The organism is Ornithinibacillus californiensis (assembly GCF_001038485.1).
Lineage (GTDB): Bacteria > Bacillota > Bacilli > Bacillales > Amphibacillaceae > Ornithinibacillus > Ornithinibacillus californiensis.
Genome location: NZ_LDUE01000015.1, coordinates 1 through 57,671, shown reverse-complemented (window position 1 = coordinate 57,671; position 57,671 = coordinate 1). Strand labels below are relative to the sequence as shown.

Annotated in this window: 56 protein-coding genes, 2 tRNA genes and 1 other annotated feature (1 of these 59 running past the window's edge); of the genes, 24 read left to right on the top strand and 34 right to left on the bottom strand. The window is 36.7% G+C overall.

What is annotated here, in order from left to right; all coding sequences use genetic code 11:
• From TE34_RS03590 to TE34_RS03540, 10 genes are all read right to left on the bottom strand, one after another.
• Positions 1 to 671, bottom strand: partial view of a GNAT family N-acetyltransferase gene (locus tag TE34_RS03590; RefSeq protein WP_047983461.1) — the 5' portion only. 64 nt of this gene lie to the left of the window's left edge; 671 of the gene's 735 nt are visible here — the first part of the coding sequence; the start codon lies at positions 669 to 671; the stop codon falls past the left edge of the window.
• Positions 672 to 975: 304 nt separating this feature from the next.
• Entirely contained in the window at positions 976 to 1,260 is a 285-nt protein-coding gene (locus TE34_RS03585) for a DUF3784 domain-containing protein (protein WP_047983460.1), read from the bottom strand.
• 349 nt (positions 1,261 to 1,609) lie between these two features.
• Complete coding sequence (gene map, locus TE34_RS03580; RefSeq protein ID WP_047983459.1) at positions 1,610 to 2,350, bottom strand: type I methionyl aminopeptidase; 741 nt, start codon at positions 2,348 to 2,350, stop codon at positions 1,610 to 1,612.
• Positions 2,351 to 2,457: 107 nt separating this feature from the next.
• The gene (locus TE34_RS03575; RefSeq protein WP_053074955.1) at positions 2,458 to 2,718 is read right to left on the bottom strand and encodes a hypothetical protein; all 261 of its coding nucleotides are present in this window, start codon (positions 2,716 to 2,718) and stop codon (positions 2,458 to 2,460) included.
• A gap of 124 nt (positions 2,719 to 2,842) precedes the next feature.
• Positions 2,843 to 3,076, bottom strand: coding sequence for a 30S ribosomal protein S18 (rpsR, locus tag TE34_RS03570; protein ID WP_047983458.1), 234 nt, complete (start codon positions 3,074 to 3,076; stop codon positions 2,843 to 2,845).
• A gap of 47 nt (positions 3,077 to 3,123) precedes the next feature.
• Positions 3,124 to 3,615, bottom strand: a complete 492-nt coding sequence (gene ssb / locus TE34_RS03565; protein WP_047983457.1) for a single-stranded DNA-binding protein — start codon at positions 3,613 to 3,615, stop codon at positions 3,124 to 3,126.
• 15 nt (positions 3,616 to 3,630) lie between these two features.
• On the bottom strand, positions 3,631 to 3,921 hold the full coding sequence (rpsF, locus tag TE34_RS03560; protein ID WP_047983456.1) for a 30S ribosomal protein S6: 291 nt from the start codon (positions 3,919 to 3,921) through the stop codon (positions 3,631 to 3,633).
• A gap of 418 nt (positions 3,922 to 4,339) precedes the next feature.
• Positions 4,340 to 5,440, bottom strand: a complete 1,101-nt coding sequence (gene ychF / locus TE34_RS03555; RefSeq protein ID WP_047983455.1) for a redox-regulated ATPase YchF — start codon at positions 5,438 to 5,440, stop codon at positions 4,340 to 4,342.
• 215 nt (positions 5,441 to 5,655) lie between these two features.
• Positions 5,656 to 5,853, bottom strand: a complete 198-nt coding sequence (locus tag TE34_RS03545; RefSeq protein ID WP_047983453.1) for a DUF951 domain-containing protein — start codon at positions 5,851 to 5,853, stop codon at positions 5,656 to 5,658.
• 41 nt (positions 5,854 to 5,894) lie between these two features.
• Complete coding sequence (locus tag TE34_RS03540) at positions 5,895 to 6,908, bottom strand: YkvI family membrane protein (protein WP_047983452.1); 1,014 nt, start codon at positions 6,906 to 6,908, stop codon at positions 5,895 to 5,897.
• A gap of 167 nt (positions 6,909 to 7,075) precedes the next feature.
• Here TE34_RS03540 and yyaC point away from each other — a divergent pair, with 167 nt between their 5' ends.
• Positions 7,076 to 7,693: a spore protease YyaC gene (gene yyaC / locus TE34_RS03535; RefSeq protein ID WP_047983451.1), complete on the top strand. Its 618-nt coding sequence runs from the start codon at positions 7,076 to 7,078 to the stop codon at positions 7,691 to 7,693.
• 39 nt (positions 7,694 to 7,732) lie between these two features.
• Here yyaC and TE34_RS03530 read toward each other — a convergent pair whose 3' ends face one another.
• The 14 genes from TE34_RS03530 to rpmH form a co-directional block, all read right to left on the bottom strand.
• Positions 7,733 to 8,437: a DUF554 domain-containing protein gene (locus TE34_RS03530; RefSeq protein WP_047983450.1), complete on the bottom strand. Its 705-nt coding sequence runs from the start codon at positions 8,435 to 8,437 to the stop codon at positions 7,733 to 7,735.
• A gap of 183 nt (positions 8,438 to 8,620) precedes the next feature.
• Positions 8,621 to 9,457 (bottom strand): ParB/RepB/Spo0J family partition protein, encoded by an 837-nt coding sequence (locus TE34_RS03525; protein WP_047983449.1) that lies wholly within the window; start codon positions 9,455 to 9,457, stop codon positions 8,621 to 8,623.
• Positions 9,438 to 10,211: a ParA family protein gene (locus TE34_RS03520; RefSeq protein ID WP_047983448.1), complete on the bottom strand. Its 774-nt coding sequence runs from the start codon at positions 10,209 to 10,211 to the stop codon at positions 9,438 to 9,440. Before TE34_RS03520 ends, TE34_RS03525 begins: the two co-directional genes overlap by 20 nt.
• A gap of 179 nt (positions 10,212 to 10,390) precedes the next feature.
• Positions 10,391 to 11,248: a nucleoid occlusion protein gene (gene noc / locus TE34_RS03515; RefSeq protein WP_047983507.1), complete on the bottom strand. Its 858-nt coding sequence runs from the start codon at positions 11,246 to 11,248 to the stop codon at positions 10,391 to 10,393.
• Positions 11,249 to 11,521: 273 nt separating this feature from the next.
• Positions 11,522 to 12,238 (bottom strand): 16S rRNA (guanine(527)-N(7))-methyltransferase RsmG, encoded by a 717-nt coding sequence (gene rsmG, locus TE34_RS03510; protein WP_047983447.1) that lies wholly within the window; start codon positions 12,236 to 12,238, stop codon positions 11,522 to 11,524.
• A 75-nt stretch (positions 12,239 to 12,313) separates the two neighbouring features.
• Positions 12,314 to 14,200, bottom strand: coding sequence for a tRNA uridine-5-carboxymethylaminomethyl(34) synthesis enzyme MnmG (gene mnmG / locus TE34_RS03505; protein WP_047983446.1), 1,887 nt, complete (start codon positions 14,198 to 14,200; stop codon positions 12,314 to 12,316).
• Between the two features lie 245 nt (positions 14,201 to 14,445).
• Positions 14,446 to 15,825: a tRNA uridine-5-carboxymethylaminomethyl(34) synthesis GTPase MnmE gene (gene mnmE / locus TE34_RS03500; protein ID WP_047983445.1), complete on the bottom strand. Its 1,380-nt coding sequence runs from the start codon at positions 15,823 to 15,825 to the stop codon at positions 14,446 to 14,448.
• A 292-nt stretch (positions 15,826 to 16,117) separates the two neighbouring features.
• Positions 16,118 to 16,747 (bottom strand): hypothetical protein, encoded by a 630-nt coding sequence (locus tag TE34_RS03495; RefSeq protein ID WP_047983444.1) that lies wholly within the window; start codon positions 16,745 to 16,747, stop codon positions 16,118 to 16,120.
• A gap of 126 nt (positions 16,748 to 16,873) precedes the next feature.
• Positions 16,874 to 17,092, bottom strand: a complete 219-nt coding sequence (locus tag TE34_RS03490; protein WP_047983506.1) for a YozQ family protein — start codon at positions 17,090 to 17,092, stop codon at positions 16,874 to 16,876.
• Between the two features lie 15 nt (positions 17,093 to 17,107).
• Positions 17,108 to 17,359 (bottom strand): hypothetical protein, encoded by a 252-nt coding sequence (locus tag TE34_RS03485; protein WP_047983443.1) that lies wholly within the window; start codon positions 17,357 to 17,359, stop codon positions 17,108 to 17,110.
• Between the two features lie 102 nt (positions 17,360 to 17,461).
• The gene (gene jag, locus TE34_RS03480) at positions 17,462 to 18,076 is read right to left on the bottom strand and encodes an RNA-binding cell elongation regulator Jag/EloR (RefSeq protein ID WP_047983442.1); all 615 of its coding nucleotides are present in this window, start codon (positions 18,074 to 18,076) and stop codon (positions 17,462 to 17,464) included.
• Positions 18,073 to 18,846 carry a YidC family membrane integrase SpoIIIJ gene (gene spoIIIJ / locus TE34_RS03475; RefSeq protein ID WP_201777668.1) on the bottom strand — a complete coding sequence of 258 codons (774 nt, stop codon included), beginning with the start codon at positions 18,844 to 18,846 and terminating at the stop codon, positions 18,073 to 18,075. Before spoIIIJ ends, jag begins: the two co-directional genes overlap by 4 nt.
• Positions 18,847 to 18,964: 118 nt before the next feature.
• On the bottom strand, positions 18,965 to 19,306 hold the full coding sequence (rnpA, locus tag TE34_RS03470; RefSeq protein ID WP_047983440.1) for a ribonuclease P protein component: 342 nt from the start codon (positions 19,304 to 19,306) through the stop codon (positions 18,965 to 18,967).
• 173 nt (positions 19,307 to 19,479) lie between these two features.
• Positions 19,480 to 19,614, bottom strand: a complete 135-nt coding sequence (gene rpmH, locus TE34_RS03465) for a 50S ribosomal protein L34 (protein WP_035724279.1) — start codon at positions 19,612 to 19,614, stop codon at positions 19,480 to 19,482.
• 871 nt (positions 19,615 to 20,485) lie between these two features.
• On the opposite strand from rpmH, the gene dnaA reads away from it, so the two are divergent.
• The 8 genes from dnaA to TE34_RS03425 all read left to right on the top strand — a co-directional run bounded on the left by dnaA (position 20,486) and on the right by TE34_RS03425 (position 31,733).
• A complete protein-coding gene (gene dnaA / locus TE34_RS03460) occupies positions 20,486 to 21,826 on the top strand; it encodes a chromosomal replication initiator protein DnaA (RefSeq protein WP_047983439.1) in 1,341 nt (446 codons plus the stop codon).
• Between the two features lie 189 nt (positions 21,827 to 22,015).
• Positions 22,016 to 23,152 carry a DNA polymerase III subunit beta gene (gene dnaN / locus TE34_RS03455; protein ID WP_047983438.1) on the top strand — a complete coding sequence of 379 codons (1,137 nt, stop codon included), beginning with the start codon at positions 22,016 to 22,018 and terminating at the stop codon, positions 23,150 to 23,152.
• A gap of 594 nt (positions 23,153 to 23,746) precedes the next feature.
• Positions 23,747 to 23,968 carry a S4 domain-containing protein YaaA gene (yaaA, locus tag TE34_RS03450; protein WP_047983437.1) on the top strand — a complete coding sequence of 74 codons (222 nt, stop codon included), beginning with the start codon at positions 23,747 to 23,749 and terminating at the stop codon, positions 23,966 to 23,968.
• Between the two features lie 20 nt (positions 23,969 to 23,988).
• Positions 23,989 to 25,101, top strand: coding sequence for a DNA replication/repair protein RecF (gene recF, locus TE34_RS03445; RefSeq protein ID WP_047983436.1), 1,113 nt, complete (start codon positions 23,989 to 23,991; stop codon positions 25,099 to 25,101).
• Positions 25,102 to 25,348: 247 nt separating this feature from the next.
• A complete protein-coding gene (remB, locus tag TE34_RS03440) occupies positions 25,349 to 25,627 on the top strand; it encodes an extracellular matrix regulator RemB (protein WP_047983435.1) in 279 nt (92 codons plus the stop codon).
• 19 nt (positions 25,628 to 25,646) lie between these two features.
• The gene (gene gyrB, locus TE34_RS03435; RefSeq protein ID WP_047983434.1) at positions 25,647 to 27,572 is read left to right on the top strand and encodes a DNA topoisomerase (ATP-hydrolyzing) subunit B; all 1,926 of its coding nucleotides are present in this window, start codon (positions 25,647 to 25,649) and stop codon (positions 27,570 to 27,572) included.
• 108 nt (positions 27,573 to 27,680) lie between these two features.
• Positions 27,681 to 30,203: a DNA gyrase subunit A gene (gyrA, locus tag TE34_RS03430; RefSeq protein WP_047983433.1), complete on the top strand. Its 2,523-nt coding sequence runs from the start codon at positions 27,681 to 27,683 to the stop codon at positions 30,201 to 30,203.
• A 429-nt stretch (positions 30,204 to 30,632) separates the two neighbouring features.
• Positions 30,633 to 31,733, top strand: coding sequence for an HD-GYP domain-containing protein (locus TE34_RS03425; RefSeq protein WP_047983432.1), 1,101 nt, complete (start codon positions 30,633 to 30,635; stop codon positions 31,731 to 31,733).
• 34 nt (positions 31,734 to 31,767) lie between these two features.
• On the opposite strand, the gene TE34_RS03420 is transcribed toward TE34_RS03425, so the two are convergent.
• On the bottom strand, positions 31,768 to 32,730 hold the full coding sequence (locus tag TE34_RS03420; RefSeq protein WP_047983431.1) for a YaaC family protein: 963 nt from the start codon (positions 32,728 to 32,730) through the stop codon (positions 31,768 to 31,770).
• Between the two features lie 186 nt (positions 32,731 to 32,916).
• On the opposite strand from TE34_RS03420, the gene guaB reads away from it, so the two are divergent.
• The 4 genes from guaB to TE34_RS03400 all read left to right on the top strand — a co-directional run bounded on the left by guaB (position 32,917) and on the right by TE34_RS03400 (position 38,157).
• Positions 32,917 to 34,392 carry an IMP dehydrogenase gene (guaB, locus tag TE34_RS03415; protein WP_047983430.1) on the top strand — a complete coding sequence of 492 codons (1,476 nt, stop codon included), beginning with the start codon at positions 32,917 to 32,919 and terminating at the stop codon, positions 34,390 to 34,392.
• A 132-nt stretch (positions 34,393 to 34,524) separates the two neighbouring features.
• Entirely contained in the window at positions 34,525 to 35,859 is a 1,335-nt protein-coding gene (locus TE34_RS03410; protein ID WP_047983429.1) for a D-alanyl-D-alanine carboxypeptidase family protein, read from the top strand.
• 316 nt (positions 35,860 to 36,175) lie between these two features.
• Positions 36,176 to 36,391, top strand: a binding site (T-box leader).
• Between the two features lie 55 nt (positions 36,392 to 36,446).
• The gene (serS, locus tag TE34_RS03405; protein ID WP_047983428.1) at positions 36,447 to 37,721 is read left to right on the top strand and encodes a serine--tRNA ligase; all 1,275 of its coding nucleotides are present in this window, start codon (positions 36,447 to 36,449) and stop codon (positions 37,719 to 37,721) included.
• Positions 37,722 to 38,064: 343 nt separating this feature from the next.
• Positions 38,065 to 38,157 (top strand) — tRNA-Ser (locus TE34_RS03400).
• Positions 38,158 to 38,231: 74 nt separating this feature from the next.
• On the opposite strand, the gene TE34_RS03395 is transcribed toward TE34_RS03400, so the two are convergent.
• The 3 genes from TE34_RS03395 to TE34_RS03385 form a co-directional block, all read right to left on the bottom strand.
• Positions 38,232 to 38,918 (bottom strand): GTP pyrophosphokinase, encoded by a 687-nt coding sequence (locus tag TE34_RS03395; protein WP_084710615.1) that lies wholly within the window; start codon positions 38,916 to 38,918, stop codon positions 38,232 to 38,234.
• 200 nt (positions 38,919 to 39,118) lie between these two features.
• On the bottom strand, positions 39,119 to 39,802 hold the full coding sequence (locus tag TE34_RS03390; protein WP_047983426.1) for a deoxynucleoside kinase: 684 nt from the start codon (positions 39,800 to 39,802) through the stop codon (positions 39,119 to 39,121).
• 22 nt (positions 39,803 to 39,824) lie between these two features.
• Positions 39,825 to 40,475 carry a deoxynucleoside kinase gene (locus tag TE34_RS03385; protein WP_047983425.1) on the bottom strand — a complete coding sequence of 217 codons (651 nt, stop codon included), beginning with the start codon at positions 40,473 to 40,475 and terminating at the stop codon, positions 39,825 to 39,827.
• A gap of 182 nt (positions 40,476 to 40,657) precedes the next feature.
• On the opposite strand from TE34_RS03385, the gene TE34_RS03380 reads away from it, so the two are divergent.
• Positions 40,658 to 40,730, top strand: a tRNA-Arg gene (locus TE34_RS03380).
• Positions 40,731 to 41,781: 1,051 nt separating this feature from the next.
• On the opposite strand, the gene TE34_RS03375 is transcribed toward TE34_RS03380, so the two are convergent.
• The 5 genes from TE34_RS03375 to TE34_RS20925 form a co-directional block, all read right to left on the bottom strand.
• A complete protein-coding gene (locus TE34_RS03375) occupies positions 41,782 to 42,036 on the bottom strand; it encodes a PqqD family protein (RefSeq protein ID WP_047983424.1) in 255 nt (84 codons plus the stop codon).
• A 5-nt stretch (positions 42,037 to 42,041) separates the two neighbouring features.
• Positions 42,042 to 43,709, bottom strand: a complete 1,668-nt coding sequence (locus TE34_RS03370) for an ABC transporter ATP-binding protein (RefSeq protein WP_047983423.1) — start codon at positions 43,707 to 43,709, stop codon at positions 42,042 to 42,044.
• The gene (locus tag TE34_RS03365; RefSeq protein WP_053074954.1) at positions 43,696 to 45,456 is read right to left on the bottom strand and encodes an asparagine synthase-related protein; all 1,761 of its coding nucleotides are present in this window, start codon (positions 45,454 to 45,456) and stop codon (positions 43,696 to 43,698) included. The genes TE34_RS03370 and TE34_RS03365 overlap by 14 nt, the downstream gene beginning before the upstream one ends.
• A 2-nt stretch (positions 45,457 to 45,458) precedes the next feature.
• The gene (locus tag TE34_RS03360) at positions 45,459 to 45,836 is read right to left on the bottom strand and encodes a lasso peptide biosynthesis B2 protein (RefSeq protein ID WP_047983422.1); all 378 of its coding nucleotides are present in this window, start codon (positions 45,834 to 45,836) and stop codon (positions 45,459 to 45,461) included.
• Positions 45,837 to 45,935: 99 nt separating this feature from the next.
• Entirely contained in the window at positions 45,936 to 46,100 is a 165-nt protein-coding gene (locus TE34_RS20925) for a lasso RiPP family leader peptide-containing protein (RefSeq protein WP_236687096.1), read from the bottom strand.
• A 1,426-nt stretch (positions 46,101 to 47,526) separates the two neighbouring features.
• Between TE34_RS20925 and TE34_RS03355 the strand changes: the two genes are divergently transcribed.
• The 4 genes from TE34_RS03355 to TE34_RS03340 are packed head-to-tail and all read left to right on the top strand — an operon-like array spanning position 47,527 to position 51,573.
• Positions 47,527 to 48,267, top strand: coding sequence for an EAL domain-containing protein (locus tag TE34_RS03355; RefSeq protein ID WP_047983421.1), 741 nt, complete (start codon positions 47,527 to 47,529; stop codon positions 48,265 to 48,267).
• Between the two features lie 46 nt (positions 48,268 to 48,313).
• Entirely contained in the window at positions 48,314 to 49,582 is a 1,269-nt protein-coding gene (locus TE34_RS03350) for a sensor domain-containing diguanylate cyclase (protein WP_047983420.1), read from the top strand.
• 34 nt (positions 49,583 to 49,616) lie between these two features.
• Complete coding sequence (locus TE34_RS03345; RefSeq protein ID WP_047983419.1) at positions 49,617 to 50,564, top strand: ring-cleaving dioxygenase; 948 nt, start codon at positions 49,617 to 49,619, stop codon at positions 50,562 to 50,564.
• 31 nt (positions 50,565 to 50,595) lie between these two features.
• Positions 50,596 to 51,573 (top strand): ring-cleaving dioxygenase, encoded by a 978-nt coding sequence (locus TE34_RS03340; RefSeq protein ID WP_047983418.1) that lies wholly within the window; start codon positions 50,596 to 50,598, stop codon positions 51,571 to 51,573.
• Between the two features lie 127 nt (positions 51,574 to 51,700).
• Here TE34_RS03340 and TE34_RS03335 read toward each other — a convergent pair whose 3' ends face one another.
• A complete protein-coding gene (locus tag TE34_RS03335) occupies positions 51,701 to 52,645 on the bottom strand; it encodes an ABC transporter substrate-binding protein (protein ID WP_047983417.1) in 945 nt (314 codons plus the stop codon).
• A gap of 217 nt (positions 52,646 to 52,862) precedes the next feature.
• Here TE34_RS03335 and TE34_RS03330 point away from each other — a divergent pair, with 217 nt between their 5' ends.
• From TE34_RS03330 to TE34_RS20155, 6 genes are all read left to right on the top strand, one after another.
• A complete protein-coding gene (locus tag TE34_RS03330; protein WP_047983416.1) occupies positions 52,863 to 53,861 on the top strand; it encodes a FecCD family ABC transporter permease in 999 nt (332 codons plus the stop codon).
• Positions 53,858 to 54,910: a FecCD family ABC transporter permease gene (locus TE34_RS03325; protein WP_047983415.1), complete on the top strand. Its 1,053-nt coding sequence runs from the start codon at positions 53,858 to 53,860 to the stop codon at positions 54,908 to 54,910. The genes TE34_RS03330 and TE34_RS03325 overlap by 4 nt, the downstream gene beginning before the upstream one ends.
• 42 nt (positions 54,911 to 54,952) lie before the next feature.
• Positions 54,953 to 55,780, top strand: a complete 828-nt coding sequence (locus tag TE34_RS03320; protein WP_047983414.1) for an ABC transporter ATP-binding protein — start codon at positions 54,953 to 54,955, stop codon at positions 55,778 to 55,780.
• Positions 55,758 to 56,576: an IucA/IucC family C-terminal-domain containing protein gene (locus TE34_RS03315; RefSeq protein ID WP_047983413.1), complete on the top strand. Its 819-nt coding sequence runs from the start codon at positions 55,758 to 55,760 to the stop codon at positions 56,574 to 56,576. The genes TE34_RS03320 and TE34_RS03315 overlap by 23 nt, the downstream gene beginning before the upstream one ends.
• A gap of 185 nt (positions 56,577 to 56,761) precedes the next feature.
• Entirely contained in the window at positions 56,762 to 56,950 is a 189-nt protein-coding gene (locus tag TE34_RS03310; RefSeq protein WP_047983412.1) for a hypothetical protein, read from the top strand.
• Positions 56,947 to 57,471: an MltG/YceG/YrrL family protein gene (locus TE34_RS20155; protein WP_053074953.1), complete on the top strand. Its 525-nt coding sequence runs from the start codon at positions 56,947 to 56,949 to the stop codon at positions 57,469 to 57,471. Before TE34_RS03310 ends, TE34_RS20155 begins: the two co-directional genes overlap by 4 nt.
• The last annotated feature ends 200 nt before the right edge of the window (positions 57,472 to 57,671 follow it).

Below are 57,671 nucleotides of genomic sequence, written 5' to 3'. Positions count from 1 at the left end.
CCATTGTATTTCATTATCTTTCTCATTGGATTGTTGTTGATTTGAGTAGCACCTAAATAAGACTTTGCTTTAAAATCTACTTTCAATCTATATAGCCCTATCAGGTGTAGGTTTTTGCCCCAGCCCTTCCCTCGAAATTTAGGATGAATACCTATCCAAAAAATACGTCCTTCGTTGTCCTTATCTGGTTCGAGGTGAGGAAAGACCACTCCAATAGGTTCATTATTAACTTTATAGATAGTGAACATTTTCTGAATTTGTAATGGCAGTTCAGTTATCATACTCATAAAAAACTTTTCAATATCATCCATATTTCTATCCATTACTTCAGATAGAAATGAAAGAGATTTCTCCTCAGTAATTGACCATACTTCGTAATCTAAGCCCTCAATATCTAATAAATTTCTCAAAGACCTTTTATAAATAACTCTTTCACCTATTATCTTCATCTTTTCCATTATGCCATTTAATTGTTCTAAATGAATTCTAGGGCATTCTAGCAACACCTTTTTATATTTGCTATATTTAGTTTTAATTAAGAGATCATTTATAAGACCATCGATTTGTTCCGCTAGAATCAAATTATCTTCTAACATTTCCAACATTATTTGTCCGTCACTAATTATGCTATGTACACCAACTTCTTTAAGTTTGTTCAGTATTCCATTCATAATCTATACTCCCTTTATTCCTATAATAAACTTATCTATTATCAATATGGGTATTACTCTTCTTCAACTCCTGCCCCATTAATTGAATTGTCATCACCATTACAGTAAAGCACCCGATTCTTTAATAAGGTATTATGTTCAACTGTTAATTTTTTTGTTCTTCATTGACCGCTGTAAACGCAAACCCTTTAAATGAGGTTTGCTATTTAGATACACGAGTAAAAAGGATACTACAATAAAAAGTATACATTTCACAATATCCCTCCTCTTTATCATTACGGAACTTCACTAAACCCAGTTAGAATCAATCGAGCAACTTTCTATTAATCAATACATACGTAATCGTTAATAAAACCAACATTGCAATTATAAGAACCGTGTTCTCATGAGGATAGTCAATAAAACTATGGATAACTACTAACAATCCCAGGGGCATAAAAAAAACTCCTCCTGTAACTCTACCTAATAAAGATTTATTTTTTATGTTTTTTTCATTAAATCCAGCTAATAACCACGTTTGTTTTTTCACAGCCACCAAATAGGAAAACAGTAAGAGAGCTATACCAATAATTAAAAGACCATATTCCATCTTTAAACCTCCATAATCCGTATATTTTTACCAATACTATATATACGATTCGCAATCAAAAAAGGTTTCTTTATTCAACTAAACTGTTCCTTTAGCCTATCTTTACTTCTATCTTAACAAGGGTATTCTTAATACGTTGTAAATTCAGTCAAATAAGTGTTGATATTAATACATCGAGAATATAGAGTTAATTGCTTTTTAAATTGTTATGTAATTTATTGATGAGCTATAGACAATTGAATATTGAACCATTTTGTTATACAGATTGATCACAACTTTTAAGCAATTAAAAATGACTAACAAATGTCTCATTATTTATTAGTCATAAGTTTATATGGTATAAATGCTTTTACAACGTAGTAACAATCGGTCCTTCTTTTGTAAGAATAATCGTATGTTCATATTGAGCAACAAAACTATCATCAGTTAAGTAGGTCCAACCGTCATTGGATTGGTAAACTTCCTCTTCTAATGTCGAGATAAACGGCTCAAAGGCAATAACCATACCCTCTTTTAGAATTTCGTCATCCCAGCGAGAAAAATAATTGAAGATATGATCTGGAGCTTCATGTATTGAGCGTCCCACACCGTGTCCGGTAAGATTTTTAATAACAGTTAAGCCATGCTTTTTGGCTACATTTTGTACTGCTTTTCCAAGAGCGCTCTTTTTCGCACCTGGTTTAGCTTTCTCCAGTCCTGCATCAAAAGCTTCTTTGGCAACGTCACAGATTTTCTGCAATATTTCCTCTCCTTGTCCAACAACGAAGGAAATACCTGTATCTGCGAAATAACCATCCTTAGAACCTGAAACGTCAATATTAACAAGGTCCCCTTCTTGAATGATACGTCCCCCTGGAATACCGTGTGCAACTTCTTCATTTACACTAATACACGTATAACCAGGAAAGTCGTACTCTCCTTTTGGTGCAGATAGTGCTCCTGCATCTTCAAACATCCTGCCAGCTATTTCATCCAGTTCTTTTGTTGTAATTCCTGGTTTCGTACGTAGAACTAATTCATTTCGAATTGCTCCACATATTTTACCTATTTCTTTTAATCCTTTAAAATCCTCTTCTGTCTTTGCAATCATCGTGTATCCTCGCTTTAAACTATATATTTTAGTTATTATTTATTCGACCCTAGCAAATAGGATAGCTTATTTTCTTCAAAAAGGCTAAATTATTAAGCTGATACAATCTAATAATTCGACATACCAATAGTTGGTAATGGTGGATCAGGCGTAAAGGTTTCAATTCCAGCGTATATTAATAACAAAGTCCATAGAATCATACCAACTACGCTTCCAATTTTGATCAACTTAATCTGTATATCCGACAACTCTGGAATTTCTTTATATCTCCATCGGTCTAAAAAGAGATAACTTTCTTCAGGTTCATATAGACCCCAAAAACCAAAAATATAAACCGGGATGGAGAAAATTAAGAGTATGAAAAACATTACCTATCCCCCCATTCGCTTTATTATTTATACGAAACTTCTAAGTAAAAAGTTTCAGAAACGTCCTATGTACCTGTTCATAAAAAGAAAGAGGTTACCTCAATTGAGATAACCTCTGTTCTTATTACTCAGCCACATATGGCAATAAAGCCATTTGACGAGCACGTTTAATTGCAATTGTAAGTTTACGTTGATATTTTGCAGAAGTTCCAGTTACACGACGAGGAAGAATTTTTCCACGTTCAGAAATGAAACGCTTTAGAAGATCAACGTCTTTGTAATCGATGTTTGTAATACCGTTAGCTGTGAAGAAACACACTTTACGGCGCTTACCACCGCGTCCACGACGAGCTGCCATTAGTAACCCTCCCTTTTATGAGTTCTTATATTTTCATTTGATTTATATTAGAATGGTAAATCATCATCAGAAATATCAATTGGCTCACCATTATCTTTAAATGGATCATCGTCATATTGATTTTGGTTCTGGTTTTGATTTTGGTTTCTATTTTGGTTCTGATTTTGTTGGAATCCTGGTGAATTATTATAGTCTTGTCCCCCGCGTCCTTGGGAAGAACCTTTGGACTCTAAGAACTGTACACTATCTGCAACAACTTCTGTTATATAAACCATTTTTCCATCCTGACCTTCAAAAGAACGCGTTTGAATTCGTCCATCAACACCAATTAAACTACCTTTTTTCATATAGTTAGCAAGAGTTTCTGCAGGTCTTCTCCAAATAACACAGTTAATGAAATCGGCTTCTCTATTTCCTTGTTGGTTAGAGAAAGGACGATTGACGGCAACTGTAAAATTGGCTACTGCTACTCCATTCGGTGTATAACGTAAATCAGGATCCTTCGTTAACCTGCCGACAAGTACGACACGATTTAACATCAGAACCACTCCTTATTATTTATCATCTTCGCGAATTGCAATATGACGAATAATATCTTCAGAGAACTTAGCTAGACGATCAAATTCATTAACTGATTTTTCATCGCCAGAGAAGTTAATTAAAACATAATATCCATCACGGTAATCATTAATTTCATATGCTAGGCGTTTTTTGCCTACTTCTTTAACGTTTGCGATCTCCGCCCCGTTATCTGTTAAGATACCGTTGAAACGCTCGATTAAAGCTTTTTGCGCTTCCTCTTCCATGTCTGGGCGGATGATGTACATGATTTCGTATTTTCTCATCCGTTACACCTCCTTTTGGTCTTAGCGGCCCTTGTCTGTTGAAAGTGAACTTTCGCACCAAGAGCAAGGAGTAATTTAAGTTTCATTACTCACAATAGTGTATTATAGCAAATTTCATATGAAATAACAAGTCTTCGAAGATTCCTTTTTTACGTTATACTAATGCCAATATATTGATGTCGATCGTAACCCGCAGCCAGAATACACTTCGCTTTCACTTCCAGTACAGGGGCGACATCTGCTCGAAAAAACCATCGCAGTGTCTACCTTGCCGCCGGGCGGCTGGTGAGCCTCCTCAGAGCCAAGGCTCTTGCGGGGTCTCACCTAGGCCTATCCTCCCGCAGGAGTCTTCGTGTATTCTTGCCACTCAGTGCAGTAGCTCAATTTCTACTTCCATTTAACAAAAACCATAATTAAATTAAACATTAAATCGGAAGTGTATTACGTCGCCGTCTTTTACGATGTAGTCTTTTCCTTCTAGGCGTACTTTTCCTCTTTCGCGGGCTACTGTCATGTTGCCTGCTTCTACTAGGTCGTTGTAGGAGACTGTTTCTGCTCGGATAAATCCTCGTTCGAAATCGGTATGGATGATTCCTGCTGCTTGTGGTGCTTTAATGCCTTTTCGGAACGTCCAGGCGCGTACTTCTTGGACTCCGGCTGTAAAGTATGTTGCAAGTCCTAATAGGCTGTATGATGCTTTAATTAGCTTATCAAGGCCTGACTCGGTAATGCCTAGTTCTTCTAAGAACATTTCTTTTTCTTCTTGGTCTAATTCTGAAATTTCTTCTTCAATTCTTGCGCAGATAACAATGACCTCTGCACCTTCGTTGTTAGCATATTCTTTTACTTTTTGTACATTTGGGTTGTTATCAGGTTCAGCAATTTCATCTTCACCAACGTTAGCTACATATAGCATTGGTTTGCTTGTTAGTAGGTGAAGACCTTTAACCATTTTTTGTTGCTCATCGGTAAATTCAATCGCACGAGCTGGTTTTTCTTCTTCCAGACCTGTCTTTAACTTGGAAAGCACTTCAAATTCAACAAGTGCATCCTTGTCCTTTTGTCTTGCAAGCTTTTCAACACGTTGGAAACGTTTATTGACGGTTTCCAAGTCTGCTAGAATTAGCTCTAAATTGATAATTTCGATATCATCAATTGGATCTACTTTCCCAGACACGTGTGTGATGTTTTCATCAACAAAACAACGGACAACCTGACAGATTGCATCCACCTGCCTGATGTGAGATAGGAATTGGTTTCCTAATCCTTCACCTTTACTTGCACCTTTTACAATTCCAGCAATATCGGTAAATTCAAATGTTGTTGGTACTGTTTTTTTCGGTTGTACTAACTCGGTTAATTTATTTAAGCGCTCATCAGGCACTTCCACCATACCTACATTCGGATCGATTGTTGCAAAGGGATAGTTAGCTGCCTCTGCGCCTGCTTGGGTAATTGCATTAAATAATGTAGACTTTCCTACGTTTGGAAGTCCGACGATTCCTGCTGTCAATGCCATGTATTTTCCACTCCTTAAGGATTCCATTCATCTTCTGAACGCGTTCGATAGTTCAATTATAGATATTGCTATGAAAAAAGACAAGCTAGTAAAAAGCAAAAATAGGCCTCAAGTAGAAGCCTATTTTTCGCTTTTTACCCTATTATTTTTATGTTTTCTCTATCTATCTATGAAACAATTTACCATTTTATAGTAAATTAGTCCATACAAAAGTATTATTCTGGCGCCTTTTCTAATATCTTTTTCATTTTCTTTGTAAAATCTCGGCGGGGAATCATGACACTGTGATCACAGCCCATACATTTAATTCGAATATCCATGCCCATGCGGATGATCTTCCAACGATTTTCACCACACGGATGGGGTTTTTTCATTTGTACAATATCATGTAATTGATAATCCTTATCCACCATTTTGTACATCCCCTTTAATTGTTTTTGGAAAAGTCTATTATTTATCCGTTTTTATTCCATAACGGAAATAGTAATAATCGTGTTAACACATATAAATTTAACAATCCATATAAAGGATATAAGATACTTACTAACGTTGAAAATCCAAGTGTTGTTAATGGTATCATTGTAGCTAAAATCGCCGCAACAAGCAACCAAAATGGTAGTTTAAAGTACCCAGCTAATCTAGTTGTAATTCCTAGTACGCCAGACGCAGCTGTTGTAAAAATAGCAAACCATAATAAGATAGACATAAATAATACCATATAGAATGGATAGTTACTTAATATAGCGAATAGCGGTATTTCAAAGACTATTATTTCTTCAGCAATTTGAATGAGACTATTATTGTAGACATAGGTTACAATACCTAGCGTTAGTCCACTTCCGATACTTGCTATCCATATCTCTTGTTTTGACGTAACTTTATCGCCAACCGCCCCTAGTACAGCTATTAATGGTAGAATATTGAGCGCTGTAAACGGAAATGCAGATGGCCAGTTATGCTGCTCCCGCCAATGCGAAAACAAGTGAAGATTTTGATCATGAATAAAGGTAAGGAGCACATAAAGCAAACCAAAAATAAGGATGGGTAATATAATCTGGTTAATCGATAGTAACCCACTAATGTCCTTCAAAAATAGTAGGACTAACATGATAGCAATAAAGGCAATCCCCCACCAGTATGGAAAGTTAAACGCTTGTCCTGTTGCACCACTGCCTGACATCATCACAACGGTTGTCGTATAGAGATATACAAATATCATCACATCATAAAATGGAGATAGTTTTTTTCCGACGATTTCTTTTAAAACTGGTCGATATTCAGTTGAAGATTTTTTATAACTAATCGTCATAATTACATTGCAGGACATCACAAAGAATATGACAAACAACACAATAGCTAGTCCACTCCCATGGCCAAAAAACTCCCACAGTTCCCTACCTGATGCATATCCTGCTCCTATGGTTGTCCCAATAATAAGAAACATCCACTTAAATCCTGATTTCCACATTGCTTCTCCTCCAATTATGTATCTAGGTATTAGAAGTATACTTATCTAATTTAGATTCTTTAGCTGACTGAACTGCATTTTAACCGCATAAAATTACTAACTTCCTTATGTATAAAATCAAAATCGAATCCGTATACTAATAACAATATGTTAGCGGAGGAGAACCTATGAATCTAAAGAGTCGTTTATCGCAAAAAAACGAAACGATTAGAATGTTACATACCGATAAAGATTTAATTCCATCCATGAGTGAACACATTTCGTCCTGGTTACCATCTATACCAAAAGAATATGTTGTTGTTTGTGTCGGAACAGATCGTTCAACTGGGGACTCCTTAGGGCCATTAACAGGTACCTACTTAATGGATAAGAAACTAAGACATATGACGGTATACGGTACGCTCCATGACCCTGTACATGCGACAAATTTAGAGGATTATATAAAGTTAATAAACAAACAGCATAAGAATGCGTTTATCATTGCTGTTGATGCTTGCTTGGGTAAAACTAGTTCCGTTGGGCAAGTGATTGCTTGTGAAGGAGCACTTCAACCTGGGGCAGCATTAAACAAACCCCTTCCTCCGGTCGGTGATGTTCATATTACTGGGGTTGTAAATATAAGTGGATTTATGGAGTATTCTGTCTTGCAAAATACTAGGCTTTCGATTGTGGTAGAAATGGCAAAGAAAATCGCCAATGTTGTAGACGCTATTGATCAGAAACTTACATCGAGCTATGTCACGCCGGCAGTACTCATGCCATCTATCAAAAAAGAGCCCATATAAAAAGAGAGGAGTCCAATCTTCACGGATCCTCTCTTTTTTCTAAAATAATTGATAGATATAATAGACTATCCCCACCGTTACGATTGATGGTAATAGGTTTCCAATTCTAATTTGGACAATTTTTAACATATTCAGCCCGATAGCAACAATAAGTAAGCCACCTACTGCCGTTAATTCTACAATTAAACCGTTTAGGAAATAGTCTGGAATCCAACGTTCAATCTGAGTTGCCAATAGCGCAATTGAGCCTTGATATAACATCACAGGGATTACTGATAAAGCAACACCAAATCCGAGCGTTGTTGTTAAAACAAGAGCCACAAAGCCATCCAGTATCCCCTTGGTAATTAATATTTCATGGTCACCTCGTATGCCACTGTCTAGCGCACCGATAATTGCCATTGCTCCGACTACGAAAATTAGTGATGCTGTGACAAAACCTTGTGATACGGAGCTATTGTTTTTCTTCGTTTTAAACTTACTTCCGATCCAATCACCGAACTGATTCAACTTGTGCTCTACATTAAGTAACTCCCCTATGATAGCACCAGATAAGAGACTTAATAACACAACAATAATGACTTCTGTTGTAAACGCCATTTGCAATCCAATTAGCACGACAGCTAGTCCAATTCCATGCATTACTGTTTCCTTGTAGCGCTCTGGTATTCTAGTAAATAACAACCCAAGCAAACTACCAATAATAATTAGTCCACCATTAACTAACGTTCCATATAAAGCCATATCTCGATACCCTCTCTCCTGCTGTATACTCTACTAAACTGTTCTTTTTCTCGTAAATGTTTCACGTGAAACAATTTCATGTGAACTAATGATACTATGTATGGAACACCTTTGTCTATATGTGTTTTAAAAAATAAAAAAGACTGTAAGTTATTCGCCTCACAGTCCTTCCATTTCAGATTATTAACCTTCTAATACTTCAATAATTCGTTCCAGGTCATCATCTGTATAAAATTCAATTTCAATTTTCCCTTTTCGTTTGCCTCGTTGGATAGTAACTGCAGTTCCTAACCTATCTCGCAATACAGATTCGCGCTCTTGTAGGAAAATATCCTTTTTCGGTTTTGCCTTTTTCTTAACAGGTCTTTCGTTCAAAGCAATAATTATCTTTTCAACTTGTCTTACGTTAAGCTTTTCATTGCGGATCTTATTCACTAAAGGAAGTAAATTATCTTTATCTTTTAAACCGAGTAGTGCTCGTCCATGACCCATTGATAACTCACCATTATTAATATAAGCAATGACTTGATCTGGGAGTCCTAGCAATCTTACCATATTCGCAATATGTGAGCGGCTTTTCCCAAGACGTTTAGATAATTCCTCTTGCGTAATGTTTAATTCTTTCATCAGGTTAGCATAAGCTTGCCCCTCTTCAATCGGAGATAAATCCTCACGTTGAAGGTTTTCAAGCAGAGCTAATTCCATCATCTTCTCATCCGTCAGGTCCTTAACTATCGCAGGTACTTCTGTTAGTCCAGCCTCTTTCGCAGCTCGAAAACGTCTTTCACCTACAACAATCTCAAAACCTTTAATACTCTTACGGACAATTAGTGGCTGAATAATACCGAATTCTAAAATAGACTCTTTTAGCTCTTCGATAGCATCCGTATGAAACGTCTTTCTTGGCTGATAAGGATTCGGCCTGCAATCCTTAATCGGCAATTGTTGAACAACATCATCATCTTTTTCCTTAATTTCAGGGAAAAATGCATCTAGTCCTCTACCCAACCCTCGTGCCATTAGCCATCACTTCCTTCGCCAATTCAAGATATACTTCTGCACCTTTAGATTTTGGATCATACGTAATAATCGGTTGTCCATGACTCGGTGCTTCACCTAATCGTACATTTCTTGGAATAATAGAATTATAGACTTTATCTTGGAAGTATTTTTTCACTTCTTCTATCACTTGAAGACCTAGATTTGTTCTTGCGTCAAGCATTGTAAGGAGTACACCCTCTATCATTAACTCTTTGTTTAAGTGCTTTTGCACTAAACGAATCGTATTTAATAGTTGGCTTAATCCCTCTAACGCATAGTATTCACATTGAACAGGAATCAACACTGTATCGGAAGAGGTCAATGCGTTTAATGTTAGAAGCCCAAGTGAAGGAGGACAATCTATAATAATATAATCATAGTTATCACGTACTTCATCTAATGCTTTTTTTAATCGAATTTCACGAGAGATTGTTGGTACTAGTTCTATTTCTGCACCTGCTAGTTGAATCGTTGCAGGTATAATATCAAGATTTTCTACAGTTGTGGGTACACAAACCTCACGAGCTGGAAGATCTTCCACTAGTACATTATAAATACATTTATCCATATCTGCTTTATTTATTCCAACGCCGCTAGTCGCGTTTCCTTGTGGATCTATGTCTACTAACAACACTTTGTTCCCTAAGTATGCTAAGCAGGCACTTAGATTAACTGATGAAGTTGTTTTCCCTACGCCACCCTTCTGGTTAGCGATGGACATAATCTTCCCCATATTTTCACCTACCTAAAACAATATACTATTTATTTTATCACTTTTTCAGATGGAATAACTATTAAATTTACTATTTTTTATCGAAATGAAATATATTGTACTATTTTACTAGTAAATTGACATAAATTGAGTGGAATATAGCACATAAAAATCCCCATCTCTAAAGATGGGGGCTGTAATTATTTTTTCTTCGGTATTTTTATTGTAATTTGATAGTAATCATCTAAGTCCTGCTCATCCGATTCGATATCAATACCAGTATCAGAAACCATGCTCAACGACTGTCTAATCGTATTCATCGCTATACGGATGTCCTTGTTAACACCTTTTAGCTTCGGTTTCTTCTTTTTCGGCTTCTCTTTTGTTTCATTTATATTATCGATTCGCTCTTCCGTTTGTTTTACGTTTAGATCATGTTCCAAAATCTCTTGTAGAAGCTTCAGTTGAATCGCTTCATCTTTTAATTTAATTAACGCTCTAGCATGTCTTTCGGTAATCTGTTTCTGTAAAAGCGCTTCTTGCACTGGTTCTGGTAATTTTAATAGACGAAGCTTATTCGCAATGGTTGATTGATTTTTACCAAGGCGTTGTGCCAGTGCTTCCTGTGTCAAACCTTGTAATTCAAGAAGTCTAGCATATGCCATCGCTTCCTCAATCACAGTCAGTTCTTCACGTTGTAAGTTCTCAATTAACGCTACAGAAGCTGTTTGTGTATCATTCATATCACGAATGATTGCAGATACATTATCCCAACCTAGTAATTGAACAGCTCGCCATCTACGTTCCCCTGCAATTATCTCATAGCTGTTTTCCTCAATCTTACGGACAACGATTGGTTGGATAATACCATGTGTATTTATTGTTTTCGCAAGTTCTTCTATCTTTTCCTCATTAAAAACAGATCTTGGTTGATACCTATTTGGCTGAATTTGTATGACTGGAAGCTGTATAACTTCATCTGGATGATAGGCCTCTTCCTCAACTACTTCATTGTCTTTTTCGCCAATACCAAAAATACGGTTAAATGGACTTACCACCATCAGACACCACCTTTTATCTTAGTAAGATAGACTAATAGATTTGTATCTCTATCATTCTGAATTTCTCTCTATTATAAAATGTTTCACGTGAAACATTTTTGCTAGATATGTAAATAGATACCCATATCAACTAAACGAAATCTATTATATTTTACCATAGAAATAGCGTTAAGCCTATTTTATCACATCATGGAGAGCTTGGACATGTGCTATTTTCTCATTCGACAAAAAAACAGGAAAAGTACTATTTTTCCCTGTTCATTCGCGGTTTTATTCAATTGGTTCTTTGTTAGGTGTACCTGGCTTGCGAGGGTATTTCTTTGGTGTTTGCCTCTTTTTCGTAATGACTACAATAGAACGCTCACTATTTTCTTCTGGTAATGTAAATGTATGGGTAGAGTCTATTTCTCCCCCTAACACTTGAACCGCAGTTTTTCCAGTTTGTAGTTCATCCTTTGCCTGAGCACCCTTCATCGCAATAAACACACCGTTTTTCTTCGCAAGTGGAAGGCATAGTTCACTTAGTACTGACATTCTGGCTACTGCTCTCGCCATTACTGTATCAAATGACTCGCGGAATTTGCTATTTTTACCGAATGTTTCTGCTCGGTCATGATAAAATGCAACATCGGTCAATTCTAGCTCGGTCGCAAGGTGATTTAGAAAACCAATACGCTTTTGTAATGAGTCTACGATCGTTACCTTTAGATGCGGGAAACATATTTTTAATGGAAGACTAGGAAAGCCTGCACCAGCACCTACATCACAAATATGCTGCTTCTTCGTAAAATCATGGTACAAAGCCGCTGAAATCGAATCATAAAAATGCTTTAAATAGACATCTTCTTCCGCAGTTAGCGCAGTTAGATTTATTTTTTCATTCCATTCCACTAGTGTTTCGAAATAGATGCTAAATTGTTCTAACTGCCTGTCCGTTAGTAAGATGCCCTTCTTTTCTAATTCAGCTGCAAATTGAGTTGGATTCATAGATAAATAACTCCTTTTTAGCTTTATGTATAGATAGGGGTCAGACCCCCTATTAGATCTGACCCCTAAAAGGTATTAATTCGCTACCTTTGCAATTCTTCCTTGTTCAATATAAATCAGTAGAATCGATATATCTGCTGGGTTTACACCAGAAATACGTGATGCTTGCCCAACGGACAAAGGACGAACTAATTGTAGCTTTTGTCTTGCTTCTGTTGCAAGGCCACTTATTGCATCGTAATCAAGATCTTCTGGAATCTTCTTGTCTTCCATCTTCTTCATACGTTCCACTTGTTCATTCGCCTTTTTAATATACCCCTCGTACTTAATTTGTATTTCAACTTGTTCTTTTACATCAGCTGATAGTCCTTCATTCGATTCGATGACTGAGTCAATCTTATCGTAATTTAACTCGGGACGCTTGAGTAAATCATAAGCTTTCATTGGCTCTCGTAATGCCGTAGCATTTGCACTTTCAAGCATTGCTTGCACTTCAGGAGTAGGCTTAATGGTAACTTTACGTAGTCTAGCCTTTTCTTCCTCAACTAGTTGCTTTTTCTTTTCAAACTGTTCATAACGTTCTTCAGAAATCAGCCCTAATTCATGACCGATATCCGTTAAACGAAGATCGGCATTATCGTGACGTAATAATAGACGATATTCCGCACGTGATGTTAATAGACGGTATGGTTCTTTTGTTCCCTTTGTTACAAGGTCATCGATTAATACACCAATATAAGCTTGAGAACGGTCTAAAATAACTGGTTCTTTTCCGAGAACTTTTGCTGCCGCATTAATACCAGCCATGATTCCTTGAGCAGCTGCTTCTTCATAACCAGAAGTACCGTTTATTTGACCAGCCGTAAATAATCCAGGAATTTTCTTTAGCTCTAAAGTTGGCCAAAGTTGTGTTGGCACTACTGCATCATATTCAATTGCATAACCTGGACGCATCATTTCTGCTTTTTCTAGGCCAGGTATAGAACGAAGTATTTTATGTTGAACAGACTCTGGTAAGGAAGTAGACAAGCCTTGTACATACACTTCTTCTGTATCTCTTCCCTCTGGCTCTAAGAAGATTTGATGACGTGGTTTATCATTAAAACGCACAATTTTATCTTCTATTGAAGGACAGTAGCGTGGGCCAGTACCACGTTTTGCACCAGAATACATCGCAGAAAGTCCTAAGTTTTCATTAATAACTTGGTGTGTGAATTCATTTGTATATGTTAACCAACATGGAATTTGGTCCATAATGAATTCTTTTGTCTCATAGGAAAAACCTTGAGGCTTATCATCACCAGGTTGAATTTCTGTTTTTGAGTAATCAATCGTATGACTGTTTACACGTGGTGGTGTACCAGTTTTAAAACGAGTTAATTCAATTCCTAGTTCTTCTAGGTTCTCAGAAAGCTTAACGGAAGTACGTTGGTTGTTTGGACCACTTTCGTATTCTAGGTCTCCCATGAGAACTTTACCACGCATGAATGTTCCTGTTGTAATAATTACTGTTTCTGCTTGGTATAGTGCTCCTGTTTCAGTAATTACTCCCTTACATATACCATCTTCAACAAAGATTTTATCGACCATTCCTTGACGAATTGTAAGATTTTCTTGATTTTCTAATGTTTGTTTCATTTCTTTTATATAAATCGGCTTATCCGCTTGTGCACGTAATGCTTGAACAGCAGGGCCTTTTCCTGTGTTTAGCATACGCATTTGGATATAGCTTTTATCGATGGTTTTTGCCATTTCGCCACCTAAGGCATCAATTTCACGTACGACGATACCTTTTGCTGGGCCACCTACTGATGGGTTACATGGCATGAAAGCGATCATGTCTAGGTTTAGTGTTAGCATTAGGGTTTTTGCGCCCATTCTTGCTGCTGCAAGACCTGCTTCTACACCGGCATGACCTGCACCGATAACAATCGTGTCAAAACGCCCTGCATCATATACCATAATGTTCATTCCTTTCTTATTTTCATTTATATTCTATAAAAAGTATAATTAATGACTGGAACCGCGGTTGGAATACACTCCGCTTTCCACGGGGTGAACGGTGAGCCTCCTCGGACTTCGTCCTGCGGGGTCTCACCCTGCTCACTATTCCCGTAGGAGTCTCCGTGTATTCCAACCGCTCAGTGCAACTTTCAAAAATTAATAATAACATGGTATAACTATACTTAAAACATCATTTTAAAATATTATTTCCCTAAACAGAACTGTGAAAACAGTTGATCTATTAGGCTGTCGCTTGCTGTGTCGCCGATGATTTCGCCTAGGAATTCCCATGTTCTGGTTACGTCGATTTGGACGATGTCTAGGGGCATTCCTAGTTCTAGGGCTTCCATGGCGTCTTCTAGTGCTTGTTTGGCTTGTTTTAGTAGTTGGATGTGTCTTACGTTGGATACGTAGGTTAGGTCGCCTGTGTCGATATCTCCTGCAAAGAAGGATTTTGCGATGGCGGACTCTAGTTCATCGATTCCTTCTTCTTTTAATAAAGAAGTGGAAACGATGGTACGATCCCCTACTAATTCTTTCACTTGCTCAATATCTAACTTCTGTTCTAAGTCTGTTTTATTAATAATAACGATATATTCTAGACCTTTTACTGCTTCAAAAAGTCGTAAGTCTTCTTCTGATAACTCTTCATTATGATTCAATACTAACAGAATGAGATCCGCTTCTTTCAACGCCTGTCGAGAACGCTCTACACCAATTCGTTCTACAATATCTTCTGTTTCACGAATTCCTGCTGTGTCCACTAATCGTAATGGAATACCTCTAACATTGACATATTCCTCAATAATATCTCTTGTTGTACCTGGAATATCGGTAACAATAGCTTTATTTTCCTGCACTAACGCATTCAATAAGGAGGATTTACCCACGTTTGGACGACCAATGATGGCAGTTGCAATTCCCTCGCGTAGTATCTTCCCTTGTTTTGCCACACTAAGAAGCTCCTCAATCTCTGCATGAACTTCCTTCGTCTTTTGACGCATCATATCCTGTGACATTTCTTCTACATCATCATATTCCGGGTAATCGATATTTACCTCAACATGTGCAACAGTTTCCAGTAGTGATTGTCGGTACTTTTTAATTAAAGCAGACAAACGACCATCCATTTGCTTTAGAGCAACATTCATTGCTTTATCTGTCTTCGCACGAATCAAATCCATTACCGCTTCTGCTTGGGATAAATCGATTCTCCCATTTAAAAATGCACGCTTCGTAAATTCACCTGGCTCTGCTAACCTTGCACCCTGACTCAATATGATTTCCAATACACGATTAACCGACACTAATCCACCGTGACAATTGATTTCTACTACATCTTCACGGGTAAACGTTTTTGGCCCACGCATTACCGTTACCATTACTTCTTCCGCAACCTCATTGGTTACTGGATCAATAATTTTACCATAATGAATCGTATGGGAATCTACCTTCTCTAACTCTTTTCCTTTATATATCTTCGAAGTTATTCCGATCGCATCTTTTCCACTTAAACGAACAATCGAAATTGCACCCTCACCTATTGGCGTAGAAATCGCCGTAATTGTGTCTGTCTCAAACATTTTTTCACCTCCACTTTTCACTTTCAATCTATATAAAAACCTACATTTTTATCCACATTTTATAGCAACGGAAATTTTACCGTCACTAACTTAATAGATTAACACAAATCAAACCAAAAATAAACTTATCCACAAGAATAAATATATTTTTGTACTTTCTGAACTTATTCACATGTGGATAAGTTTATCTATGCCAACTTTATTAGTTATGCACAATTATGTTTCCATATTACTTTAAATATAAGAAAAGAACCTCAACCCATACGATTGAAGTTCCTTTCTATTATGTAATCTAATTCAATTCTTCTCCAAATGCTTCTTTCACTAACCGATCAAAACTAGTAAGATCCTTTAGCATCTCTAATTCCTCAGACTCTGGTAACCGATTTACAATCTCCACCCAATTAGCCATTTGTTCTTTTTCTGTTAGCTCTAGGAATTCCGTATCCAAGCTTGGAAGGACGTCCCGTACGATGGAATATTCATTATATATTTCCTCTGTTGCCTGAAACAATTCCTCTACATTTCTATCCGAAAGTGCAGATTCTACGTGAGTTAAACGGTAACTGAAGTACATGAGAAATAAATCATTAGGTATGGCGTACAACTCGTAATCTTCCCCATATGGACTGTATTTCTCCATATAAGCGAGTTTCTCATCCGCGTGCCATATTTCCTGTTTAAGACTGTATACATTTGCTGAAATACTAATTAAGTCTGGTTCTGCTTTATTCCTCTCCGCTAGAATATGATCTAACCGATACTGCATTTTCCAGAAGTGACCATAAAAATGATTAACACTTGATTCATAATCCTGTTGCTGCCTTTCTTTATAATCCGTTACTTTAACAAACAAATAGATATTACATATCAGCGAAACAATTAGTATGACGGCTATTATCCTTTTGCTATACTTTTTCATGAAAAGTCCCTACTTTCCCCGAGTGAATACGTTATACTTTTCCATCGTATCATAACTATTCAGTCAATTAAATGATATAAAAAAAGACTACAAACGGAAATCACTCCAATTTGTAGTCACTATCATCTAATCTAAATCTCCACCATGATAACTCTTCAACTCACCCTGCTCATCTAACTGATCAATCTTTGCTTCCACAGTTCCCTCTGTATAGGCATCTGTCGCTTGTTCGTGTGTTATCGCCAAACCTTTTTCTACTTCATTACTACTTTTATATCCTGAAACATCATAATTCTTCTCTGCTACTTCCTTCGCATTTTCAAGCTCTTTTTTATCTTTACTCAACACAATCTTCCTTCCTTAATGGATTAGCCCTAAAATAGCCTCCAGATCCTTTTTTAACTGATTCATATCAGCCTCACGCAACAGTATCGGGATCTGATCATTTACAGTAATATAACAAGAATCCGTCTGTTCATCTAAATAAGTAGCCATTTTTACTAGCTTGTCCAAGGATAAAGATGACGCTGTGGAGATATTTTTCACCTGCGTTAAATAAAAGCTATTCTCTTCAATCTCGCCTTGAAAAACCGCTCCATTAAATGGTTCCACATGTCATTCTCCTTTTAAGTAAAAGCATTATTAGTTAGTATGGAACCGATTGTTGAAAACATACAAAAAAGACCCCTGGATTACCTCCAGAGGTCTTTCAAATTACGGCTTAATGACTACATGGCGATGTGGTTCTACGCCATCAGAGTATGTTGAGATGTCTTTTTTATCTTGTAAGACACTGTGTATGATTTTACGTTCATAGGCTGGCATTGGCTCTAGCGCAACTTTTTTATTAATGCGTTTTGCTTTGTCTGCCATTCGTAATGCCAATCCTTCCAGTGTTTCTTTACGACGGCCACGATAACCTTCTGCATCAAGCGTAACCGTGTAATACTGGTTACCTTCTTTGTTAACCACTAAATGGGTTAAATATTGCAGTGCATTTAAGGTTTGGCCACGTTTTCCAATTAGAAGTGCAATTTTTTCGCCAGTTAAATCAAATGTTATATGATTATTCTCAACAGTAGTAGTTACTTCTGCTTCAACATTCATTTTGTTAACGACGTTTTTTACAAACTTTTCAGCTTCTTGGATTGGATTGTTAGCTAACCGTACTTTCACGATCGCGCGTTTAGCTCCAAAGATACCTAGAATTCCTTTTTTGCCTTCATCAATAATATCGACCTGAACCTGGTCCCTCGATGTGTTTAACTGCTCTAAAGCTGATTGGACCGCTTCATCAACTGTTTGTCCAGTAGCAGTTACTTCTCTCACTTTTTGTCTCCCCCAGTTTTCGCATCCTTATCCTTCATCATAGGCTTACGAATGAAAATGGTTTGTGCAATCATAAATAAGTTACCAATTACCCAGTAAAGTGCAAGTGCAGCTGGGAACATGAATGCAAACACAGTGATCATAATTGGCATCATGTAAAGCATTACTGTCATTTGTGGGTTATTTGCTGCAGGACTACCTGCCATCATTAACTTCTGCTGTAACCATGTTGTAATCCCAGCGATAAATGGAAGAATGAAGTCCTTCTCATCTAGCGGGAACCATAGGAATGAGTGACCATCAATTGCTTGTGTACGCATAATCGCGTGATAAATTCCTAATAAAATCGGCATTTGAACGAAAATTGGTAAACATCCAGCAAGTGGGTTAACCCCATGCTTTTGGAATAAAGCCATAGTTTCTTGCTGTAATTTCTGCTGTGTATTTGCGTCCTTTGAGCTATATTTTGCCTGTAGCTCTTTTAATTCTGGTTGAATATCTTGCATTGCTTTGGAACTTCTTAATTGTTTAATATTTAGTGGTAGTAATGCCGTACGAATGATTACGGTCACTATAATAATCGATAATCCATAATTCTCATTAAATAAATCGGCAAAGTACATAATTAACCATGATAAAGGATAAACGAAATATGTATTCCAGATACCTTCACTCTCTGATGTGATTGGCTGTTCAATCTCCGTACAACCTGACAGGAACACAACCAATCCTATTAGTAATGCTATAAATAATAACTTCTTACGCAACATCTGCTCCTCCTAACTAGTCCATACAAAAAATCACGTTCCTATTAAAACCTAGTCATGCCCGTATAAAACATATTTTACAATAAACAAGCACTAGATTCTATTCTAATCTTAACGTTCTTTATCTTTTCAACAGCTTTTCCTTCGACAATAAGTGCGTTAAGCTTTTCTTAATGTCAAAAAAGCCAAGATCTTTCGTTGGTTGTCTAGCAATTATTATCATATCATAATTAGGCAGGATACCATCTTCGAGTTCATGAAATGCTTGACGTAAATAGCGTTTAATTCTATTTCGAACAACCGCATTCCCTATTTTTTTACCAACCGATAAACCAATTCGAAAATGTTCCTGATTTTCTTTCTTCATATAATAAATAACTAATTGCCTATTCGCAAAGGACTTACCTTTTTTAAAGATAGCTTGAAAATCTTCATTGTCCTTTACACGATACTCTTTCTTCATTTTTCATCACCTAACAAAAGCCCTGATTCCCGAAGTTACATTATGTAAAAAAAGCAGGTGGGCCTTTTATCCATTTTGAACCACTGCTTTAAAGTTTATTCTATATAAATTATGGTTTTTCCTCACACATTTCTATTTCTTGCGTGAAAAAAGACCACTGATTTTTCAGTGGCCTATGCAGATAATACTTTTCTTCCTTTTTGACGACGACGAGCTAAAACTTTACGGCCGTTTTTTGTGCTCATACGTGCGCGGAAACCATGTACCTTTTTACGTTTACGGTTATTTGGTTGAAACGTTCTTTTCATTTATGTTGCACCTCCCCGAGGGATCTAGTTTCTTTAGAAAAACCTCACATTCATCATAATAGCGAATGGGTTCGTTTTTTCCTAAGTTACAGGCTTTTCTACCTGCCAAAAATATCATCCATAAGACATTCCATGTAATTATACTGAAAAAAGTACGCAACGTCAACTTTCGATTTAAGAAAAAGTTATAATATCTTTTCTATCTACTACGCAGCTATTTTCATTCCTTCATAAAAAACCTTCTTGATCACACTTTTTACAACTCATGAGAAATTATAACTTTTTCCACACAGAATTTCTACAGACAATAATTTCCTTCATGTTAGCTTTTCTAACAAAGAAAAAATCCATTTAGATTCCTTAAATTTAATTATCCACATACCCTGTTCATCGTTTTTCCGCACATTTTTCATATCCACAGTATTTGTCGACAAGATAATCACAAAATATGGTGGTGTGAATAAAAATTGTCTACAATAGATGGATATTGTGGATAAGTGTCGAAAAACCGTTGCAGAACTAGACTTTTTTTGGTATCATTATTGTGTTTTAACATGTTAATAAGTATCTCTATATAAAAACTTATACACAATTTGTGGATATCCTGTGGACAATTATTCACAATATGTTTTTAACCTTATCCACAAATAGTTTACATCTGCGAATAACTCTTTTCAATACCTATTAGATATACTTGAAACTATCCACAGCAGTACTTAACTATTTTCTATAGTTTTACTAAAAAAATAATAGATTACTTACCTTTCCATCTTTATGAAGCGACTTATAAAAATATGCAATAAAGATAGAGAGAGGTTTTTTATTCTTATTTTGGCAAATCTATTATCGTAACTTGAAGGGGGGGAATGAGTTGGAAAACATCCATGATTTATGGAGGGCCACTCTTGAAAAGATAGAGGAAAAAATAAGTAAACCAAGCTTTGATACCTGGCTAAAAGATACGAAGGCTGAGACGTTGGAAGGTAATACACTAACTATTTCAGCGCCAAATGAATTTGCAAGAGATTGGTTAGAAGAACAATACTCCCAGTTAATTCAAAAAGTATTATTAGAAGTTACAGGATCCAAGCTGAATTTGAAACTGATTGTTTTAGATACTGTCATTGAAGAAGATATAAAACCAAAGCCAAAACCGAAGCCAACGATAAATGAGACACATGATGGAAAAACGATGCTTAATCCAAAGTATACATTTGATACGTTTGTTATTGGATCGGGAAACCGTTTTGCACATGCCGCATCACTTGCGGTAGCAGAAGCTCCGGCAAAAGCATATAATCCCCTATTTATATATGGTGGAGTTGGATTAGGTAAAACACACTTAATGCATGCGATTGGCCATTACGTGCTAGAACATAACAAAAATGCGAAAGTCGTTTATCTTTCTTCCGAAAAATTCACCAATGAATTTATCGATGCCATTATGGAAAATAAAACAACGAACTTCCGTAATAAATACCGAAGTGTTGATGTTCTATTAATAGATGATATTCAGTTTATTGCTGGCAAGGAATCAACGCAGGAAGAGTTTTTCCATACATTTAATGCACTTCATGAGGAAAATAAACAAATTATTATCTCGAGTGATCGCCCACCGAAGGAAATACCTACGTTGGAAGATCGACTTCGTTCGCGTTTTGAGTGGGGATTAATTACTGATATTACTCCTCCAGATTTAGAAACGCGGATTGCAATTCTAACTAAGAAAGCAAAAGCAGAAGGCCTGGATATACCAAATGAGGTCATGCTTTATATTGCGAATCAAATTGATACGAATATTCGTGAACTAGAAGGTGCATTAATTCGTGTTGTTGCGTATTCATCACTTGTTAATCAAGATATCGATGCGTCACTAGCTGCTGATGCGTTAAAAGATATTATTCCGAATAGCAAACCGCGTGTCATTACGATACCAGCAATCATGGAGGTCGTTGGTGAAAAATATCAAATTAAAAAAGATGACTTCCTAGCTAAAAAACGTACCAAGTCCATTGCCTTCCCACGACAAATCGCCATGTATTTATCAAGGGAATTAACTGATTTTTCATTGCCAAAAATCGGGGAGGAATTTGGTGGCCGTGACCATACTACAGTCATCCATGCCCACGAAAAAATTGCAGGTATGATTGAAAGTGACTCACTTTTTGCTAGAGAAATTGATGAAATTAAACAACAGCTACAATCTCTTTAAACGTTATCCACCTGTTAATAACGGGGATAATAGGTGCAAACTTACGAACAGATTATGCACATGTGGATAACTATATACTTTCTGGGGTTGAAGGGCTTATCCACATATTCACAGCCCCTATTACTATTATTACTATAAATTCTTTATAAAAATAATAAATATATAGAACTTCCATTGGAGGATTTTTTCATGAAATTTACGATTCAGCGTGATCAATTAATTGATAGTGTACAAGATGTAATGAAAGCAATATCTTCAAGAACAGCAATTCCAATTCTTACTGGAATGAAAATCGAAGCGAAACCACACGGGATTACATTAACTGGTAGTGATTCCGATATTTCAATTGAATCTTATATTCCAGCGGAAGAAGAAGGAATGGTAAACGTAGAAAATATTGAAGAAGGTAGTATTGTTTTACATGCAAAGTATTTTCCTGACATTGTACGTAAATTACCAGAACAACATGTAGAAATCGAAGCAGATGAAAACTTACAAGTAACGATCCGTTCAGGAAAAGCAGAATTTAACCTAAACGGTCAGGATGCGGATGAGTATCCACAATTACCGAAGCTACAAACGGATGATAGCTTTGAGTTACCAACAGATATTCTAAAAAGCTTAATTAAACAAACGGTATTCGCTGTTTCTTCTATGGAAACTCGCCCAATCTTAACAGGGGTTAACTTAACATTAGCGGATAGCAAACTATCATTTACGGCAACAGATAGTCACCGCTTAGCTTCTAGAGAAGTTCCAGTAAATGCAACCAATGTACAATTCCAAAGCATTGTCGTTCCAGGTAAAAGCTTGAATGAGTTAAATAAAATATTGGATGATACGGAAGAAACGGTTGAAATTAGTGTGACGAACAACCAAATCCTTTTCCGTACGAAACATTTAAACTTCTTATCTAGAATTCTTGATGGTAATTACCCTGAAACTTCTAGGTTAATCCCAGAACAAAGTAAAACAGTGCTTCATGTAAAAACAAGAGATCTAATCAGCAGTATCGATCGTGCATCCCTACTAGCTAGAGAAGAACGTAATAATGTTGTTAAATTAACAACGATGGATCAAAACGTTGTCGAGATTACAAGTAATTCACCAGAGGTAGGACATGTATCCGAAGAATTAACGGTACAATCCATCGAAGGAGAAGAACTAAAAATCTCATTCAGCTCCAAATACATGCTAGATGCATTAAAAGTAATGGATGTAGACGCAGTAAAAATCGACTTCACCGGCGCCATGAGACCATTCATCATCCGCCCAGAAAACGACCCATCCATGCTACAGTTGATTCTACCTGTACGAACTTATTAAGATTTTTAATGTATTTTTACTGATACTTTTAACGTAAGAATAGCTTTCTTACCATAACCGCAGCCAGTATACACTCCGCTTTCCGCGGGCGGCTGGTGAGCCTCCTCGTGCTAACGCACTGCGGGGTCTCACCGATGCCTTTTCTCCCGCAGGAGTCTCCGTGTATACTGGCTGCTCTGAGGGTTGCCCCAATAAGTATTTCTTTTAAAATAGGATTTATAGATTATTAATTATTAACTACAAAAATAAAATAATATAATTCAATTCTTACACTTAGCGGTCTGAAGACACGGAGACTCCTACGGGAGAAGTGGACAGGGTGAGACCCCGCAGGACGAAGTCCGAGGAGGCTCACCGTTCACCCCGTGGAAAGCGTAGTGTATTCAGACCGCGGTTCTGGCCAGAAAGCAAAAAAGACTTTTATCACTTGGATTAATGATAAAAGTCTTTTTTCATACCCATAAAAAGCATTTACACCCCCATACAAACGATTTAAAACCAATTTAGGGGTATTACCTTTCCTTAATGGGAAAACTTTAGTAAAATAGTAATAAGCGATTATTTCAAATAAACGACAAAAAGCTGGTGATTACATTGCATAACCCGATCGAAATCAATACCGAATACATCACGCTAGGCCAATTCATCAAACTGATCAATATTCTAGAATCAGGTGGCATGGTAAAAGCATTCTTACAAGAACAAGGTGCAGTCGTTAATGGCGAATTAGAACACCGTCGTGGAAGAAAGCTTTACCCAGACGATGTTGTTGAAATTGAGGGTGCTGGATCTTTTATTGTTGTTAAAAAAGATTAGTTCCTAAATGAGGAATTTACATGCATATTGAAGAATTAAAATTAACAAATTACCGTAACTACCAAGATTTGGAGATGACGTTTGCGAATAAAGTAAATGTGATCATTGGTGAAAATGCTCAAGGGAAAACTAATCTGATGGAAGCAATCTACCTCCTTGCATTCACAAAATCCCACCGTACGTCAAAAGAAAAAGAATTAATCCGTTGGGACGAAGATTATGCTAAAATAGAGGGTAGAGTTAAAAAACGAAATCAGTCAATACCACTAGAAATTGTAATATCTGCAAAAGGGAAAAAAGCAAAGCTTAACCACTTAGAACAAAGAAAATTAAGTGATTATATTGGAAATTTAAATGTGGTCATGTTTGCTCCAGAAGACCTGACGTTAGTCAAAGGACCTCCACAAATTCGACGAAGATTTATCGACATGGAATTAGGGCAAATTCAACCTCGATATATCTATCATCTCGGTCAGTTTCAAAAAGTATTAAAACAACGAAACCATCTGCTTAAGCAAATGCAAAAAAACCGAAACATGGACCGAGTGATGCTTGGAGTGCTTACGGAGCAGTTAATTGAACATGCGAGCACAATTTTAGAACGCCGTTTTGCCTTTCTAGATTTACTCAGAAAGTGGGCCAATCCGATTCATCATGGCATCAGTCATGAGTTAGAAGAGCTAGAGATTGTATATTCCCCATCTGTGGAAGTATTAGAAAGTGCAACTAAGGAAAAAATAGAAAGTAGTTATCAAGAAAAATTCAATCAAATTATAGAAAAAGAGATTGAGCGAGGTACAACACTATCTGGACCACATCGGGACGACATTATTTTCTATGTCAATGGTAAAAATGTTCAAACGTATGGTTCACAAGGTCAGCAGCGGACAACCGCATTGTCTTTAAAGCTTGCTGAAATAGATCTCATATACAGTGAAGTAGGCGAATATCCCATTCTCCTACTCGATGACGTGTTAAGCGAACTAGATGATTTCAGACAATCACATCTTTTAAATACCATTCAAGGCAAAGTACAAACCTTTGTCTCCACAACAAGCGTAGATGGAATTCATCATGAAACCTTAGAAAAAGCAGATATTTTCAAAGTTCATAATGGAAAAGTCACCTATTAAATAAATGGGCTGTTCTCCTAGAAAATGTCTCTTTGTAAGAGATGTAGATCACAGGAATTTCCACGGAGCAGCCAGTATACACGAAGACTCCTGCGGGAGGAATGGCATCGGTGAGACCCCGCAGTGCGTTAGCACGAGGAGGCTCACCAGCCACCCGCGGAAAGCGAAGTGTATACTGGCTGCGGACTAGGAGAGAAAACAAAAAAACAGTCTAATATATTTTATGTGACATGGTGGGGGATACAATTTGTTCATTCATATAGGTAACAGCAACGTCATCCGGTCAAAAGATATTATTTCAATCATCGACTATAATATCATTTCGTCCTCCTCCATCATGGAGGAAATGATGACAGCAAACAAAGATAAAATCATAGGACCTAAAGAAGATACCAAATCAGTAGTAATAACGAATAATCAGTTATATTTAAGCACACTGTCTGTTGCAACACTAAAAAAACGGGCCAGTATCATGTCGACGATAAGTAGACTTGATGATTATTCAAATGAACTAAATCTTGAATAATTAGAATGTAGGTGGAAAAATGGCAATGGAAGAAAACGTAAGAACAGAAGAATCATATAATGCCGATCAGATACAAGTATTAGAAGGTTTAGAAGCGGTACGAAAACGACCTGGTATGTATATTGGATCTACCAGTTCTAAGGGATTACACCACTTAGTGTGGGAAATCGTAGATAACAGTATTGACGAAGCACTTGCTGGTCACTGTGACCATATTCAAGTAATCATTGAAGAAGATAATAGTATTACAGTTAAAGATAACGGCCGTGGAATTCCTGTCGATATCCAAAAGAAAACTGGTTTACCTGCAGTAGAAGTTATTATGACTGTCTTGCATGCTGGAGGTAAATTCGGCGGTGGCGGATACAAAGTATCTGGGGGTCTACATGGTGTAGGTGCTTCTGTAGTTAACGCCCTTTCTACTAATTTAGATGTCTATGTTCACCGTGATGGCAAAGTGCATCATATTGGATTTGCACGTGGTGCGAAAGTAAAAGAATTAGAGGTTATTGGTGAAACAAATCGTACAGGTACAACAGTTCACTTTACGCCAGATCCAGAAATCTTCACAGAAACAACTGAGTATGAATTAGACATACTTGTTCAACGTGTTCGCGAACTAGCATTTTTAAATAAAGGGATTCGTATTTCCATTGAGGATAAACGTACAGGTGAAGAGCCACAATCATTCCACTACGAAGGTGGAATTAAGGAATATGTAGAATTTATTAACCGCAATAAGGAAGTATTGCACGAATCTTTCTATGCAGAAGGCGATGATCAAGGAATCATTGTTGAAGTAGCGATTCAATATAACGAAGGATTCAATAGTAGCATCTACTCGTTTGCGAACAACATTCATACGTATGAAGGTGGAACACATGAGTCTGGTTTTAAGACCGGTTTAACTCGTGTTATTAATGATTATGCACGTAAAAGTAACCTGATGAAGGAAAATGAAACGAATTTAACTGGTGACGATGTACGTGAAGGAATTACAGCAATCGTTTCCGTTAAGCATCCAGATCCACAATTTGAAGGACAAACGAAAACGAAGCTAGGTAATAGTGAAGTTCGTGCAATTACGGATTCTGTATTTAGTGAAATGTTTTCTAAATTCTTATACGAAAATCCTTCAATAGGTAAAACTATTGTTGAAAAAGGGTTAATGGCCTCTCGTGCTCGAGCTGCTGCTAAAAAGGCTCGTGATCTAACACGTAGAAAGAGTGCTTTAGAAATCTCTAACCTACCTGGTAAGCTTGCTGACTGTTCCTCTAAAGATGCAACAATCAGTGAACTATACATCGTAGAGGGTGACTCTGCGGGTGGTTCTGCAAAACAAGGTAGAGATAGACATTTCCAAGCGATTTTACCATTAAGAGGTAAAATTCTTAACGTAGAGAAGGCACGTCTAGACCGTATCTTATCGAATAATGAAGTACGCTCGATGATTACGGCGATGGGTACTGGTATTGGTGCTGACTTTGATATTTCAAAAGCTAGATATCATAAGATTGTTATCATGACAGATGCCGACGTCGATGGTGCACATATTCGTACCTTACTATTAACGTTCTTTTATCGTTTTATGCGTCCATTACTTGAACATGGTTATATTTACATTGCACAACCACCTCTTTATAAGGTGCAACAAGGTAAAGTGGTTCACTATGTATATGATGACAAAGGACTTGATAAAGTTTTAGCAGAGTTACCGGAAGTACCTAAACCTGGCCTACAGCGCTATAAAGGTCTTGGGGAAATGAACGCGGAACAGCTCTGGGAAACAACCATGGATCCAGATAATCGAACATTGCTTCAAGTGGGATTAAATGATGCTATTGAAGCTGATCAAGTTTTTGATATGTTAATGGGGGACAAGGTTGAACCTCGTCGCCAATTCATTGAAGAAAATGCGCAATACGTGAAGAATCTAGATATCTAAACATCGAACGAAAATGGAATAAATAACAGAAAAGCGTGATGTCGCTTTTCGTAAATGTCTGGTAGTCGTATAGGCTGCCTTTAGACATTATCAGGAGGTTTAAAATCTATGGCGGATCAGGAACGTCAAAGTGTACAAGAAATTAATATAAGCCAGGAAGTACGTACTTCCTTTTTAGACTATGCGATGAGTGTAATCGTCTCTCGTGCATTACCAGATGTCAGAGACGGAATGAAGCCTGTACATCGAAGAATATTATATGCAATGAATGATTTAGGTATGCATTCCGATAAAGCATATAAAAAATCTGCCCGTATCGTTGGGGAAGTTATTGGTAAGTATCACCCACACGGTGACTCAGCAGTTTATGAAGCAATGGTACGTATGGCACAACCATTTAGTTATCGTAATCCGTTAGTAGATGGTCATGGAAACTTCGGATCAGTAGATGGTGACTCTGCTGCGGCGATGCGTTACACAGAAGCTAGAATGTCTAAGCTTTCCATGGAATTACTCCGTGATATTAATAAAGATACCATTGACTATCAAGATAACTACGATGGCTCAGAAAGAGAACCAGTAGTATTCCCTGCTCGATTCCCTAACCTTTTAGTGAACGGGGCTTCTGGGATTGCGGTAGGTATGGCAACCAATATACCCCCACATAACCTAGGGGAAACCATTGATGCAGTACTTGCTTTAAGTAAAAATCCAGAAATTACAATCGATGATATCATGGAAAACTATTTACCAGGTCCAGATTTTCCAACAGCTGGTCTTATTCTAGGACGAAGCGGTATACGTAGAGCATATGAAACTGGTAAAGGCTCTGTTACGGTTCGAGCAAAAGTAGAGATTGAAGAACAAAGCAATGGTAAATCAACCATTCTCGTAACAGAGCTTCCATATCAAGTGAACAAGGCGAAGTTGATTGAAAAGATTGCCGAGCTTGTTCGTGATAAGCGTATTGAAGGTATCACGGATTTACGTGATGAATCAGACCGTAATGGTATGCGTATTGTTATGGAATTACGTCGTGACGTGAATGCGAATGTTTTACTAAATAATTTATATAAATTTACATCATTACAAACCACTTTTGGTGTGAATACGTTAGCACTTGTTAACGGCATACCAAAGGTACTAAATATTAAAGAATGTCTTTATCATTATCTCGAGCATCAAAAGGTAATCATTAGACGCCGTACGGAATTCGAATTAAGAAAAGCGGAAGCAAGAGCACATATTCTAGAAGGTCTACGGATTGCACTAGATCATCTTGATGAAGTTATTGCATTAATTCGTGGTTCAAAGACAGCGGATGTTGCGCGTGAAGGATTAATGACACGCTTCAACTTGTCTGAAAAACAAGCACAAGCTATCTTAGATATGCGACTGCAACGTTTAACAGGCTTAGAGCGTGAAAAAATTGAAAATGAATACAATGAATTACAAAAGCTTATCGAAGAATTAAAATCAGTTCTAGCTAATGAAGAAAAGGTACTAGAAATCATTCGTACAGAGTTAATCGAAATCAAAGAAAAATATGGTGATAAACGTCGTACGGAGATTACCGTAGGCGGAGCTGACTTCTTCGAGGATGAAGACTTAATTCCAGAAGAAAATATCGTAATTACACTAACACATAAAGGCTATATCAAACGTCTTCCATCTTCTACATACCGTGTTCAAAAACGAGGTGGACGTGGTATTCAAGGTATGGGTACCAATGAGGATGACTTTGTAGAACATTTAGTATCCACATCCACCCATGACACCATTCTCTTCTTTACGAATAAAGGGAAAGTGTACAAGGTGAAGGGGTATGAGATTCCAGAATTTAGCCGTACTGCAAAAGGGCTTCCAATAATTAATCTTCTTCAAATTGAAAAAGGCGAGTGGATTAATGCAGTTATCTCTGTCAGCGAATTTAGTGAAGACTGGAACTTCGTCTTTACAACGAGCCATGGTATCACGAAACGTACAAGTCTATCGCAATTTGCCAATATCCGTAAAGGTGGATTAATCGCCCTAGGATTACGCGAAGATGATGAGTTAATTTCTGTTCGTCTAACGGATGGAACGAAGCATATTATGATTGCAACGAAACATGGTTATTTAATTCGTTTCCCTGAGGACCAAGTACGATTAATGGGAAGAACGGCAGCAGGTGTACGCGGTATTTCCCTACGTGACGATGATGAAGTGGTATCAATGGAGATCCTTGAAGAAGGATTACAGATTCTTCATGTTACAAATAAAGGTATCGGTAAACGTACGCCAGAAGATCAATACCGCATTACAAACCGTGGTGGTAAAGGGATCTTCACTGCCAAACTTTCAGAAGAAACAGGAGAAATTGTCTCTGTAAAAGCTGTTACTGGTGATGAAGATATTATGCTTATCACAGCAGCAGGCGTCTTAATCCGAATTCCAGTAGAAGGCATCTCACAAACTGGAAGAAACACACGAGGCGTCCGCCTAATACGCCTACAAGAAGGCGAAGAAGTAGCAACCGTCGCAAAAATCGAACGAGACGAAGAAGAAGAAACAGATACAGAAGTAGATACAGAAAATCTAAATCAAGAAGAGCAAAACGAAGCTACAGAAATAGAAACAGAAGATGAATAAGTACCAGTAGGTTTAGAAGGGTGAAGAGTTTAAATCAAGGTACAACTGACAGGGCAGTGAGACTGGGAAAAATAATGTCTTTATCTCAAAGACGATTGATGCGCTAACTAGCTCTGGAAATATACGGAGACTCCTGCGGGAAAAAAGGCATCGGTGAGACCCCGGTGATGCACCTGCGTCTGCAAGCATCGCTTCGAAGCAGGCTTCCTCGGTGCAAGGCTGCAAAGAAGGTTACTCAAGTAGTAGCCTGGCTCACCAGCCGCCCGCGGCAAGGCAGACACTGCGAGGTCTTTTCGAGCAGATGTCGCCCCTGTGCTGGAAGTAAAAGCGCAGTATATTTCCAGAGCGGGTATTACGCAGTAAAAATAGGTTCGTATTAGTCCCGGTTTCATTACTTTGTCACCTTATTCATCAAAGGGAGGGAATAACATGCGTGTTTCACCATCTCAATTAGTTCCTGGTTGTGTTCTCCTACGTGACGTCAAAGGAAAAACAAATCGACCAATCATCCCACAAAAGACCGTATTAACAGAAAAACACATCACCTTTTTACATAAATTTTTAATCGAACAAGTAGATGTATCCGAAAAACTAAATGATGGTGAGCAGTTTAAGCCCAAATCTGTCGAAGCAAAAGAAAAAGAGAAGACAGAAACCCCTCATGTAGAATCGAACCTTGTTTTATCAGATTTACCCTTTAAAGATCATTACTATCATGTCGTTACCGAATACAAAAAGCTATTTGAAACATGGAGAAATAATCTTCCTATCGATATACTTGCTGTTCGTAACCTCATCTTACCGTTAATTGATCGAATGGATGATATCGGTTCAGCAGTCTATACGCTTCACCGGTATGCGAACAAAGTTGATTACTTCTACCATCATAGTGTCTCTGTCTCTATTCTTAGTGCTTATTTAGGTAAGAAAATGGGACATCAAAAAGGGGAATGGTATCAAATTGGTTTAGCTGGGCTATTAAGTGATGCGGGTATGGCAAGGTTAGGTTCCTTTGCATTTAAAAAAGAAGGCACACTAACGAATGAGGAAAAACTAGAAATAAGGAATCATCCAACTTACTCCTATCGAATGGTGGAAAACATTCCCTCGATTCCATATACCGTAAAATTAGCTGTACTCCAGCACCATGAACGATTTGATGGAAGCGGCTATCCATTAGGATTGTCACAGGAAAAGATCCATGGATTTGCTAGAATTATCTCTGTTTGTGATATTTACCATGCGATGACTAGTGAGCGAATGTATCGTAAAAAGCAATCTCCATTCCAGGTGATTGAAGAGCTTCAAAAGGAACAGTTCAGCAAGCTCGATCCAAGAGTTGTACAAGTATTTATCGATGCCATTGCGAATTTCTCTATTGGCACTAAAGTACTTCTATCCTCGAATCAAGTTGGTGAAATTGTTTTTATTGATCAGAAGCAACCGACTAGACCAATCGTAAGGCTAGATAATGGTGAGATTATTACGTTATCTAACCATCATAATCTCCATATCGATGAAATAATATAGAGGGACAGTCCCCTAATTACGCTATGTTTTGTAATTAGGAGACCTGTCCCTCCATTTGTTTCGAGAGGTATTTCCCGATGATAAGTGGAATCTTCTTTTGCGTAATGGATAAAAAGCTGGATATAAACGGGTAATCTGCGTCTGGCTTTGTAGCTAATAATTCTCCCCACCATTCTGCTTCATAGCGTGACAACATGCTAAGGTTATACAGAAGTAAATAATGCACCATCACTTCTGAATGAGGGAAAAGTAACGCGCGATCGGTTGGGATATAGATGGCATGATCCATATCTACTGGAAAGGGGTCAATCCAATGACTTAACGGTTCCTTTAAACGCAGTGTAAAGTGTTCCACATCTGAAGTTGCCTCTGAAATAGGTAAATACGAGCCTAATCGTTTAAGTAACGCATTTTCAGTCATATTGTAATGATCGCAAAGTGCTTTAGGAACGACAGCAGTTGTATCACCGAGATATCCAATTTTCACTAAACTACTTTTCTTTTCATAAGTGAAATAAGGATGGAGTTCCGGAATTATTTGAAAAAGAGACCTCATCGTAATTTTCTCAAAGGGAAGCTTGGAAATCCCAAAGAGATGTTCTGAGAAATAAGGATACAGCCCTTTATGTTGTATTTTCACCTCGTCCTCTAAAAAGCTATAGTCCTTCTTTTTTCGCTTCCGAGCAGATACACCATGTGCTAGAACAGAGGTTGACTCTGGATATTCAGGCCGTCTCGTTAATAGGCAGGCTTTTAATAAATGTGCCATCCCGTAGAAAAGCATGACTGGTTTCAATACCGTATCCAGTTGTTCGCCAGCTCGGTAATATTCGCTTCCGTGGTGTAAACAATACATAAAAACATTACAGTTTTCATAACTCTTCTTCTCTGCTTCGACATCGGGCAACTGCTTGTAACATTGTAATAAGTATTTTTGAGCGGTTTGTTGTGATTGTAGGTATGTGTAAAATGCAGAAATTTCCTCTTGAAAATGCATAATAACGTCCTTTTCCTTTGATAGAAAAATTTGAAAATATCAACATTAATAACTTGCAAATCTCTTATTGAAATAATCCCTCGGTTGAAGTATTGTAAATAACAATAGATATACGAACTAGCTTTTCCCTAAGATAATTTTATTATTCTTTACCTTTGTTCCGACTAAATTTTAAGGAGGATATATATGAGAGAGGATAAGTTTGCTAAAGAAGGATTAACATTCGATGATGTACTGTTAATTCCTGCAAAGTCAGATGTATTACCCCGTGAGGTTAATGTCAGCACAAGGTTAAGTCCTAATATAATGTTAAATGCCCCATTAATCAGTGCCGGAATGGATACTGTTACGGAAGCGAGCATGGCTATTGCTATGGCTAGGCAGGGTGGTCTTGGGATCATTCATAAAAATATGTCGGTGGAAGAACAAGCTGAGCAAGTAGATCGTGTGAAACGATCTGAAAGTGGCGTCATTACGAATCCATTCTCGCTAACACCAGAACATCAAGTATATGATGCGGAACACTTAATGGGAAAATACCGAATCTCTGGCGTACCAATTGTAAATAACGAAAATGATCAAAAGCTTGTAGGTATTTTAACGAACCGTGATTTACGTTTTATTCAAGATTATTCCATACGAATTTCAGAGGTAATGACTAGTGAAAATCTAGTTACTGCTCCTGTTGGAACGACGTTAGAAGAGGCTGAGAAGATTCTTCAACAGTATAAAATTGAGAAATTACCTCTAGTTGATGAAAATGGAATACTTAAAGGACTAATCACGATTAAGGACATCGAAAAAGTTATAGAGTTCCCTAACGCAGCTAAAGATGCACAAGGTAGATTATTAGTTGGGGCGGCTGTAGGTGTTACTGGCGACTCACAAAGTCGTATAGAAGCACTTGTAAATGCAGGTGTGGATGTAATTGTAGTAGATACGGCACATGGCCATTCTCAAGGTGTAATCGAGCAAGTAAAACATATTCGTGAGTCTTATCCGAATCTGGATATTATCGCTGGAAATGTTGCAACAGCGGAAGCAACAAAGGAATTAATTGAAGCCGGAGCAACGATTGTAAAAGTTGGAATCGGACCAGGATCAATTTGTACTACTCGAGTAGTTGCAGGTGTTGGTGTACCACAGATTACCGCTGTACATGATTGTGCTGTAGCGGCAGCAGAATACGGTGTACCTGTCATTGCAGATGGCGGTATTAAATACTCTGGTGATATTACAAAAGCAATCGCTGCTGGTGCACATGCAGTGATGCTTGGTAGCATGTTTGCCGGGGTATCTGAAAGCCCTGGTGAAACAGAAATCTATCAAGGAAGAAGATACAAGGTCTACCGTGGAATGGGATCTGTTGGCGCGATGAAGGCAGGATCGAAGGATCGCTATTTCCAAGATACAGAAGATGCGAAAAAGCTTGTCCCTGAAGGTATTGAAGGAAGAGTTGCCTACAAAGGTCCTCTAGCTGACACCGTCCACCAGTTAATTGGTGGCTTGCGTTCTGGAATGGGATACTGTGGTGCTCCTACCATTGAAGCTTTACGAACGGAAGCACAGTTTATTCGTATTACCAATGCTGGTTTACAAGAAAGCCATCCACATGATGTACAAATCACAAAAGAAGCACCAAACTACTCGCTTAAAGGGTAGATTCTACTATATGACTTGAAAAGATGGGCATTATTGCCCGTCTATTTTTTTATGGTAAACTATGATAAAATACTAAAGGTGTTCCATAAAAATATAAACAAATTCAAACAATATAGGGTGGAGGTAAACAAAGTGAAACAGATCTATTCAAAAGTATTTATGATGGTACTTGTTGTCCTTATTGCAACGACATCATTTATGACACAACCAAAGAATATACAAGCAGCTGAGTTAGAATTAGATGCTGAATCAGCTATTTTAGTTGATGCAGAGACAGGGAAAGTATTGTTTGCAAAAGACCCTGACATTGCACTTCCACCAGCAAGTATGACAAAAATGATGACAGAGTATCTTGTTTTGGAAGCAATTGAAAATGGGGAAATCTCCTGGGAAACAACTACTCAAATCAGTGATTATGCGTATAGCATCTCTGAAAATCCTAGCTTTTCAGGTATTGGTTTAACACAAGATAAAAACTATAGTGTAAAAGAATTATATGAAGCAATGGCAATTTTCTCCGATAATGGGACATCGATTGCACTTGCAGAATTAATTTCCGGTTCTGAAGGTGAATTTGTAAAGCGCATGAACCAAAAAGGTGAAGAAATGGGCCTTCCGGATGCAAAGTTCGTAAACTCAACTGGATTAGAAAATAGCTCACTAGGTGAAAACTATCCAGAAGGTACAGATCCAAATGGTTCCAACCTATTATCCGCACGTTCACTTGCTTTGCTAGCATATAATTTAACGAATGACTTTCCACATGCACTAGATATTTCTAGTCGAATTGAAGATGAATTCGAAGGCTATACTGTAGAAAACTTAAACTGGATGCTTCCACACGAAGCAACCTATTTAAAGCAATTCTATTATGAAGGTATGGACGGTCTAAAAACAGGTTATACAGGCCTTGCTGGCTATACATTTACTGGTACAGCAGAACGTGATGGAAGAAGACTAATCTCTGTTGTAATGCGTACCGAAAGTAAAGCTGCTCGTTTCGAACAAACTGCTCGATTAATGGATTATGGCTTTAATCAATTTGAAACAAAAGAACTTTTTGCAGCTGGCTTCCAATTAGAAGACCAAGAGTCTATCCCAGTAGCAAAAGGTAAAGAAGATACAGTAGACATCTCTATGAGCGAAGGCTTCACACTCCCAATTAAGGGTGGAGAAGAAGAACTGTATCAAATAGAATATTCTATTGATGAAGAGAAACTGAACGAAGATGGAGAGCTAATCGCACCAATCGAAAAAGGCGATAAAATTGGAACAGCCAAGCTAGTATACACAGGCGACGCTGACCACGGCTACATCTTCAATACAGATAACCTAACCGTAGACCTAGTAGCAGAAGACACCGTAGAAAAAGCAAACTGGTTCATGCTAACCCTAGGAGCAATCAGCGACTTCTTCAGCGGAATCTTTACATCTATCGTTGATACTGTAAAAGGTTGGTTTTCTTAATAGATAAATTTTTGTAAGAAAGTTAAAATATAGCACTGAGCGGCGGGAATATACGGAGACTCCTGCGGGAGGAAAGGCATCGGTGAGACCCCGCAGATGCACCTGCGTCTGCAAGCATCGCTTCGTAGTAGGCTTCCTCGGTGCAAGGCAGCAAGGAAGCTTATTCAAGTAGTAGCCTGGCTCACCAGCCGCCCGCGGAAAGCGCAGTGTATTCCCGCCGCGGATTTGGCCAGAAGGTCATTTTTATAAGATTAAAGAATAAAACTTGCATCTTTTACAAAAATTAGCTATGATATTGATTAATCAAAAAACAACTTTAAAAGTTATGATAGGAAATAGTAACAGTACCGTTTTCTAAAGAGAGTCGATGGTTGGTGTGAATCGATGAAAATTTACTGTGAATCCATCCTTGAACTGGTTTACCGAAACATTAGTAAGTAAACCCGGTTACGTACCGTTAACACGATAGAGCCGGAAGAGTTTTCTCTTCAACAAGGGTGGCAACGCGGGAAATATAACTCTCGTCCCTATTTATTAGGGACGGGAGTTTTTTGTATTTATTTAAAAATTTCAAGGAGGAATTTACCATGCTAGACATGAAATACTTACGCAATAACTTTGAAGAAGTAAAAGGTAAACTACAACACCGCGGAGAAGATTTATCAGAGCTTGACCGTTTCGGTGAGTTAGACGAAAGACGTCGTGAATTAATTACAAAAACAGAAGCCCTAAAAGCAAAGAGAAATGAAGTAACAAAGCAAATCTCTCAATTGAAAAAAGAAAAAAAAGATGCAGATGAAGCCATTAAGGAAATGCGTGAAGTTGGCGATCAAATTAAAGAATATGATAATGAGTTACGAGAGATTGAAGAGACGCTTGAAAACATAATGTTATCAATCCCGAATATCCCTCATGAAAGTGTACCAGTTGGTGAGGACGAAGATGACAATATAGAAGCTCGCAAGTATGGTGAACTTCCTAGCTTTTCTTTTGAAGCACAACCACATTGGGATATTGCTACAAATTTAGATATCGTTGACTTTGAACGAGCTGGTAAGGTTACTGGTAGCCGCTTTATCTTCTATAAGGGCTTAGGAGCAAGATTAGAAAGAGCACTTTGGAACTTTATGATGGATTTACATGCCGATGAACACGGTTATACCGAATTACTTACACCACAAATTGTCAATCGAGCAAGCTTAACGGGTACTGGACAGTTACCTAAATTTGCAGAAGATGTTTTCAAACTAGCTGATACGGATTATTTCCTAATTCCAACTGCTGAAGTTCCAGTAACGAACTATCATCGCGATGAAATCCTAAGTGCAGAAGATCTGCCGAAAAAATATGCAGCATTTAGTGCTAACTTCCGCTCTGAAGCAGGTTCTGCTGGCCGTGATACACGTGGACTAATCCGTCAGCACCAATTTAATAAAGTGGAATTAGTTCAATTTGTAAAACCAGAAGATTCTTATGCAACACTAGAAGAATTAACAGGTCACGCTGAAAAAGTACTTCAACTACTTCAGTTACCATACCGAGTCATGAGCATGTGTACAGGAGATTTAGGATTTACAGCAGCGAAGAAATACGATATCGAAGTATGGATTCCAAGCCAAGATATGTACCGAGAGATCTCTTCTTGCTCAAACTTTGAAGACTTCCAAGCAAGACGCGCAGGCATTCGCTTCAGAAGAGAAACAAACGGAAAACCAGAATTCGTTCACACCCTAAACGGCTCAGGCCTAGCAATCGGCCGCACCGTAGCAGCCATCCTAGAAAACTACCAACAACAAGACGGTTCTGTTAAAGTACCAGAAGTCCTAGTACCGTACATGGGTGGAGTAGAGTTTATTAAGTAAAGGTAGTTTAAGGTTTAACTAAGAAAATATGGTTTATAATAAATAGTTATTTTAAGAAATATAGTTTATCGCTGTGAGTGGCTAGAATACACGGAGACTCCTACGGGAATAGTGAGCAGGGTGAGACCCCACAGGACGGAGTCCGAGGAGGCTCACCGTTCACCCCGTGGAAAGCGGAGTGTATTCTAGCCACGGCCACGGCAAGGACTACTATAATTGCTATTGTTGCCATAATAATTATCATTAAAATCTAAAAAAATTTACTATTTACTAACCGCAAAAAAATAAACACCTTCATATTGACATCGAAAATCAAATCATGTATATTAATATTTGTTGCCACGGAGGTATACCCAAGTCTGGCTGAAGGGATCGGTCTTGAAAACCGACAGGCGGGTCAAACCGCGCGGGGGTTCGAATCCCTCTACCTCCTCCATTTTTAAACAAGCGCATAAATATTGGAGATATAGAAAAACCGCTACTGCTGTAGCGGTTTTTTGCGTTTTAAGTCTATTTGTCCTCTTTCGAAATCAATGTTTCTAATAATGCTGTTGGAAGAAGATCCAAGCCTTTATGATGCTCAGTCAATAGAAGCTGATCATTACTAGTTTGTTCGTTCTTCATGACTTCTTCTATTTCATGATGCAGCTTTTCCATCCGATTATCTAACTCAGTAGCAACAGTTGCAGAATATCTTAATTCCTTCATGATATACTCCGGAACATCTTTATGATATCTGTAAAATATCTTATGTTCTAAGCTCGCCCAGAAATCCATAGCAACCGTTCTAATTTGGATTTCAACAAAAACATCCTTCACTTGGTCTGACAAGAAAACAGGTATTTTGATAATCAGGTGAAGACTTTGATAGCCATTTGGTTTAGGATTTTGTATATAATCCTTGCAAGTAACAACAGTAACATCTTTTTGTTTCTGGATCATATCACTAATCTTGTAAATATCAGATACAAAGGAACAGACAATGCGAATACCAGCAATGTCATGTATATTTTTTTCAATCGACTCTAGTGTCAGTTCTAAGTTTTTGCGCTTTAGTTTGTTTAGAATACTTTCAGGGGTTTTGATTCTAGATTTTATATGTTCTATTGGATTATAGTCATGGATATACTGAAACTCTTCTTTCAAAATCTTAATTTTTGTATTCATTTCATCTAAACCGAATTTGTATATCATCATAAAACGAGTCAGTTCTTTTCGAATTTCGGTTAAGTTTTGTAGTTTTAATTCTTCTTTTTGCAAGAGAGATTTCTTCCTTTCTAGGCTACTACTATTAGTATACAATATGGGGTCCAACTAGATGGGAATGAAGTCGTTTAAATTTGTTAGAAAATGGCGAAAAAAAAAGATACACCCATGGATGTATCTATAGCATATAGTTATTTAATTAACTCTCTCGTTTCCCAACGTCTTGATTGTTGAATAAAATGACCAATCTTCTCTAGAATCGGTTCAATAGAAGTATCGTCATTCATTAAATCATAATCGGAAATATTAATTCTTAAAATCGGACAAGCATTAAAGTTATTAATCCAGTTTTCATAACGGTTGTACATTTCTTCCCAATACGAAGTAGGTGTACTTTTTTCCATCTCACGACCACGTACTTGAATTCGTTTCAGAACTTCATCAAATGAACCTTCAAGATATATTAATAAATCAGGGTGTGGGAAGTATGGTGTCATTACCATGGATTCGAAAAGACTCGTGTATGTTTCATAGTCTGTTTTTGACATCGTTCCACTTTCGTAATGCATCTTCGCAAATATTCCAGTGTCTTCGTAGATGGAACGGTCCTGAATAAATCCTCCACCGTATTCAAATATTTTCTTCTGCTCTTTGAAGCGTTCTGCTAAGAAATAAATTTGTAGATGGAAGCTCCAACGTTCAAAGTCATCATAGAATTTTTCGAGGTATGGATTCGTATCTACCTTTTCAAATGATGTTTTGAAATTCAAAGCATATGCTAATGCCTTTGTCATCGTAGACTTTCCTACCCCAACTGTCCCAGCAATGGTAATAATACTATCGTTTGGGATATGGTACTTATCTCTTAAATTCATTATATAATCTCCTTTTAAAAGGTTAGTATGATTTCGATACAGCTTGAAACGTGTTTAATTGTTTTTCTACTTGAACAATAATCGTATTTAAATCATCCTGATTCTTAACAAAGTCTAATTTGTCCCCGTTAATACGGATAACCGGAATTTCAGGATGCATGATTTCAAATTGATTCATATACGCTTCATAATCCTCTGCTAACTGAGCCAAGTAGGATGCTTTAATATTTTGCTCAATTTCTCTGCCACGCAGTTTAATACGGTCTAATATCGTATCAAGGCTTGCGTGTAAGTAGATCATCATATTCGGTACAGGCATGTCAGCTGTTAAAATGTGATAAATCTTTTCGTATTTCTCAAATTTATCCGCTTGAAGCGTGCGCTGTGCAAATATCATGTTCTTTGATATATGGTAATCGGAAACAACCGCTTTTTGTTGTGTGAGATACTTCTTATCGATATCTTCTAATTGTTTAAATCGGTTGCAGAGAAAGAACATTTCGGTTTGAAAGCTCCACTCATCAATATCATCGTAAAACTTTCCTAGAAATGGATTTTCCTCGACGATTTCCTTTAGAAGATGTAATTTAAAATGATCTGATAGCCTTTTAGCTAAGGAAGTTTTACCAATCCCAATTGGCCCTTCAATTGCGATAAATGGGACCTCTGTCATCATCGTTCCCCCAATCAAAAAAATACTGACAACATATCTTCTAATTCTATCATAATCGACATAACTCTTCTATAAGTGATTTCAGTAAGGAATAGGAATAATTGGTAACTCATCATATAATTTCTATTTACTTTTCATTTATTTTCTAGTTTTGTATAATGAGTAATGTTCCAATAAAATTTGCCTTCGTAGCTCAGGGGATAGAGCATCGGTTTCCTAAACCGTGTGTCGCAGGTTCGAATCCTGCCGTGGGCATTATTTGAGGTTGGGACAAAAGTATTTCTATCAAAGGTAAAACCGAACATTTTGGTTAGTGCATATAACTCGCCCCGGAAATATACTTCGCTTTCCGTGGGCGGCTGGTGAGCCTCCTCAGAGCTATCGCTCTTGCGGGGTCTCACCGAAGCCTATCCTCCCACAGGAGTCTCCGTATATTTCCGGGGCTAATCTAGTGTTTGTTCGCCTTTTATTACCCTTGATTGAGTTATGTCCCAACCTCTTTGTTTTTTTATAAGTAGTAAATAAATATTTTTCCTAATTGGGGGTTAAATTGGGGCCAATTAGAACTTTAAGAGAAAAAATCAACCTAATTTCACTTAACCAAGTAAATACAAAATGCGAAAGCAGCTGAAATTAGTCAGTTGCTTTTATATTATCAAAATATTTACTCTACTATAAAAACCAGGAGTACAAGTCATTAATAATGACATTGGGAAGGTTAGATTGTTTGATGTCAATTATGCAATTAGAAATAGCGATGGATAGTTAAGAAGTCGGGAGGTCTATATCTTATTAGACCTTCTGAGATTAGTATGAGGTGATAAATAACAAAATGAAAATAGCATCATACATTACTATCATGAATTGTGTGTAAAATTAACAACCTAATATATAAATTCATTAAAATCGGTTAACGTTACTAAATGCAAAAATGTTAAAAGTAAAAACATTCCAATTGTGTTAGTAGGTATTAGTTAATCTAAGTCTAGATCATGAAATAGTTGACTAGTGGGGCCTTCCTTCCCTTTTAGACACCTGCTCTAATGGGTGGAAGGAGTGGATGTTGAAGGAGATTGTAATTTTATTTCAATGATATATAGTATAACTTAACAGTACCAACTTGTATAAAACGGTTTGCTCATTTATTTTATAGGCATTGACAAATTTTAATGTTAATATTCGATGGAATAATAAGAACTTCCGATTACCCGGAAGTTCTTATTCGTAGTATAGTCTTGTAATTGAATTAAATACCGTGTATTCCAAAAGTACGATGTTCATAGGTTAAGTTTAAGTATTTTCGAGACTAAACTAATAATCCCTTTCTATATAACTCTTTACAAAAGTTGTTGTAATCGAGTACTGCTGTATCATAATCAACTTCATATTTTGCAATAATTTCATTAATTATTCGATTTTGTTTTTCGCCAGTGTGTATCATTGTAAGAATCATACTACCAAGTTCATCTAAACTATAATATCTATTATCTTTAAGATTTAATAATAACAAGTGTTTATCTGATTCTACAAATGATATACTTTTTGAGATTGTATAATCCATAAATATTAATCTCCTTTGTTATTAAAAAATAGTTTAAAAAAGGCTCCTTTTACAGCTAATAATTTTTTAGGTTCTCCCATTTCGACAATTTTACCATTAGCAAGAACTATTACTCTATCAGCCCTTTCTGCAATATCATAATCGTGGGTACTTACAATCCTTGTAACATTTTCCGTTTTGCTAATTTCTGTATTAATAACAATTTTATTAGCTTTATCCAGTCCTCCAGTTGGTTCATCTAAAATAAGTAGATTTGGATTCAATAAGATAGCCCTTAAAATTGCTAACCTTCTCTTTTGACCACCTGAAAAGTTCCCACCATTATTCCTAACTATCGTATTATATTTTTCTGGTAGGCTATTAATTAACATATCTAGATTTAATTCTTTTACTTTTAAGTTAATTTCACCCTCATTAAAACTTGCATTAAAACTTAAATTTTCTCTTAAAGGGACGTTATATAAAAAGGGTTCCTGCCATACAACTGCTTTTTTCCCTACAATATCATCATTAAAATATCTTATTGTTCCATCTGTAGGAGTATATAGTCCAGCGATTAGTTTTAATAATGTTGATTTCCCAGAACCGCTTTCTCCAACCACTACTATTAACTCTCCATGATTAACAGAAAATGTGATATCAGTTAACGTTTGCTTTTCTATTGAGTAATTGAAGTTGACATTCTCAAATTCAAAACTTGATGTTGGGTTAGTATCATTAGTTTTTATAGGGATGTCTAAAAATTCCCATACTCTAGAGGCAGCACCGATAGAATATTGTATAGAACCAAATAACTCACCAGCACTTCTCACTGGATAAAATAGCAGTTCAATAGTTGCTAAGACTGTTATAAGTTCACCAATTGCAATTTCACCATGATAAATTAAAATAGAACCAACTGACAAAATTAATATATAAGCAGCCGTTTCCGATATTGATCCTGATATTCTTAAATAGCTAGAGAGAATATCCTGTTTTATTTCATTATGATAAATTCTTTGAGTTGAATTTTTAAAAATCTTTTTTCCCCATGTTTCTTTACTTAAGCTTATTAGGTCTTGAATTCCTTGAATCATCCCTGTTAGTCCTTCTAATGTATTAGCTTTACTTTCTTGAGTATCATAACTAATTTTTTGTAACTTTTTTCGCATAAACCACGGGATTATAAAACTTAACACTAAAAAGGGGATGATTATTATTGTTAAATATACATTTACGTTACTCATTGCAATTACTGCACCAATAAGTTGTGCTATTGAATGAACTACTTGAGCTAGTACAGTTCCGTATATATTTGTCCATCCTGGTAAATCTGACATAATTATGGATTCCATCTTGCCTTGTTTTATATTTTCAACTTTAATAAAAGGTAATGCTAAGTAATGGGCAAATACTTTATTTCTAAGATCCATAAGTATCTTTTGACTTACTTTACTACACAAATACTGTACTAGAATTGATAAACTCCAGGTAAATACCCATGAAAATGCATATATAATTATTAGGTACACAAGTCTTTCATGTTTACCCACTATTAAACTATCAACTATCAACCCAAAAAGAATAGGTCGAGAAAGGTTTAAAACAGCTGATAGAACACCTGTTATTACCGACATTATTGTTAGAATTTTTTCATTGAAAAGAGGATTAATAATCCTTTTATATATACTCAATTACTTTTTCCTCATTCTTTGTAATATCTTTTAGCCATAAACTAAGACCAATTAATGCATGTAAACCTCGTGTAAGTCCTACTTCTTTTCCACATTTCCAACTTTCTAAATAGAGTAAAACCTTCTCTTCTGATATAATTCCCAGTTTACATAAGGGACCGTTAACAACATTCGAAATTATATCATTCCAATATTCTTCTAAGGCTAAAAATGTAAATTTATAAAAATCCTCTTGTCCTATCTGAAAGTATTTTGGATAATATTGCCTAAACGCATTTCTTTGTAACTTTTTATCAAAGTTGTCTTTTGTATAGAATGAAAAAGGAAGACTTAACACAAACTCAATTAATTCTTTGTCTAAATAAGGGAAGTTCTGTTCAATTCCATACTCAAATCCAATAATGTCTGCAACATTAAATGGTAAAAATGTCATATTCAAATCTCTAGCCATCTCAGTAATATACTTTGTTTTATATTTAAGTTTATTAGATGTGTTTTCCATATGTTCTTTAATACCCTCTAAAACAGCTTTATCATTTACGTATGGGGGAACCTCAAATCTTTGATGAATAGATGCATTCCAATCCTTTGGGGAGGGATATTTTTGTTTAATGTTTAATAAAGGGTAAATACCATATGACTTTAAATACCACCAAGCATTTAATCCACGACTTTTCTGTACATTAGCTAAATACAAAGAGGTTTTCCACGAAGAAGTAAATCTTAATTTCCTAAGCAAATCAGAAATATATGAATGATTACCTGTTAAAAGTTCATCTCCCCCATACCCACTAATTATACTGTTGAGACCTAATTCTTTTGCTTTTTCGAAAACAGCGATTCTCCAAGGGTAAAAAAAGTAGTCTGGTGTTGGTTCTTCTGGAATAGATGTGTAGCTATAATCCAAATGAGATAGTGGAAGATAGTCATCAATACTTTTAGTATTCCAGGTTAAATTATAAGCATCTGCAATTTTCTTTGCCTCGTGCTTGATGTCATCCTCACCGATAAATGTTAAAGTTAAAGACTGATCTTTCGCGGTTACTAAAGGTGAATTAGCAAATATAAGACCAGTAGAATCATAGCCACTACTTGTTTCAAATAAAGCAGACTCTCCTTTAGTTTTTTGTATTGCTTGGGTTAATTTCTCTCTATATAAATTATAAATATCTTCTTCACTTTTCTTTTCTAATTCCAGATTTAACTTAAAATATACTTCCTTCTTAGAAAGAATTTTATATTCATTATTGAATGTCAAAAGCTTGCCTCTTGGTACTCGATTTATATTTACAAAAGGTGTATCTTCCCATGAATCCACATAACCTAAACCTATCAAATATTTATAAAAATAATCTAAATTCCAATCATGATTTGGATTTTTAATTTCTTTAAGAGAAGTAGAGCAATAAAAAACATTATTTTGTATAGTCCAATATAAAGGTATTCTTCCGGTTGGATCTCTATATAATATTATAGTTCCTTCCAATTTATCGATTATAGCGACACTACCTTGAACTGTTTCAAGCTCATTGAGACCTTTACTGCTGATTTTCTCCAAAATATCGGTAGCTTTATCTCCTATTGTTCTAGCCAATACAATAAATCTATTATTAGATGCTAAACTACTTTCATTAATTAGACTTATTTTTATCGGGAAACTTCCCAAGTAAAATTCTTTTTCTATTGGAAAATTAGATATTCTGCTATAGTTACCAATGGAAACTTTAAACTTATTATAAATATGCATTCTTAAAATTCTCCAATCACTTTATATGGTACATTTTCATTTCCATAACTATATTTTCCGGATTCTATCCATGCATGAGCGACAAAAGGTGGACTTTTAACTCCGATAACCACTTTTGCATTTAGTCTATATATGAAAGCAATATATTTAACAGCAGCACTAATTTCAACACACTTACAACTTAGTGGAAGGTATTGACTAACATTAAATACTGTATTGTATATATCACCTAGAAGTCTTGGATTCTTTCGAGCGAAGTTTGTATTAACCTTTAATATCTTCATTCCAAAAATTCTTAAGAATAACCATGAGATAACTAACATAAATATGGATAAAATAATGAGATAAAGACTATGTATTTTATTTATCAACCAAGTCATATTATGACAGCCTTCCTATAACAAAATATTGTTAGAAATTATTATCTCCAATGTTATTAGTATTGAGAGCCTGAATCCTATAAAAACTTTAGTAATCTATTAATCTTTCTTTGTATTGTCACCGAAAGGTAATATTCTTGGTTCTCTTGAACCGTGAAGGTCCCCGCCGTTCATTCCTCCGCCTCTTGTCAGCTTAACTGCAGATCCTAAATCAATCATAGTTGGAGCACTATATTTTTTTAGTTGTTTCTGTACTTTTTTCAATTTAATTTCCTCCTTTTGATTAGAGACAATAATTTCCAACTATCTGCAATATATTGAAAATTCATTGATTAGTCAAAAGTCTGTTTATTGAACCTGATAAGAAATATGGTAAGTTCCACCATTTTTTAAAAGTGAGACAACAAATAATTACAAAAACAGGAAATATTTCCTGGAAATTACAAAAAAGTGGATTTTTTTATGTCAGAATTTGTCGATGTTTCCCAACCTATTAATGATAACTTTTTATATTAGATTCCATTACAAAATATAAAATTCTATTCTTATTTTGTTCATAGTAAGAAAATGAATAAAGCTGGTTTGGATATGTAATGACAGTTTTATATACGAATGATTTAACTACGCGGAGAATGATATTGAGAAGAACATTCAGAGTCTTAGGCAATTTCACGAATCTTAGGTTCGATTTATCTAAAAAGTATAACGAGAATTATGAGCCAGAATACATTAATAATTTAGATGAGCTACTGAATGAAGTAAGTATAGGGAACTGCTAAATGCATAATTAAGTAATGAATCCACACCAAGTAGCTTATCTTTTGCTTCAAGTTTATTTGAGAATCTCACATAATTTAGATATTGCGTACATCCTTATTATAGTACCATTGGTGCATCTGCTATTTTTTTTCTTCTGTACTTCTTGCTAAGCACTATTGCTAAATTAAAAGAAAAAGATTTTGCAATTTCCTTTTTGCACTATAATTCACATACCCTACATTAATAATTTCGGTCAATATGAATGAACGTGTGAAATTATTATTCAAATCCATCAATAAAACCCTTGAAAAAACAATAAAATCGCACTGTGAATTTATATGTGAATCACAGCACGATTTAGTATGCGAAATGGTATACGTTACTATTTAGACGATCTCCATAAAAAAGTGTAGCTTATAGGAGAACTTTCATATTTTGAATTATAGTTGTTCATTTGCAGTATTTTAAAGGAAAAATATGTTTTTAATAATTGGGGTCAAAATGGGGCCAAACTAGACCAGATAAATATAAATAGATAAAATAGTACCTAAATAAAAACTTATAGAACCTTTTTATATCAATAATTTATAATATAACTTAACAAGACAGAATGGTATAAATCGGTTTCCTAAACCGTGTGTCGCAGGTTCGAATCCTGCCGTGGGCATTAGTAAAACCTTGCTGTTGCAAGGTTTTTTTCGTTGAAATCATTCAATTGACAATACACACTATAACCATTATAATTATATTTAATTAATAATATCTTAATTAAGAATATAAATTTAGCACCAGTGCTTATATTTTTTTGAATAAAATTATCTCGAATTCGAGGTAAGTTTTAATGGATTGATAGATATAACTATAATTCTCTACTCAGCTATTCCGCTGATTAATGGATTACAACAGTTAAAATGAGAGGATATGGACTAAAGTGAATCAATATCGAAACGAATCGATTAACGACTTAGATATTTATCATGTCATACAGCCAATTATAGAATTAGATACGAATCAAGTCTTTGGATATGAAATGCTACTACGCTCAAGGGAAATTAGTAATCCAGAATTGATGTTTAAGCATGCGAAACAAATTAATGAGTTATATGAATTAGATATGCAATCGATTCATACAGCATTCGATACCATCAATAACTCGTTAGACGTTTTAGATAATTTACATTTATTCATAAACATTCTCCCATCCACCATCAGCAACCCAGCATCTTTGAGTAAACTAGATCAACTTAAATCTAACTTGAAATCAAACACTGCAACGGTTGTATTCGAAATTACAGAGGAAAGAAAAGAAGCAGAATTGCAGATGTGTGTCAGTATGGTCACAGATATTAAAAATAAAGGGTTCTTAATCGCGTTAGATGACATCGGTAAAGGGGAGTCAACGCTACCTTATGTCATTGAATTGGAACCGAATATTGTCAAACTGGACCAGTACTTTTCAAAGGATTTAGCAATTTCACCTAAAAAGCAACAAGCAATAAAGCTAATGCTACGTCTTATTGATGATGAAGCGATCTTGATTTTAGAAGGTATCGAAAATGAAGCGGATTTGCAAGCAGCAAAAAGACTGGGAGTTCGTTTTGCCCAAGGTTATCATCTAGGAAAGCCACAGGATGTTAATTATTATCTAGCTAATTCAAAACAAGTTATTTAATGATTCATCAGTAGCGTAAAGTTCTTTATAATTGGTGGTGATTGGAATGATTAAAGCATTAGAAAAAGAAATAGACAACAATATTCTAGATTTAATTTGGAAAAATACTACGGATGCCATATTTACTTTAGGTCACGATGGATCTGTATTGTACGGCAATCCTGCATTTGAGGATATGCTTGGCTGGAAATTAAGCGAATTAAATGGTATCGAGTATCCACCCTTTATTGTCGATATGTCAAAAGAAGACCATCAAGTATTTATCAATGAACTAAAGGCAGGAAAAGAATTTCCATATTCTGTTGTGAAGCGAAAAGATAAATACGGGAATGAACTGGATATTCTAGCTTCTTACCGAGTAATTAATAATGAAAAGGTACTTGCTGTTGCGATGTATAAGGATTTCACGGAACAAATGGCAATTCAGCGGAAATTAGAGGAAAGTGAATATTGTTACCGTATGCTCGTCGAATATTTACCAGAAACTATCATTAAGCAACGGGATGGAATCATTGATTTCGTGAATGAAACAGGGGTTAAATTATTCGGTAAGGATCGTGTAGAAGAAGTAATTGGCTATTCTATGTGGGATTTCATTACTAGCGATCAAATGGAGGAAATTCAAGAGGTTATAGATGGCGTCTATGAACAAGAAGAATTTCAAAAGCCAAAAACGGTTGTTGGGGGAATACTTCGAAAAGATGGGTATATGATCTATGCAGAAGTAAAAGTAATCCCAATCGGAAGTAAAGAAAAACGTGATATTCAGATCGTTATTCGTGACGTTACAGAAAAAAAGCAATATGAATCGAAGCTAGAATACTTGGCATATCATGACCCATTGACAGGGCTTAAAAATAGAAGACTATTTACCAGAACCGTAGAGGATTCTATGAAAATAGCGGAAGAAAACAAAGAAGAAATAGCAATACTATATATAGATATTGATAAATTTAAATCAATCAATGATACCTATGGCCATGATATAGGTGATTCGTTACTCGTTCAATTTTCTAAGCGGTTAAAGTCTAGTGTACGTGAACAAGACGAATTATGCCGTGTTGGGGGAGATGAGTTCCTTGTTCTATTAAAGGGCATTAAGGAAAAGAATGAGGTTAACCTTATTACGGAGAGAATCCATAAAGCCTTTCAAGAGCCATATCAAATAGGCGACAAATTAATGAAAATAAGTTCGAGTATAGGAATTTCAGTATTTCCTAAGCATGGAACGGATACCACGTCGCTAATCTATCATGCAGATCAAGCACTATATCGAGCGAAAGAAGAAAGAAATCAATTCCAATTTTATAATTAAACAAGTATTTCCATGTGAATACGGAGGGGTAATAATGTATCAAATTCCAGGGCATCACCACATATCCATGATTACGAAAAATGCTAGTGAGAATAACCATTTTTATAAACGCATACTCGGTTTGCGCCGTGCGAAAGTGACCGTAAATCAGGATGATCCGTCGATGTACCACTTATTTTATGGTGATAGAACAGGTTCTCCTGGTACAGAGCTGTCATTTTTTGAAATCCCGATGGTAGGAAACACCTATCACGGTACAAATGCAATTACTAGAATAGGCTTACTCGTTCCTTCAGAAGAAAGTCTACACTATTGGGAAAAGAGATTGGACGAATACGATGTCGCTCATAGTGCCATCACAACGTACGCGAACCGCCCTGCATTAAAATTTGAGGATGAAGAAGGACTTCGTTTAGTACTGGTTGTTGCTAACGGTGAGAAAGTGGCGCACTGGGAAACATGGGAAAAGTCTGAGGTTCCTGCTGAGCATCAAATTCAAGGCATGGGTCCAGTTGAAATAACGGTAAAAAGGCTGGAAAAGCTCGCAAACACCCTAACAGACATGTTCGGGTATAAAGAAGTAAGTCGAAGTGAAAGAGAAGCAATTTTCCAGTCTGTTCAAGGAGAAGTCTTTGGAGAAATTGTTGTGAAATATATGGACGGTCCTTCGGAAAAACCAGGTCGTGGTAGTGTTCACCATTTAGCGATACGCGTTAAAAACGATGAAGAGCTTCAGTTTTGGGATGAACAAGTGAAACAACGAGGCTTCCATTCTTCTGGGATTGTTGATCGTTTTTACTTTAAGAGCTTATATTTCCGTGAATCAAATGGAATTCTATTTGAAATTGCGACAGATGGGCCAGGATTCACTGCTGATGGAGATAATATCGAAACCCTCGGTGAAAAATTAGTGTTACCACCATTTTTAGAAGACCGTAGAGATGAAATTGAACAGAATCTAAGGCCAATTGAGGAGTATTAATTCATTTACAAACATTTAGGAGGAAAATAAAATGAACCAACTAAAAGGCATACACCATGTAACAGCAATTACAAGTAGTGCAGAAAAGAACTATGAATTTTTCACGTATGTGTTAGGAATGCGTTTAGTGAAGAAGACAGTAAACCAAGATGATATTCAAACCTATCACCTGTTTTTTGCAGATGATAAAGGTAGAGCAGGAACGGATATGACATTCTTTGATTTCCCAGGTATTCCAAAGGGAGAGCATGGAACAAATGAAATATACAAAACATCTTTCCGTGTGCCAACCGATGCAGCATTAGACTACTGGGTAAAACGATTCGACCGTCTAGAAGTGAAACATACAGGCATTAAAGAAACATTCGATGTGAAGACAGTATCGTTTGTTGATTTTGATGATCAGCATTATCAATTGATATCGGATGAAAATGATAAAGGGGTTGCCTCAGGCACGCCGTGGCAAAAAGGGCCAATCCCATTAGAATATGCGATTACTGGCTTAGGACCTATTCATATCCGTGTTGACCAGTTTGATCACTTGAAAGAAGTATTAGAAAAGGTATTATTGTTTAAGGAGATTGCACAAGAAGGATCATTGCACTTATTTGAAGTAGGTGAAGGTGGCAATGGTGCACAAGTCTATGTAGAAAAGAATGTCGTTTTACCAACTGGGCGACAAGGATTTGGAACTGTGCATCATGCAGCCTTCCGTGTAGAGGATCGTGCTGCTTTAGAAGAGTGGATCGATCGAATGAATAGTTTTGGTTTCCATTCATCCGGTTATGTCAATCGTCACTTCTTTGAGTCGTTATATACGAGAGTCACACCTCACATTTTATTTGAGTTTGCTACAGATGGTCCTGGCTTTATGGGAGATGAGCCATATGAAACGCTTGGGGAGAAATTATCTCTACCTCCATTCCTAGAGCCTAAACGTGAACAAATCGAAAAATTGGTCCGTCCAATAGATACCGTAAGAAGCACGAAGGAATTCGTAAAAGAATAAAAGGATTCAACTAACAAACATTAAAAATCTACTAAGGTTACGGAATACGCCTTAGTAGATTTTCTTTTTGCTTTGTTTTTAAAATCACAAAAAAAGAGAGAGCTCATAGCCCCCTCCCCTGTATACATTACTCTGTTAGTAATTTATCTTTCAAATCATCTAACATAAGGTTTGCAGCAATAACCCCACCTGCTGTATTCCAAATGGTATCACTTACTTCGTAGACTTTACCAGCTTGAACAGCTGATAAACTTTGCCATAATGGATCATTGATCCACTCATCTGCTATTTCTTGACCATCTTTTGCTTTTAGATAAGTGAAATAGAAAATAACGTCGCCATCCATTTCATCAATTCTTTCTTTCGTTACGCCTTTAGCTGCAAAGTCATCAACATCTTGTGACTCTGGTCGAGCTAAGCCAACTTCTTCCAAGATAATCCCAGAAAAGGAATCTTTATGATAGACACGAACATCTTCTGGCATGAAACGAACCATTGATACTTCAGTATTCAGTTTATCGCCTAACTCTTCGGATAGGTTCGCAACTCGTTCATTGTATTGATCTAGTACTTCTTGGCCTTTTTCTTCTTGACCGATAGCTTCAGCAATTAGTTTAAAGTTAACTTTCCAATCGCCACGAAGCGTTTCCTCAAAGACGGTTGGTGCAATCGCACTTAAAGCTTCGTAATGTTCTTCTTGTCTCATTTTATTTCCAATAATTAAATCGGGTTCTAATGCTAGAATAGCCTCTAAATTAATGTCACTCTCTGTTCCGACTACTTCTACGCCATCCATTTGATCGGTAATATGGTCGTACCAAGGATCTCCATCCCAGGATTGAACAGCTCCAACCGGTTTAACTCCCATAGATAATAATGCCTCTGTTCCATGATTCGTTAAGATGACAATTCGTTCTGGGGTGCCCTCTATCGTTGTACTCCCCATCGCATGTTCAACAGTATAACTGTCTTCACTCTGTGGTTCTGTCGTGTTTTCTTCAGAAGAACCACAAGCGGAGATTACAATAAGTATGATTAAAGATATCATCAATAGTATAGATTTTTTTAACATATTGAATATCCTCCTATGTAAATTAGTGATAATGATTATCATTCGCATTTTTATAATAATCGCTTTCATTAATAGTGTCAATGAATTTTTTAATTAATTGAAAATGATTCTCAGAGTCATTGACAACAATTCTCAATTACATTAGATTAAAGGTATAAGAAAAGTTTTGAGATAAGAGTAGCATTGCGTTACAGTTTTCTTAGAAAGGTAACTCACTATGATCAGTGGAAAATATAGTAAACTGTTTGGATTAGTGATTGGTTTATTTATTGTTATCAGTCTCGTCTGGGCAAGTATCATATTAGGATTGACAAAAATAACACCGCAAATGGTAATTGATTCTTTTTATCATTTTGATGGTTCAAAGGAACATATCATTATACAAGACACAAGACTACCTCGAGCATTGATTGCAGCTACAGTGGGAGCATGTCTGGCAATTGCTGGTACAATCATGCAAGGGTTAACAAACAATCCACTAGCTTCACCAAGTTTATTTGGTGTTAATGCGGGAGCAAGTTTCTTTGTCGTGTTAGGAATTAGCTTTTTAGGGGTAACCTCATTAACCTCCTTTACATGGCTTGCCTTTACAGGAGCTGCTCTATCTACAGTCATTGTCTATGTACTTGGCTCCATGGGGCGGGATGGATTAACCCCGATAAAGATAACATTAGCAGGGGCAGCCATTGCAGCACTATTTTCATCGCTTACACAAGGGATGCTAACGTTAAATGAGAGAGCATTAGATCAAGTGCTTTTTTGGCTAGCTGGCTCTGTACAAGGTAGAGAATTAGAAATTTTAATCGCTGTTTTACCATATATATTAATTGGCTGGGTTGCAGCCTTAACGATTGGCGGTCAAATCAATGTCCTATCCATGGGAGAAGACATGGCCAAAGGTTTAGGGCAAAAGACCATATTAGTCAAAATTTTTGGCGGTCTCATTGTTGTTCTTTTAGCCGGTGGAGCTGTTGCAGTTGCAGGTCCTATTGGATTTCTAGGGATCATTATTCCACATGTTGCTAGATGGTTAGTCGGTATTGATTATCGTTGGGTTATCCCTTATAGTGGCATACTTGGAGCTATATTATTATTATTAGCGGATATTGGCGCTCGATACATCATTATGCCGATGGAAGTACCAGTTGGTGTCATGACGGCATTAATCGGTGTTCCCTTCTTTATTTACATTGCAAGGAGGGGAATTAATGAATGAAGAAACAATTAACCTTTCGATTTAGAAATCTATCTTTCTTAATGGATAAAAATAGTCTATTTAAAATAGTAGGGTTAACCATCCTTATTATCGTGATTATGATTGTTAGTTTAGGGATTGGTCAAATGCAGGTTGCGCCTTGGAATGTTGTCAAAGCAATCTTTGGTGCTGGTAGTGACGCAGAAAATTTAGTTGTCCAATCGTTTCGCATGCCGCGAATTTTATTATCTGTATTAGCAGGCGCAGGGTTAGCTATGTCAGGTGCTATTTTACAAGGGATCATTCGAAATCCATTGGCATCTCCGGATATTATTGGAATAACTGGTGGTGCTGCAGCGTCAACTGTCGCGTTTTTAGCTATCTTTAGTGACCGAAGTAGTTCACTCACGGTAAGTATTCATTGGTTACCATTAGCATCTTTCATTGGTGCTGTTGCAATGGGATTTCTCGTTTATTTCCTCGCATGGAAAAAAGGTGGGATTGCTCCAATACGGCTGGTGCTGATTGGTGTAGGTGTATCCGCAGCAGTTCAAGCGTTAACGACGATGATTATGTTACTTGGCCCAATCTATACAGCTTCAAGGGCAAATATTTGGATTACAGGAAGTGTGAACGGTACGAATTGGACGGAGATTCAAACACTGACTCCATGGATGCTTTTCCTACTAATTATTCTATTTATTTATGCTAGAAGATTAAATATGCAGGAATTAGGGGAAGAATTAGCAACCAATGCAGGTAGCCTTGTCCAAAAAGACCGTTTTATGTTGATACTCCTTAGTACGGCATTAGCCGGAGGAGCGGTTGCATTTGCAGGTGGGATCGGGTTTGTCGGTTTAATGGCACCTCATATTGCACGACGTTTAGTTGGTTCTGTTTTCGGAGCGCTTTTACCTTGTTCTGCATTAATTGGTGGAATTATTGTTCTGATTGCTGACCTTATCGCAAGAACGGCCTTTGCCCCATTAGAAATACCAGCAGGTGTGTTTACATCTGCCATCGGTGCACCTTATTTTATTTATCTATTGTTTAAAAGTAGAAATAACTAGTTTCCGATAACGGAAAGCAAAAGAATGAAAGGGGTTTTAAGAATGGATGCAATTTCAACAAATTCATTAACCTTAGGCTACGGAGAAGAGAATATCATTCAAGAATTAGATTTAGCCATACCAAAAGGGAAAATTACCGTTTTTATTGGAAGTAATGGTTGCGGAAAATCAACACTCCTTCGTTCTCTTGCGCGGTTATTGAAACCAAAAAGTGGCTCCATCGTTCTGGACGGCCATGATATTGCTCATACACCAACGAAAAAAATTGCGAGAAACTTAGCTATTCTGCCACAGTCACCGTCTGCTCCTGAGGGACTCACTGTATTACAGTTAGTCAAGCAAGGGAGATATCCATACCAAAACTGGCTGCAACAGTGGTCGGAAAAGGATGAAAAGGCGGTAAAAAATGCGCTTAATGTTACTGGAATGGCGGACTTGGCTGATCGCAAAGTGGATTCCTTATCTGGTGGTCAACGGCAGCGTGCATGGATTGCAATGACCTTGGCACAGGAGACAGATACAATCCTACTGGATGAGCCAACAACCTACTTGGATATGACGCATCAGATTGATATTTTAGACCTATTGTACGATTTAAACCAGACCGAACAGCGCACGATTGTCATGGTTCTACACGATCTGAATTTAGCATGTCGATATGCCGATCACATTGTAGCCATTCAGGATAAAAAGATTTATAAGCAAGGTAACCCGGATGAAATCATTACACCAGAGCTTATGCACAGAGTGTTTGGCTTACAGTGTCAAGTAACCTGTGACCCAATCTGCGGAACACCACTATGTATTCCATTTAGTAAAGGTAGACACTTAAAGGATGTTCGAAACAATGTTGCAACCGTTAATGGATAAGGAAAAAGACTATTTAGAAACCAACTTTAGGATAGTAAACCAGAAAGAATTTGAGGATAACATGGTGTCCATGGCTAGCTTGCTTGATGAGGATTTTTTAAAAGCTTACTTGATCCAATTGAAAGTGGAATTAAAGTCGGATAGTTTATTTGCCGCTGGATCTCAACTAATGAAGAAATTAGGTTTTTTATTAGCGGTTCCCACTTTATATTCGCTATCGGTCTATCATAAATGTTTACCGATTCAGCTAGAAAATTGTTTTCTAGTACCAGCGCATAATAATGGAAAATGGATACCGAATATGTTTATAAAAGATTTAGCAGTTATGCAAATGAACGGCAAAAATCGTGAGGAAGAGCGCAATTTTTATGTTAAAAATCTTTTCAACACGATCCAAACGCTCATCCATGCTATTTCTAATGTGGCCAAGGTGCCTAAACCTATTCTTTGGGAAAACGTTGCGATATATATCTATTGGCTATACGAGGAAAAAATGAAGGCAGAAATAGGCTCTGGTGAGTTTAATCAAGCAATCAGTGACTTTAACTACCTTTTACAAGAAGCGAGTGCTGAAACCTATCAAGAAACGTTTAACCCTATTACTAGATTTTATAGTGTTAAGCGGGACGTTGAGGGGATAGAAGATCCGATTCGTATAAGAAGAACCTGTTGTTTTTATTATGAAACCGGTGAAGACAGAGATTTTTGTAGTACGTGTCCTAAATCAAAGGTTAATCAAGAAGCTTGTCGAGCAACAAAGAGAAAATTACTCAATCAAATGAATGTTGTGAAATAGGAGATATGAGGGGAACGGCACCTTATATCTCCTTTTGATATGGATTCAATCTTTCTCCAAGATCTATTGTTATTCCATAACAAAATTAAGACAATGAACACTTTATTGATGTATACTATAGACACTGGATAGACGAAAAAGGTCGAATTCAGTGTTTTTATTTTAGAGTAATTTGAGGTGGGGAAATGTTAGTAGCAATCGTTTTATTAGTTGTTTTTGCTGTATTAGTATTCCTAGTTTCGTTTCGGGTAAAAAAATTCGATGCGCAGGCAAACTACGAAGAATTAAGCATGAAACAAACAGTGGAATTTTATAAGTTAAATAAGAGAATCAAAGTATTAGAAGAAGAATTAATGGTGGAGTATGAAGAATGAGAAATTTATTACAAGGAATAGCAATTGGCGTTTTATTAGCAACAGGATTATTAGCATTAGTTTATTACACGAATCCAGAGCAGGAAGTCATTGTGAAGGAAAAGGAATACACGGTTGAAGCAGCGATTTCCTATTTGCAGGAGCAAGACAATGAAGTTAGCAAGAAGGATGCAGCACCCGATAACTCAGAAGAAACACAATCAGAGCAAACGGAAGAAGTAGAAGAAGATAATACAGAAGTAGAAACAGAATCGGAAACTGAGGATACAACAGGGCAAGCTACCGAGGAAACAACTGAACAAACAGAAGAACAAGTAAAAGATTATCAGTTAGTCATCCAAAGTGGAATGAATTCTGATGATGTTGCGGATCTTCTTTATGCAAACGGGATTGTGGATGATGCGGTTGCATTCAATCAATACTTAGAACAAAATGGTTATCAACATGTCATCCGAACTGGTACATATGATGTAAATGAACAAATGAGTTATCAAGAAATAGCAATCATTATTACGAATTAAACCATATTTATGAGACTGGGACATAACTATTTTATCAAAAAGTAAAACCGAACTATCTGTTTATGGGTGCATATACCACGCTCCGGAAATATACTTCGCTTTCCGCGGGCGGCTGGTGAGCCTCCTCGCTCGTTCCGAGCTGCGGGGTCTCACCTATGCCTATCCTCCCGCAGGAGTCTCCGTATATTTCCGGAGCTGAA

Coding starts and splice junctions, on each gene's coding strand:
- TE34_RS03585 (WP_047983460.1), bottom strand. CDS start 1,260: ATGGAATATGGTCTTTTAATTATTGGTATAGCTCTCTTACTGTTTTCC.
- map (WP_047983459.1), bottom strand. CDS start 2,350: ATGATTGCAAAGACAGAAGAGGATTTTAAAGGATTAAAAGAAATAGGT.
- TE34_RS03575 (WP_053074955.1), bottom strand. CDS start 2,718: ATGTTTTTCATACTCTTAATTTTCTCCATCCCGGTTTATATTTTTGGT.
- rpsR (WP_047983458.1), bottom strand. CDS start 3,076: ATGGCAGCTCGTCGTGGACGCGGTGGTAAGCGCCGTAAAGTGTGTTTC.
- ssb (WP_047983457.1), bottom strand. CDS start 3,615: ATGTTAAATCGTGTCGTACTTGTCGGCAGGTTAACGAAGGATCCTGAT.
- rpsF (WP_047983456.1), bottom strand. CDS start 3,921: ATGAGAAAATACGAAATCATGTACATCATCCGCCCAGACATGGAAGAG.
- ychF (WP_047983455.1), bottom strand. CDS start 5,440: ATGGCATTGACAGCAGGAATCGTCGGACTTCCAAACGTAGGAAAGTCT.
- TE34_RS03545 (WP_047983453.1), bottom strand. CDS start 5,853: ATGGTGGATAAGGATTATCAATTACATGATATTGTACAAATGAAAAAA.
- TE34_RS03540 (WP_047983452.1), bottom strand. CDS start 6,908: ATGTGGAAATCAGGATTTAAGTGGATGTTTCTTATTATTGGGACAACC.
- yyaC (WP_047983451.1), top strand. CDS start 7,076: ATGAATCTAAAGAGTCGTTTATCGCAAAAAAACGAAACGATTAGAATG.
- TE34_RS03530 (WP_047983450.1), bottom strand. CDS start 8,437: ATGGCTTTATATGGAACGTTAGTTAATGGTGGACTAATTATTATTGGT.
- TE34_RS03525 (WP_047983449.1), bottom strand. CDS start 9,457: ATGGCACGAGGGTTGGGTAGAGGACTAGATGCATTTTTCCCTGAAATT.
- TE34_RS03520 (WP_047983448.1), bottom strand. CDS start 10,211: ATGGGGAAGATTATGTCCATCGCTAACCAGAAGGGTGGCGTAGGGAAA.
- rsmG (WP_047983447.1), bottom strand. CDS start 12,238: ATGAATCCAACTCAATTTGCAGCTGAATTAGAAAAGAAGGGCATCTTA.
- mnmG (WP_047983446.1), bottom strand. CDS start 14,200: ATGGTATATGATGCAGGGCGTTTTGACACGATTGTTATCGGTGCAGGT.
- mnmE (WP_047983445.1), bottom strand. CDS start 15,825: ATGTTTGAGACAGACACAATTACGGCGATTTCTACGCCAATAGGTGAG.
- TE34_RS03495 (WP_047983444.1), bottom strand. CDS start 16,747: ATGAAAAAGTATAGCAAAAGGATAATAGCCGTCATACTAATTGTTTCG.
- spoIIIJ (WP_201777668.1), bottom strand. CDS start 18,846: ATGTTGCGTAAGAAGTTATTATTTATAGCATTACTAATAGGATTGGTT.
- rnpA (WP_047983440.1), bottom strand. CDS start 19,306: ATGAAGAAAGAGTATCGTGTAAAGGACAATGAAGATTTTCAAGCTATC.
- rpmH (WP_035724279.1), bottom strand. CDS start 19,614: ATGAAAAGAACGTTTCAACCAAATAACCGTAAACGTAAAAAGGTACAT.
- dnaN (WP_047983438.1), top strand. CDS start 22,016: ATGAAATTTACGATTCAGCGTGATCAATTAATTGATAGTGTACAAGAT.
- recF (WP_047983436.1), top strand. CDS start 23,989: ATGCATATTGAAGAATTAAAATTAACAAATTACCGTAACTACCAAGAT.
- gyrB (WP_047983434.1), top strand. CDS start 25,647: ATGGCAATGGAAGAAAACGTAAGAACAGAAGAATCATATAATGCCGAT.
- gyrA (WP_047983433.1), top strand. CDS start 27,681: ATGGCGGATCAGGAACGTCAAAGTGTACAAGAAATTAATATAAGCCAG.
- TE34_RS03425 (WP_047983432.1), top strand. CDS start 30,633: ATGCGTGTTTCACCATCTCAATTAGTTCCTGGTTGTGTTCTCCTACGT.
- TE34_RS03420 (WP_047983431.1), bottom strand. CDS start 32,730: ATGCATTTTCAAGAGGAAATTTCTGCATTTTACACATACCTACAATCA.
- guaB (WP_047983430.1), top strand. CDS start 32,917: ATGAGAGAGGATAAGTTTGCTAAAGAAGGATTAACATTCGATGATGTA.
- serS (WP_047983428.1), top strand. CDS start 36,447: ATGCTAGACATGAAATACTTACGCAATAACTTTGAAGAAGTAAAAGGT.
- TE34_RS03395 (WP_084710615.1), bottom strand. CDS start 38,918: ATGATGATATACAAATTCGGTTTAGATGAAATGAATACAAAAATTAAG.
- TE34_RS03390 (WP_047983426.1), bottom strand. CDS start 39,802: ATGAATTTAAGAGATAAGTACCATATCCCAAACGATAGTATTATTACC.
- TE34_RS03385 (WP_047983425.1), bottom strand. CDS start 40,475: ATGACAGAGGTCCCATTTATCGCAATTGAAGGGCCAATTGGGATTGGT.
- TE34_RS03375 (WP_047983424.1), bottom strand. CDS start 42,036: ATGGATTATACAATCTCAAAAAGTATATCATTTGTAGAATCAGATAAA.
- TE34_RS03365 (WP_053074954.1), bottom strand. CDS start 45,456: ATGCATATTTATAATAAGTTTAAAGTTTCCATTGGTAACTATAGCAGA.
- TE34_RS03360 (WP_047983422.1), bottom strand. CDS start 45,836: ATGACTTGGTTGATAAATAAAATACATAGTCTTTATCTCATTATTTTA.
- TE34_RS03350 (WP_047983420.1), top strand. CDS start 48,314: ATGATTAAAGCATTAGAAAAAGAAATAGACAACAATATTCTAGATTTA.
- TE34_RS03345 (WP_047983419.1), top strand. CDS start 49,617: ATGTATCAAATTCCAGGGCATCACCACATATCCATGATTACGAAAAAT.
- TE34_RS03340 (WP_047983418.1), top strand. CDS start 50,596: ATGAACCAACTAAAAGGCATACACCATGTAACAGCAATTACAAGTAGT.
- TE34_RS03335 (WP_047983417.1), bottom strand. CDS start 52,645: ATGTTAAAAAAATCTATACTATTGATGATATCTTTAATCATACTTATT.
- TE34_RS03330 (WP_047983416.1), top strand. CDS start 52,863: ATGATCAGTGGAAAATATAGTAAACTGTTTGGATTAGTGATTGGTTTA.
- TE34_RS03325 (WP_047983415.1), top strand. CDS start 53,858: ATGAAGAAACAATTAACCTTTCGATTTAGAAATCTATCTTTCTTAATG.
- TE34_RS03320 (WP_047983414.1), top strand. CDS start 54,953: ATGGATGCAATTTCAACAAATTCATTAACCTTAGGCTACGGAGAAGAG.
- TE34_RS03315 (WP_047983413.1), top strand. CDS start 55,758: ATGTTGCAACCGTTAATGGATAAGGAAAAAGACTATTTAGAAACCAAC.
- TE34_RS03310 (WP_047983412.1), top strand. CDS start 56,762: ATGTTAGTAGCAATCGTTTTATTAGTTGTTTTTGCTGTATTAGTATTC.
- TE34_RS20155 (WP_053074953.1), top strand. CDS start 56,947: ATGAGAAATTTATTACAAGGAATAGCAATTGGCGTTTTATTAGCAACA.